Annotated in this window: 46 protein-coding genes and 4 pseudogenes (1 of these 50 only partly in view); 39 read left to right on the forward strand and 11 right to left on the reverse strand. The window is 41.5% G+C overall.

Annotation, left to right across the window (positions count from 1 at the left end):
* Positions 1 to 307: 307 nt before the first annotated feature.
* The 16 genes from glyQ to A0O21_RS01455 all read left to right on the forward strand — a co-directional run bounded on the left by glyQ (position 308) and on the right by A0O21_RS01455 (position 19,484).
* Positions 308 to 1,234 carry a glycine--tRNA ligase subunit alpha gene (glyQ, locus tag A0O21_RS01380; protein ID WP_067060320.1) on the forward strand — a complete coding sequence of 309 codons (927 nt, stop codon included), beginning with the start codon at positions 308 to 310 and terminating at the stop codon, positions 1,232 to 1,234.
* Positions 1,235 to 1,266: 32 nt separating this feature from the next.
* Positions 1,267 to 3,306, forward strand: a complete 2,040-nt coding sequence (gene glyS / locus A0O21_RS01385; protein WP_067060322.1) for a glycine--tRNA ligase subunit beta — start codon at positions 1,267 to 1,269, stop codon at positions 3,304 to 3,306.
* A gap of 494 nt (positions 3,307 to 3,800) precedes the next feature.
* A complete protein-coding gene (locus A0O21_RS01390; RefSeq protein ID WP_067060324.1) occupies positions 3,801 to 4,058 on the forward strand; it encodes a DUF896 family protein in 258 nt (85 codons plus the stop codon).
* A gap of 352 nt (positions 4,059 to 4,410) precedes the next feature.
* Positions 4,411 to 6,333 (forward strand): BglG family transcription antiterminator, encoded by a 1,923-nt coding sequence (locus A0O21_RS01395; protein WP_227806878.1) that lies wholly within the window; start codon positions 4,411 to 4,413, stop codon positions 6,331 to 6,333.
* Positions 6,326 to 6,796 carry a PTS sugar transporter subunit IIA gene (locus tag A0O21_RS01400; RefSeq protein WP_067060326.1) on the forward strand — a complete coding sequence of 157 codons (471 nt, stop codon included), beginning with the start codon at positions 6,326 to 6,328 and terminating at the stop codon, positions 6,794 to 6,796. The genes A0O21_RS01395 and A0O21_RS01400 overlap by 8 nt, the downstream gene beginning before the upstream one ends.
* A 575-nt stretch (positions 6,797 to 7,371) precedes the next feature.
* The gene (locus A0O21_RS01405; RefSeq protein ID WP_067060328.1) at positions 7,372 to 7,698 is read left to right on the forward strand and encodes a PTS fructose transporter subunit IIB; all 327 of its coding nucleotides are present in this window, start codon (positions 7,372 to 7,374) and stop codon (positions 7,696 to 7,698) included.
* Positions 7,698 to 8,756 carry a PTS fructose transporter subunit IIC gene (locus A0O21_RS01410; protein ID WP_067060330.1) on the forward strand — a complete coding sequence of 353 codons (1,059 nt, stop codon included), beginning with the start codon at positions 7,698 to 7,700 and terminating at the stop codon, positions 8,754 to 8,756. Before A0O21_RS01405 ends, A0O21_RS01410 begins: the two co-directional genes overlap by 1 nt.
* Positions 8,757 to 8,782: 26 nt before the next feature.
* The gene (locus A0O21_RS01415; RefSeq protein WP_067060332.1) at positions 8,783 to 10,060 is read left to right on the forward strand and encodes a class II D-tagatose-bisphosphate aldolase non-catalytic subunit; all 1,278 of its coding nucleotides are present in this window, start codon (positions 8,783 to 8,785) and stop codon (positions 10,058 to 10,060) included.
* 70 nt (positions 10,061 to 10,130) lie between these two features.
* A complete protein-coding gene (locus tag A0O21_RS01420) occupies positions 10,131 to 10,844 on the forward strand; it encodes an HAD family hydrolase (protein ID WP_067060334.1) in 714 nt (237 codons plus the stop codon).
* A gap of 624 nt (positions 10,845 to 11,468) precedes the next feature.
* Positions 11,469 to 12,116 (forward strand): fructose-6-phosphate aldolase, encoded by a 648-nt coding sequence (fsa, locus tag A0O21_RS01425; protein ID WP_067060336.1) that lies wholly within the window; start codon positions 11,469 to 11,471, stop codon positions 12,114 to 12,116.
* A 444-nt stretch (positions 12,117 to 12,560) separates the two neighbouring features.
* Positions 12,561 to 14,546: a transketolase gene (gene tkt / locus A0O21_RS01430; RefSeq protein WP_067060338.1), complete on the forward strand. Its 1,986-nt coding sequence runs from the start codon at positions 12,561 to 12,563 to the stop codon at positions 14,544 to 14,546.
* 318 nt (positions 14,547 to 14,864) lie between these two features.
* Positions 14,865 to 16,340, forward strand: coding sequence for a BglG family transcription antiterminator (locus A0O21_RS01435; RefSeq protein WP_067060340.1), 1,476 nt, complete (start codon positions 14,865 to 14,867; stop codon positions 16,338 to 16,340).
* Positions 16,330 to 16,761, forward strand: a complete 432-nt coding sequence (locus A0O21_RS01440) for a PTS sugar transporter subunit IIA (RefSeq protein ID WP_067060342.1) — start codon at positions 16,330 to 16,332, stop codon at positions 16,759 to 16,761. Before A0O21_RS01435 ends, A0O21_RS01440 begins: the two co-directional genes overlap by 11 nt.
* 419 nt (positions 16,762 to 17,180) lie before the next feature.
* On the forward strand, positions 17,181 to 17,624 hold the full coding sequence (locus tag A0O21_RS01445) for a PTS sugar transporter subunit IIA (RefSeq protein WP_067065002.1): 444 nt from the start codon (positions 17,181 to 17,183) through the stop codon (positions 17,622 to 17,624).
* A gap of 179 nt (positions 17,625 to 17,803) precedes the next feature.
* On the forward strand, positions 17,804 to 18,103 hold the full coding sequence (locus A0O21_RS01450; RefSeq protein ID WP_067060344.1) for a PTS sugar transporter subunit IIB: 300 nt from the start codon (positions 17,804 to 17,806) through the stop codon (positions 18,101 to 18,103).
* A 16-nt stretch (positions 18,104 to 18,119) separates the two neighbouring features.
* The gene (locus A0O21_RS01455) at positions 18,120 to 19,484 is read left to right on the forward strand and encodes a PTS ascorbate transporter subunit IIC (RefSeq protein WP_067060346.1); all 1,365 of its coding nucleotides are present in this window, start codon (positions 18,120 to 18,122) and stop codon (positions 19,482 to 19,484) included.
* A gap of 307 nt (positions 19,485 to 19,791) precedes the next feature.
* Here A0O21_RS01455 and A0O21_RS01460 read toward each other — a convergent pair whose 3' ends face one another.
* The 6 genes from A0O21_RS01460 to A0O21_RS01485 form a co-directional block, all read right to left on the reverse strand.
* Positions 19,792 to 20,034, reverse strand: a complete 243-nt coding sequence (locus A0O21_RS01460; protein WP_067060347.1) for a hypothetical protein — start codon at positions 20,032 to 20,034, stop codon at positions 19,792 to 19,794.
* 203 nt (positions 20,035 to 20,237) lie between these two features.
* Positions 20,238 to 20,789, reverse strand: coding sequence for a hypothetical protein (locus A0O21_RS01465; RefSeq protein ID WP_067060349.1), 552 nt, complete (start codon positions 20,787 to 20,789; stop codon positions 20,238 to 20,240).
* Positions 20,779 to 22,353: a DUF3114 domain-containing protein gene (locus A0O21_RS01470; protein WP_067060351.1), complete on the reverse strand. Its 1,575-nt coding sequence runs from the start codon at positions 22,351 to 22,353 to the stop codon at positions 20,779 to 20,781. The genes A0O21_RS01465 and A0O21_RS01470 overlap by 11 nt, the downstream gene beginning before the upstream one ends.
* Positions 22,316 to 22,567 (reverse strand): LXG domain-containing protein, encoded by a 252-nt coding sequence (locus A0O21_RS01475; protein ID WP_067060353.1) that lies wholly within the window; start codon positions 22,565 to 22,567, stop codon positions 22,316 to 22,318. Before A0O21_RS01475 ends, A0O21_RS01470 begins: the two co-directional genes overlap by 38 nt.
* The gene (locus A0O21_RS01480) at positions 22,568 to 23,044 is read right to left on the reverse strand and encodes a hypothetical protein (RefSeq protein ID WP_148660290.1); all 477 of its coding nucleotides are present in this window, start codon (positions 23,042 to 23,044) and stop codon (positions 22,568 to 22,570) included.
* 107 nt (positions 23,045 to 23,151) lie between these two features.
* Entirely contained in the window at positions 23,152 to 23,424 is a 273-nt protein-coding gene (locus A0O21_RS01485) for a TIGR04197 family type VII secretion effector (RefSeq protein WP_067060356.1), read from the reverse strand.
* A gap of 222 nt (positions 23,425 to 23,646) precedes the next feature.
* Here A0O21_RS01485 and A0O21_RS01490 point away from each other — a divergent pair, with 222 nt between their 5' ends.
* The 15 genes and pseudogenes from A0O21_RS01490 to ldcB all read left to right on the forward strand — a co-directional run bounded on the left by A0O21_RS01490 (position 23,647) and on the right by ldcB (position 42,561).
* A complete protein-coding gene (locus tag A0O21_RS01490; RefSeq protein ID WP_067060358.1) occupies positions 23,647 to 23,889 on the forward strand; it encodes a bacteriocin immunity family protein in 243 nt (80 codons plus the stop codon).
* Between the two features lie 19 nt (positions 23,890 to 23,908).
* A pseudogene (locus A0O21_RS01495) lies at positions 23,909 to 24,648 on the forward strand (ABC transporter ATP-binding protein).
* Positions 24,645 to 26,270 carry a hypothetical protein gene (locus tag A0O21_RS01500; RefSeq protein ID WP_067060360.1) on the forward strand — a complete coding sequence of 542 codons (1,626 nt, stop codon included), beginning with the start codon at positions 24,645 to 24,647 and terminating at the stop codon, positions 26,268 to 26,270. Before A0O21_RS01495 ends, A0O21_RS01500 begins: the two are co-directional and overlap by 4 nt.
* 107 nt (positions 26,271 to 26,377) lie before the next feature.
* A complete protein-coding gene (proB, locus tag A0O21_RS01505) occupies positions 26,378 to 27,181 on the forward strand; it encodes a glutamate 5-kinase (RefSeq protein WP_067065005.1) in 804 nt (267 codons plus the stop codon).
* A 68-nt stretch (positions 27,182 to 27,249) separates the two neighbouring features.
* A complete protein-coding gene (locus tag A0O21_RS01510) occupies positions 27,250 to 28,500 on the forward strand; it encodes a glutamate-5-semialdehyde dehydrogenase (RefSeq protein WP_067060362.1) in 1,251 nt (416 codons plus the stop codon).
* Between the two features lie 123 nt (positions 28,501 to 28,623).
* A complete protein-coding gene (gene rsmH, locus A0O21_RS01515) occupies positions 28,624 to 29,586 on the forward strand; it encodes a 16S rRNA (cytosine(1402)-N(4))-methyltransferase RsmH (RefSeq protein ID WP_067060364.1) in 963 nt (320 codons plus the stop codon).
* A complete protein-coding gene (gene ftsL / locus A0O21_RS01520) occupies positions 29,579 to 29,902 on the forward strand; it encodes a cell division protein FtsL (RefSeq protein ID WP_067065007.1) in 324 nt (107 codons plus the stop codon). The genes rsmH and ftsL overlap by 8 nt, the downstream gene beginning before the upstream one ends.
* Positions 29,903 to 29,905: 3 nt before the next feature.
* Complete coding sequence (gene pbp2x, locus A0O21_RS01525) at positions 29,906 to 32,167, forward strand: penicillin-binding protein PBP2X (protein ID WP_067060366.1); 2,262 nt, start codon at positions 29,906 to 29,908, stop codon at positions 32,165 to 32,167.
* A gap of 1 nt (position 32,168) precedes the next feature.
* Positions 32,169 to 33,179 (forward strand): phospho-N-acetylmuramoyl-pentapeptide-transferase, encoded by a 1,011-nt coding sequence (mraY, locus tag A0O21_RS01530; RefSeq protein ID WP_067060368.1) that lies wholly within the window; start codon positions 32,169 to 32,171, stop codon positions 33,177 to 33,179.
* 460 nt (positions 33,180 to 33,639) lie between these two features.
* Positions 33,640 to 34,379: pseudogene (locus A0O21_RS01535) on the forward strand (response regulator transcription factor).
* Positions 34,380 to 34,782: 403 nt separating this feature from the next.
* Entirely contained in the window at positions 34,783 to 35,724 is a 942-nt protein-coding gene (locus A0O21_RS10560) for a sensor histidine kinase (protein ID WP_227806879.1), read from the forward strand.
* A 452-nt stretch (positions 35,725 to 36,176) separates the two neighbouring features.
* Positions 36,177 to 36,293: pseudogene (locus A0O21_RS11190) on the forward strand (YSIRK-type signal peptide-containing protein); the annotation flags it as partial.
* Between the two features lie 96 nt (positions 36,294 to 36,389).
* A pseudogene (locus A0O21_RS10705) lies at positions 36,390 to 38,313 on the forward strand (GBS Bsp-like repeat-containing protein).
* A 200-nt stretch (positions 38,314 to 38,513) separates the two neighbouring features.
* The gene (locus A0O21_RS01555; RefSeq protein WP_067060372.1) at positions 38,514 to 39,158 is read left to right on the forward strand and encodes a DUF6287 domain-containing protein; all 645 of its coding nucleotides are present in this window, start codon (positions 38,514 to 38,516) and stop codon (positions 39,156 to 39,158) included.
* Positions 39,159 to 39,270: 112 nt separating this feature from the next.
* Positions 39,271 to 42,561 carry an LD-carboxypeptidase LdcB/DacB gene (gene ldcB / locus A0O21_RS01560; RefSeq protein ID WP_067060374.1) on the forward strand — a complete coding sequence of 1,097 codons (3,291 nt, stop codon included), beginning with the start codon at positions 39,271 to 39,273 and terminating at the stop codon, positions 42,559 to 42,561.
* A 233-nt stretch (positions 42,562 to 42,794) separates the two neighbouring features.
* On the opposite strand, the gene A0O21_RS01565 is transcribed toward ldcB, so the two are convergent.
* Entirely contained in the window at positions 42,795 to 43,571 is a 777-nt protein-coding gene (locus A0O21_RS01565; protein WP_067060376.1) for a glycyl-radical enzyme activating protein, read from the reverse strand.
* Between the two features lie 124 nt (positions 43,572 to 43,695).
* On the opposite strand from A0O21_RS01565, the gene A0O21_RS01570 reads away from it, so the two are divergent.
* The 8 genes from A0O21_RS01570 (at position 43,696) to A0O21_RS01605 (ending at position 53,548) form a co-directional block, all read left to right on the forward strand.
* Positions 43,696 to 44,439 carry a DeoR/GlpR family DNA-binding transcription regulator gene (locus A0O21_RS01570; RefSeq protein ID WP_067060378.1) on the forward strand — a complete coding sequence of 248 codons (744 nt, stop codon included), beginning with the start codon at positions 43,696 to 43,698 and terminating at the stop codon, positions 44,437 to 44,439.
* A gap of 125 nt (positions 44,440 to 44,564) precedes the next feature.
* The gene (locus tag A0O21_RS01575) at positions 44,565 to 47,021 is read left to right on the forward strand and encodes a glycyl radical protein (protein WP_067060380.1); all 2,457 of its coding nucleotides are present in this window, start codon (positions 44,565 to 44,567) and stop codon (positions 47,019 to 47,021) included.
* A gap of 35 nt (positions 47,022 to 47,056) precedes the next feature.
* Positions 47,057 to 47,725, forward strand: a complete 669-nt coding sequence (locus A0O21_RS01580; protein ID WP_067060382.1) for a fructose-6-phosphate aldolase — start codon at positions 47,057 to 47,059, stop codon at positions 47,723 to 47,725.
* Between the two features lie 73 nt (positions 47,726 to 47,798).
* A complete protein-coding gene (locus tag A0O21_RS01585; protein ID WP_067060384.1) occupies positions 47,799 to 48,890 on the forward strand; it encodes a glycerol dehydrogenase in 1,092 nt (363 codons plus the stop codon).
* 442 nt (positions 48,891 to 49,332) lie between these two features.
* Entirely contained in the window at positions 49,333 to 50,676 is a 1,344-nt protein-coding gene (locus A0O21_RS01590) for a DEAD/DEAH box helicase (RefSeq protein ID WP_067065012.1), read from the forward strand.
* A gap of 204 nt (positions 50,677 to 50,880) precedes the next feature.
* Positions 50,881 to 51,816 (forward strand): manganese-dependent inorganic pyrophosphatase, encoded by a 936-nt coding sequence (locus tag A0O21_RS01595; RefSeq protein WP_067060386.1) that lies wholly within the window; start codon positions 50,881 to 50,883, stop codon positions 51,814 to 51,816.
* Positions 51,817 to 51,918: 102 nt separating this feature from the next.
* Positions 51,919 to 52,587: a DUF1803 domain-containing protein gene (locus A0O21_RS01600; protein WP_067060388.1), complete on the forward strand. Its 669-nt coding sequence runs from the start codon at positions 51,919 to 51,921 to the stop codon at positions 52,585 to 52,587.
* A gap of 445 nt (positions 52,588 to 53,032) precedes the next feature.
* Positions 53,033 to 53,548 carry a YbhB/YbcL family Raf kinase inhibitor-like protein gene (locus A0O21_RS01605; RefSeq protein ID WP_067060390.1) on the forward strand — a complete coding sequence of 172 codons (516 nt, stop codon included), beginning with the start codon at positions 53,033 to 53,035 and terminating at the stop codon, positions 53,546 to 53,548.
* 155 nt (positions 53,549 to 53,703) lie between these two features.
* Here A0O21_RS01605 and A0O21_RS01610 read toward each other — a convergent pair whose 3' ends face one another.
* The 4 genes from A0O21_RS01610 to A0O21_RS01625 form a co-directional block, all read right to left on the reverse strand.
* Positions 53,704 to 54,636 carry a 3-oxoacyl-[acyl-carrier-protein] synthase III C-terminal domain-containing protein gene (locus A0O21_RS01610; protein WP_067060392.1) on the reverse strand — a complete coding sequence of 311 codons (933 nt, stop codon included), beginning with the start codon at positions 54,634 to 54,636 and terminating at the stop codon, positions 53,704 to 53,706.
* Between the two features lie 395 nt (positions 54,637 to 55,031).
* The gene (locus tag A0O21_RS01615; RefSeq protein ID WP_067060394.1) at positions 55,032 to 56,324 is read right to left on the reverse strand and encodes a F390 synthetase-related protein; all 1,293 of its coding nucleotides are present in this window, start codon (positions 56,322 to 56,324) and stop codon (positions 55,032 to 55,034) included.
* Positions 56,321 to 57,121, reverse strand: a complete 801-nt coding sequence (locus A0O21_RS01620) for an MBL fold metallo-hydrolase (RefSeq protein WP_067060396.1) — start codon at positions 57,119 to 57,121, stop codon at positions 56,321 to 56,323. The genes A0O21_RS01615 and A0O21_RS01620 overlap by 4 nt, the downstream gene beginning before the upstream one ends.
* Positions 57,096 to 57,671, reverse strand: partial view of an NAD-dependent epimerase/dehydratase family protein gene (locus A0O21_RS01625; RefSeq protein ID WP_067060398.1) — the 3' portion only. 408 nt of this gene lie beyond the right edge of the window; 576 of the gene's 984 nt are visible here — the last part of the coding sequence; its start codon lies off the right edge, out of view — the gene reads right to left on this strand; its stop codon occupies positions 57,096 to 57,098. The genes A0O21_RS01620 and A0O21_RS01625 overlap by 26 nt, the downstream gene beginning before the upstream one ends.

The raw sequence follows: 57,671 nt of genomic DNA on the forward strand, positions 1-57,671 counted from the left end.
TTCGGAGCTGGACAGCCAGTCGGTATTTTGCTATAATCTTAGCTAAGAAAGAAGCTTCTTATACCGTTCGGCAGCGATTCTGGGTCCGGTGCAAGCCAGAAGATTGGGTATAAGCAGTCGGCGCTTTCGTTTGTTTTTCTTATAGTTAATGAAGTCATAAAATAGGGTGGAACCGCGTCTTGACGCCCCTGTGCAGCAGCATGAGGGCAGGAGGCGGTTTTTTCTATGCTATCCTGCCTGCTTAGCTGCTTCATTTGCCTAAGGGCAAAGCAAGAGGAAGCCTGTCCTGATGAGAAGAGGAGAAAAAATGTCGAAAAAACGAACCTTTCAAGAGATTATTTTGAGCTTGCAGCAGTATTGGAACGATCAGGGCTGTATGCTGATGCAGGCCTATGATACCGAAAAAGGAGCCGGAACGATGAGCCCCTACACTTTCTTGCGTGCCATCGGACCTGAACCTTGGAATGCGGCCTATGTTGAGCCCAGCCGCCGTCCGGCTGACGGCCGCTATGGTGAAAATCCCAACCGGCTCTATCAGCATCACCAGTTTCAGGTTGTAATGAAGCCAAGTCCCGATAATATTCAGGAACTTTATCTGGATTCTTTGGAGGCGCTCGGTCTTAATTCTCTCGAGCATGATATTCGTTTTGTTGAAGATAATTGGGAAAATCCATCTACCGGCTCAGCCGGTCTGGGCTGGGAGGTCTGGCTTGATGGGATGGAAATCACCCAGTTCACTTATTTTCAGCAGGTCGGCGGTTTAACTACCGGTCCTGTAACAGCTGAAATCACTTATGGTTTGGAACGTCTGGCCTCTTATATCCAAGAAGTCGACTCGGTTTATGAGATTGAGTGGGCACCGGGGGTTAAGTACGGCGAAATCTTCCGCCAGCCGGAGTATGAGCACTCGAAATACAGCTTTGAGCTCAGCAATCAGGACATGCTGCTGGAGAATTTTCAGCAGTTTGAAAAAGAAGCAGAGGCCTGCTTAGAAGCAGGCCTGGTGCACCCAGCCTACGATTATGTGCTTAAGTGCTCTCATATTTTTAACTTGCTCGATGCCAGAGGAGCAGTGTCGGTGACAGAGCGTGCCGGCTATATTGCCCGTATTCGGACGCTGGCCCGTCTTGCTGCTAAAACTTTTGTTGCTGAGCGCAAAGCACTGGGCTATCCTCTGCTGGACGAAGCAGCTAAGACGCAGCTGCTGGCTGAAGAAAGCGAAACGACTGACTAACAGGAAATCTGTATGTGAATTTGGAGGAAAGAATGGCTAAACATTTACTGATTGAACTTGGGCTTGAAGAAATGCCTGCCTATGTTGTCACGCCGGCAATGGAGGAACTGGGAGCAAAGCTAAAAGCTTTTTTAGAGGAAAACCGTTTGACTTTCACTAGCATAGAGACCTTTTCTACACCGCGCCGGCTGGCGGTCCGTGTTCGGGATTTGGCAGACATGCAGACGGAGCTGATCGAAGAGTTCAGGGGGCCTGCTAAACGGATTGCTCTGGATGATAAGGGACAGTTTACAAAAGCGGCTCAAGGCTTTGTCCGTGGGAAAGGCCTGACAACAGATGCGATTGAATTCCGGCCGGTGAAAGGCGAAGAATACGCTTATGTGACGAAACATGAAGCGGGTCAGCCAGCTGCAGAAGTGCTTCAGGGAGTAACTGCGGTGCTCAAAAATCTGAGTTTTCCGGTCAGTATGCACTGGGGAAGCCACACCTTTGAGTATATTCGTCCGGTACATACCTTGACGGTCCTTTTGGGAGATGAGGCTCTCGATTTGGATTTTTTGGATATTCATTCCGGCCGTGTCAGCCGCGGGCATCGCTTCTTGGGGACCCAGACAGAAATTGAAAGTCCAGACACATATGAGGATAATCTGCGTGACCAGTTTGTTATTGCTGATGCGGCTGAACGCCAGCAAAGAATTGTTGATCAAATCAGAGCACTTGAAAAAGAACATGATATTCAAGTTGAAATCGATCCGGACTTGCTCAATGAAGTGCTCAATTTGGTAGAATATCCTACTGCCTTTATGGGAAGTTTTGCGCCCAAGTACTTGGACATTCCGGAAGAAGTACTGGTTACCTCAATGAAAAACCATCAGCGCTATTTTGTAGTTCGCGATTCCCAAGGCCGTCTTCTGCCTAATTTCATTTCGGTTCGCAACGGTGACAGCCAGTCTATCGAAAATGTTATCAAGGGTAATGAAAAAGTTTTAGTCGCCCGCTTAGAAGATGGTGAATTTTTCTGGCGTGAAGACCAAAAGCTTAAGATTTCAGATTTAGTGGCTAAATTAAAGCATGTGACTTTCCACGAAAAAATTGGTTCGCTTGCAGAACATATGGAGCGTACCAAGCAGATTGCGGCTTACCTTGCTGATAAAATCGGACTGACTGCCCAAGAAACCCAGCAGCTTGAGCGTGCGGCTTCTATATATAAGTTTGATTTACTGACCGGAATGGTAGGGGAATTTGACGAACTGCAGGGAATCATGGGTGAAAAATACGCTCTTTTAGCCGGAGAAGATCAGGCAGTCGCCCAAGCTATCCGCGAGCACTATCTGCCGCTGGGGGCAGATGGAGAACTGCCGGCTTCTAAACTCGGCGCTGCCTTAGCTCTTGCCGATAAGCTGGATACCCTATGCAGTTTCTTCTCAGTTGATTTAATTCCAAGCGGTTCAAATGACCCTTACGCTTTGAGGAGGGCAGCTCAGGGGATTGTCCGCATCCTTGCAGATTTTGGCTGGAATCTGCCCCTTGATAGGTTGATTGCTGATCTCTATCAATTTAACTTTGCCAGTCTGACCTACCACAAGGAAGCAGAGGTTCTAAACTTTCTGCTTGCCCGGGTTGAAAAAATATTGGCTCCGGCCGTTCCAAAGGATATCAGAGCTGCTGTTCTCTCTGGGACAAGGCTCCTGGTTCCGCAAATGCTTGCTACTGCAGCGGCTCTAGTTCAGGCTGCGCAGACGAAAGCTTATAAATCAGCTGTTGAAAGTCTGGCTCGAGTTTTTAATCTGGCTCAAAAGGCCCATTCTTTGTCTCAAGTTGACCCGTCGTTTTTTGAAAATCAAGAAGAAGCACAGTTGTTTACTGCTGTGGTAGAGCTGCAGCTGGGAGCGGATGCAGCGGAAAATCTGGCAGAGCTCTTTGCCTTAAGTCCGCTGATTGATGCCTTTTTTGACCAGACAATGGTCATGGTCGATGACCAAGCTGTCAAAAACAATCGTCTGGCTTTGCTTACGGCTCTGACAGATAAGGCAAAGCAAGTCGCTGATTTCAGCCGGTTACTGACAAAATAAATCATTTAACCGGCTGCTGACTAAAAAACCGAAAGAAGCTGTCTCGCCCTATGTTTGCAGCATATTGGCAGCTCACTGTTTTCACCTGATTTTGTATCTTGTTGTAATTGAACACGGGCTAAGCTCTTTGCAAAAAAGACAGCCCTCCCTTGAGTCTTTAGTGACTCGGCGGTCAGGCTCCTATTTTTGCTGTGAGCTTGAACGCCCTTTGTATCTTGTGAATTGAACACGGCCTAAGAGCTGTGCAGTGAAATCATCCAGTGGATGATTTCAGCCCGAACCTAGAAAAGGGAGAGTGAGGGGGAGGGGACAGGAAATCTGTATCGTTACCTAGTTACCGCTAGCCGTAAACGACTGAAAGCTTTGTCGCCTTAACAGTCGACCGCACCTTTCTAGTCGTTCTGGCAGGGGTGCGTCTGCGAAATCAGAGATTTCGGACTTACCGCCATTTTTGCTTTGCTCTTTTAACGGCCTTTGTATCTTGTGGAGGGGTTATGGATCCTAAGAAAATTGAACGTATTAATGAATTAGCACGAAAAAAGAAGAGAGAGGGGCTGAGCGGTGCTGAAAAGGTGGAGCAGGCCCAGCTCCGTAAGGAATACATTGAAGGCTACCGCCGTTCTGTCCGCCACCATATTGAGGGGATTAAAGTTGTTGATGAGGCAGGCAATGATGTAACGCCTGAAAAACTTAAACAAATTCAGCGGGAAAAAGGTCTGCACGGTCGGAGTTTAGAGGATCCTGAGTCCTAAGAACAGTTATTGTACATTCTGAAAACTAGGAAAAAGCGGCGCATACTAGGAAGCATAAGCCAGTTTTGAGTGTAGTTGTCCTCCTTAGATATAAAATTTCTGGGAACTGGTTTTTTTCGTCACTTTTCCGTTTTTCCCCTTGCGTTTTATGTCCTAAATATCTCGATAAAGATTTGGTGTATTTCTGCTCAGACACACCAAGTCTTTTTTGTTTTCATCAGCCGTTTCTGTCGCTGTCTGAAACAAAAGATGCAGAAAACTTGTTGAAGGAAGTTGTTATATCCAAAAAATGAAAAGTATATTATAATGAAAGCGTATTCGGATACAAGTCAAAGGGAAAGGGGGAAGCTGTATGTTGTTAACGCAAAGACAAAAACAAGTTCTTGATATTTTGGAAAGTCAGAATGACTTTACCACTGCTGCTCAGCTGGCCAAAATATGCGGTGTCTCTCAGCGGACAGTTTTTTCAGATTTAGAGAAAATTGAAAAGTATATTCAGCAATCCGGGCAGTACTTTGAGAGGCGTCGGGGTGTGGGTATTGCTGTCCGCAATTTAAAAGAGCCGCTGTCTGTTAAAGAGGATGCGGTAGAGTGGGATGTTTACGATATCGTGACAAGGCGAATAGAAATTATGCGCATGCTCTTGTTTGATGAAAAAAAAGTCAGCTTTAATTCATTATCTGACCAATTTTTAGTCAGTAAGACATCAATTACGCGCGATTTTGATGTCATCATGAAGATTTTGAGCGTCAGTTCTGATATCAAACTGCAAAAAGGCAGTCACGGGACTCAGCTTGTTGGCAGCGAAAATGACATACAAAAAGCGTATCTGCAGTTTAATCGCTACATTATCAGCAATTCAGATCTTTATTTAAATGATTCTGTGCAGCAAAAAGTGTCCTGCCTGGAAAAGTACTACGGTGAAAAGGTTGTAAAGGTTGCAACCAGCATTCTTTACTCCTATGTTCGGGAAAATATTAATGCCATTTCAGATTATTATGTGCAAAATGTTTTGAGCATTTTTATCATCTTGCTTTATCGGCTCTTAAACGGCCATCACCTGCAAACAGAAGAGGAATATATTTCAGACCATCAAACATCATTTTATAGGGAAAGTGCCGTTAAACTTCTTCACAAAGCCTCTCTGCGTCTGAAATTTTCCTACAGCAATGCAGACGTCAGCTACTTATCCAACCAACTGATCTCCAATCGCTTTGAGGAAATAAATACCGATGTTGTTAATAATGACTTGGTCTCAGATATTATCGAACAAATCTCTCATGCTTTAAATGTAAATTTTGAGCAGGATCGGCAGTTGGTAAAACAGTTAGGACAGCATATTTCCGCGATGATTTACCGTCTGAAAACAAAAAATACCATTGAGAATCCCTTTACCGATCAGGTAAAAGTTGAGTTTTCAATGACTTTTAATACGATATGGCTGGTTCTCAGCAGGTACGAGGAGCAGCTTGAGATTGCTTTTAACGAAGATGAGATTGCCTTTTTAACCATTTATTTTCAAGCAGCCTTTGAGCGCATTAAGATGAATAAAAAAATCTTAATTGTTTGTGAGATGGGGATAGCTACCTCAGAATTGCTGCTCAATAGAATTAAAAATAATATCCCATCCTTTGATGCGATTGAAATTTCTTCGGTAGAAGAATTAGCGCATCTCGATTTATCTGATTTTGATTTGATTATTTCAACCGTTGATGTTGATATCGCTGCTGCAAATGTTGTCCAAGTGTCGCCTTTTTTAACAAAGAAAGACATTGAAGCTATTAAGGAGGCAGGCTATATTCCCAGCAGCACTGCTCAGGCTGCAGAAAAACCCGCCCTGACTTCTCTGAAAAAAAGACTGTCTGACCGTCTGATCTTTGTTGACACACCTTTTTCGACAAAGAAAGATGTTCTGGATAAGATTGGCCAGTATATGCTTAAGGCTGATATTGTGACGGAACCTTTTATTGAAAATCTGCATCAAAGGGAGAAAATCGGCGGTACCGATTTGCCGCAAGGAGTCGCAGTGCCCCACGGCTATCCCAAAAATGTTAATGAAACTTATGTTGTCATTGTTAAAAATCAGAAGAAGATAAAGTGGAAACGCTATTATGTTGATTTAATTTTTATTGTCTGTATTGCTGCAAAAGATACTGGAGAAGCAAGAGGTCTGCTGGCTGATATTTATCATTTAATTGATGAGCCGGAGTGTTTAAAAAAACTAAGGCTGTCTAAAACGGCTAAAGAACTATACCAAGCAGTAGGAGGTGAATAGATTGACAGAAAAACAAGATGTGATATCCAAGGATTTAATTTTTTTAGACAGTACACTGAGCGATCAAGATGCTATTATCCATTACCTTGTGGATAAAGCACAGGCTGCAAACTATATCAAGGATGCAGATGACTTCTTTATTACAGTAAAGGAGCGGGAAAAAGAAGTGCCTACTGCTATTGGCTACAGTGTTGCTATCCCCCACGGGAAGTCGGATACGGTGCTCTCGCCCTTTATTGCTTTTTTACGGCTGAAAGATGATGTCAAATGGAGCGGTCAAAATGAGGATAGCGTCCGTTTGGTCTTTTTAATCGGTGTACCGGAAAAAAGTGAAGGAAAACTGCATTTGAAATTTATCTCGGAATTGAGTAAAAAATTACTTGATGAGGCTTTCCGTCAAAAGCTGCTGAAGCAAACAACTGCAGACGCTGCCTTTGCCCAACTCAGTGCAGTCGATTTATAAATAGCCGGGCTGTCCTGAAAGCGCAAAAAACGTACGGAGCACTGATCAATGATGAGTGTAGCTGCTTCTGTGAGTCTGTTTTGCCCGCTTTCTTAACGGCCTTTGTATCTTAATGGAACTGAACACGGCCTAAACGCTGCGTAAAAAAGATAAAATTTCTAGAGTCTTAGCGACTCTTCGTCAATTTTCCTATTTTTACTTTGCGTTCTTAACGGCCTTTGTATCTTAATGGAACTGAACACGGCCTAAAATCCTAGTGAAAAAGAGACACGCCATTAGGTGCTGACTTCTCGTTTAGCTAGCCGTAGCCGTCTGAAGGCTTTGTCGTCTTAAGAGCCGACCGCACCCTTCTAGTCGTCTTGGCAGAGGTGCGTCTGCGAAATCAAAGATTTCGGACTTACCGTCATTTTCATACGGATTTTTAAACGGCCTTTGTATCTTAATGGAACTGAACACGGCCTAAACGCTGCGTAAAAAAGATAAAATTTCCTAGAGTCTTAGCGACTCTTCGTCAATTTTCCTATTTTTACTTTGCGTTCTTAACGGCCTTTGTATCTTATTTTGAGGAGGAAGAGATGAAAATTGTTGCTGTTACAGCTTGTCCGACAGGGATTGCCCATACTTATATGGCGCAGGAAGCTATTGAAAAAGAATGTCAAAAACGCGGTTATGACTATCAGGTCGAAACTCAAGGCGGTATGGGCATTGAAAATGAATTAGAGCAAGAAGTTATTGATGCAGCGGATGCTGTTATTTTGGCTATCGCGGTTGAAATTGAGGGTGAAGACCGCTTTGATGAGAAGAGAGAAGCCCAGCAGGTCTTAACTGCTGATCCAAGCGAAGTGATTAAAGATCCGGCTAGGTTTATTGATGAGGCAGAAAAGATTGTAGGTAATGCATAATGAAAAAAGAAAATAAGATTTGGAAAGACTTGCAGAAAGCCTTTAATACAGGGGTTTCTTACATGCTGCCAACTGTGGTTGTCGGCGGTATCTTTTTGGCTATTGCCTTAGGGACTGGGAATGCTGGTGATTCCGGTATGGAAATTTCCAGCCAATTTATGAAAAACCTTAATGACTTGGGAAGTGCCGGCTTTGCCATGATGATTCCGATCTTGTCCGGTTACATTGCTTATTCAATTGCCGGAAAGCCAGGTTTGGCTCCTGCAATGATTCTAGGCTATGTGGCAAACAATCCCATCGGTTCAGGACAGGTACAGACAGGCTTTTTAGGTGCAATGCTGATGGGGGTTGCCTGCGGTTATTTTGTTAAATGGTGTAAAACCTGGAAAGTGCCGCCAACCATCAGAACCATTATGCCGATTTTGATTGTTCCGGTCATTACCACTTTTATTATCGGTATGATTTACATCTATGTGATTTCAGTTCCAATTGGTCTTGCCATGGACTGGCTAGTGGATACCTTAAGCAGCATGCAGGGCGGCAGTGCGATTATTCTCGGCTTGATTATCGGAGCAATGACTGCGGTTGATATGGGCGGCCCTATCAATAAGACGGCTACAGCCTTTACTCTGGCTTTAATGGCAGAAGGGGTCTATTCCCCTAACGGTGCTCACCGTATCGCGGTTGCTATTCCGCCTTTGGCTATGGCTATATCTACTCTGATCGACCGCAAAAAATATACGGCCGAAGACCGTGATTTGGGAATTTCAGCTCTGTTTATGGGACTGATCGGAATCACTGAAGGCGCGATTCCATTTGCTATTAAGGATATCAAACGTGTTTTACCGGCTATTATTATAGGGAGTGCTGTCGGCGGTGCTTTAGGCATGGCAAATGGTGTTGAAGCGCTGGTACCGCACGGAGGTCTCATTATTCTGCCGGTCGTTAATGGTAAACTCTGGTATGTTATCGCGATGCTGATTGGGACATTAGTTTCGGTAGCTATTCTTCATTTTACTAAGCCAAATTTAGAAGAAGCAGCAAATCAAAAAGATTAAGTGATTGAGCGAAAAAGGAGGAGAGGATGACGAAGTTATCAATTAAACAAACCGTAGAAGGGTTGTTGAAATTACAGGAAACCGGAGAGAGCGCTACTATTTTGGGAATTGGCCCAATGTCAAAAAATTGCGTTCAAGCTACTCTAGAGCTATCTCAGGAAGACGATTATCCGGTTATGTTTATTGCCAGCCGCAATCAGGTTGATGCTGATGAATTGGGAGGCGGCTATGTCAATGGCTGGAACCAGTTTACCTTTGCTGCTGCAGTTGAAGAAGTGGCAAAAAGTATCAATTATGACAATTTATATTATTTATGCCGGGATCATGGCGGTCCTTGGCAGCGTGATAAGGAACGCAATGACCACCTGCCTACAGAGGAAGCTATGGAGCTTGGGAAAAAATCCTATTTGGCTGATATAGAAGCGGGCTTTGATCTGCTGATGATTGACCCGACCAAAGATCCTTTTGAGGTCGGAAAGGTTATTCCTTTGGACACGGTCTTGGAGCGGACAGTTGATTTGATCGACTTTTGTGAAAAGGAGCGCAAAAGCCGCCAGCTGCCGGAAATCGGCTACGAAGTGGGAACTGAAGAAACCAATGGAGGCCTGACGTCAACTGAAACCTATGAAACCTTCATTTTGCGCCTGCAAGAAGAATTAGGCAAACGGAATTTGCCGATGCCGACCTTTATTGTCGGGCAGACAGGAACCCTGACACGTAAAACAGAACAGGTTGGGCATTTCAATTTCAAGAATGCAGTTGATTTAGCGCAGATGGCTAAAAAGTACGGGGTCGGTCTGAAAGAGCACAATGGTGACTATCTTGATGATGTCACGCTTTTAGAACATATTCCGGCACATGTCACGGCGACTAATGTAGCTCCTCAGTACGGAACAGAAGAAACCCGAGCTTATCTGAATTTAGCAGCAGTTGAAGGCAAACTTCAGGAATATGGGCTGATTGCTGAACGCTCCAATACGCGTGAAGTGCTGCTTCTGCATGCCATAAAGAGTGAGCGCTGGAGGAAATGGATGGTGGGTGACCAAAAGGATTTGACGGTCGCACAGATTCTTGAAGCCGGCAATGAAGAACTTCAGGCTGAAATCCTTGATATCGCTGGTCACTATACCTTTAACGATGAAGCCGTTAAGGCTGAAATTGAAAAAATGTATGCTAATCTCTCTGCCCATGATATTGACGGACACCGCTATGTTATTGACCATATCAAACGTCCGATTCGTGACTACGCTGAATGCTATAACTTAAAAGGTGTTACCAGCCGGATTAAAAATTTTTTTAAATAAAAAAGAGACAGCTAATTTAAGCACCGTCAAATGCAGGGTAAGGGGTGTGATATCATAGGAGGTTATCAAGATGGCAGCACTTTTCTTTGATGTTGATGATACATTATACGACCAGCTGCAGCCTTTTCAGCAAGCTTATAATGATCACTTTACTGATCAAGAGCTGGATATTGAAAAACTGTTTATGTACAGCCGCATGTTTAGCGATCAAGTTTTCAGCTTATCAGAAAGCGGTGCCATGTCGTCAGATGATATGAAAATTTACCGGATACAAAAGGCTTTGCAGGCGTTCGGGAAAGAAATCAGCCCTAGTCAGGCTTTGGCTTTTCAAGCCAGCTATGAAAACTATCAGCAAACAATTGAACTGTCTGAGCAAATGACTGCTGTCCTTGATTTGTGCTGGGACAGGCACCATGAGTTAGGTATAATTACCAACGGCCCCTTAAAGCATCAGCAGGCTAAAATTAAACAGCTGAGACTGAGCAGGTGGATAGCTGAAAGGAACATTTGGATTTCTGCTGCTGTTAAAGCCGCCAAGCCAGAGCGAAAAATTTTTGATTTGGCTAAAAGAAATGTTAGTCAGGCAACAAATGATTATTACTATATTGGCGATCATTTTACAAATGATGTCATAGGAGCCAGTCAAGCCGGCTGGCAGGCCATCTGGCTGAACAAACGCCATCATACTGCTGAAAATAATGCAGAAAGCAAAGATCATTTTTTTCAAGTAAATAGTGAGGCCCAACTGTATCAGTTACTAAAAGACTTGCTGCCTACTCGCTAATATGAAAATAAGAACTCCCAGCTGTCTATTCAAAAGACCGCATATAAAACTGTCCCTTACAAAGGACAGTTTTATATGCGGCATTCTTGGCATTTCAGCTTATAATAAAAAGACAGCAATAAGACAGAACCTAAACACAGGGCAGATCGGCAAAGATTAATCAAATTAAATTTAGTGCTTATCCCAGTTGGCGACCTTAACCGTTATAGCAGAGGTACGTCTGTCAACTCAGAGATTTCGGACTTACCGTCAGCCGTAGCCGTCTGAAAGCTTTGTCGTCCTAGCGGCCGACCGCACCCTTCTAGCCGTCCTGGCAGTGGTGCGCAGACGAAATCACAGATTTCTGGCTTACCGTCATTTTCCTTTTGCGTTTTTCACGGTCTTTGTATCTTATTGGAACTGAACACGGCCTAAAATCCTAGTGAAAAAGAGACGCGCCATTAGGTGCTGACTTCTCGTTTAGCTAGCCGTAGCCGTCTGAAGGCTTTGTCGTCTTAAGAGCCGACCGCACCCTTCTAGTCGTCTTGGCAGAGGTGCGTCTGCGAAATCACAGATTTCGGACTTACCGTCATTTTCATACGGATTTTTAAACGGCCTTGGTATCTTATGTGAGGAGGAGAACTAATGAAATTTTTTTTGGATACAGCAAATGTAGAAGCGATTAAACAAATTAAAGCGTTAGGTGTAGCAGATGGTGTTACGACTAACCCGACAATCATTTCGCGTGAGGGACGGGATTTTGAAACAGTTATCAAAGAAATCTGTTCCATTATATCCGGTCCAGTCAGTGCTGAGGTTACCGCTTTGACTGCACCTGACATGGTATCGGAAGCCCGGGATATAGCCAAGTGGGCTGAAAATATTGTCATCAAAATTCCAATGACTGAAGAAGGTTTAAAGGCAGTCAATATTCTTTCAAAAGAGGGTATTAAAACCAATGTTACTTTGATTTTTACGGTTTCACAAGGCTTGATGGCTATGAAAGCCGGAGCTACTTTTATCAGTCCTTTTATTGGTCGGCTTGAAGATATTGGAACAGATGCTTATCAGTTGATTGCAGATCTCAGACAGATTATCGACTTTTACGGCTTTTCAACAGAGATTATTGCTGCCAGCATCAGAAACAGCACTCATGTTGAAAGAGTAGCTAAACTAGGTGCTCATATTGCTACAATACCAGATGGGCTCTTTGCAAAATTAGCCCAGCATCCTTTAACAGCAGCAGGGATTGAGACATTCCTTAAAGATTGGGAGACCTTCAAAAATAATTAACAGACAGTTTAAAGCGATAGGGTATAATATAAACTATACTTTTGGAGCTATCGTATAGTAGTGCTTTTATGCTATAATAAAGGAAATGGCATAATATGAACTGAACACGGCCTAAGCTCTTTGCAAAAAAGATAGCCTTTCCTCGCGTCTTTAATGACTCATCGGTCAGTCTCCTATTTTTGCTGTGAGCTTTTAACGGCCTTTGTATCTTAATGGAACTGAACACGGCCTAAAATCCTAGTGAAAAAGAGACGCGCCATTAGGTGCTGACTTCTCGTTTAGCTAGCCGTAGCCGTCTGAAGGCTTTGCAGTCTTTACAGCCTGCCGCACCCTTCTAGTCGTCTTGGCAGAGGTGTGTCTGCGAAATCAAAGATTTCGGACTTACCGTCATTTTCATACGGATTTTTAAACGGCCTTTGTATCTTATTTTTGAGGAGGGTTTGGATGACTTTTGATTCTATTGATAATTTAGCGGTTAATACTATTCGTACGCTCGCTATTGATGCTATTCAAGCTGCCAATTCCGGACATCCGGGGCTGCCTATGGGAGCGGCTCCGATGGCCTATGTACTATGGAATAAATTTTTACAAGTCAATCCCAAGACAGGACGCTCATGGTCTAACCGCGACCGTTTTGTTCTGTCAGCTGGCCACGGGTCTGCTTTATTGTACAGCCTGCTTCATTTAGCCGGCTATGATTTGAGCGTGGATGATTTGAAGGCTTTTCGGCAGTGGGGCTCTAAAACACCCGGGCATCCGGAAGTAACTCACACCGATGGTGTGGAAGCGACGACTGGTCCTTTAGGTCAGGGGATTGCCAATGCTGTTGGTATGGCAATGGCTGAAGCCCACTTGGCAGCTAAATTCAATAAACCGGGTTTTGCTATTGTTGACCACTATACTTATGCTCTCAGCGGTGATGGCTGTCTGATGGAAGGGGTCAGTCAGGAAGCAGCCAGTTTAGCCGGCCATCTGAAGCTTGGGAAACTCATTCTTCTGTATGATTCAAATGATATCTCACTGGATGGTCCGACTTCGAAGGCCTTTACCGAAGATGTTAAAGGCAGATTTGAGGCTTATGGCTGGCAGCATCTTCTTGTTGAAGACGGCAATGACCTAGAAGCCATTGCAGAAGCAATTGAGGCCGCGAAAGCTGAGACAGATAAACCTTCCATCATAGAAGTTAAGACGATTATCGGTTTTGGTGCCGAAAAACAAGGAACTTCGGCCGTTCATGGAGCGCCTCTCGGTTCAGAGGGTGTTGCTTATGCCAAGAAAGCTTATGGCTGGGATTATCCGGCATTTACTGTACCGCAGGAAGTGGCCAAACGTTTTGAGGCTGGTATTAAATTCCGCGGACAGGCGGCTGAAAATGCTTGGAATACGCTGTTCCATGAATATCAAAATCAGTATCCGGATTTAGCTGATCAGTATCAAGCTTCCTTCGCTAAAACGCCTCAGACTGTTGAACTTCAGGCGCATGAATTGGGCAGCAGCCTTGCCAGCCGGGTATCCAGCCAGCAGGCTATTCAGCAGATTTCAGAGCAGATTCCGGCATTTTGGGGCGGGTCCGCTGATCTTTCAGCTTCGAACAATACTATGGTTAAAGCAGAGTCTGATTTTCAGGCTGATAATTATGCCGGTCGCAATATTTGGTTTGGAGTCCGCGAATTCGCTATGGGAGCAGCAATGAACGGTATTGCTCTGCACGGCGGTAGCCGTATTTACGGCGGTACATTCTTTGTCTTCTCTAACTACCTGCTTCCGGCTGTCCGAATGGCTGCTCTGCAGCAGCTGCCAACCGTTTATGTGATGACACACGATTCGATTGCTGTGGGCGAAGATGGTCCTACCCATGAGCCTGTTGAACAGCTGGCCAGCGTTCGGTCGATGCCTAACTTAAATGTTATCCGTCCTGCTGACGGCAATGAGACCAATGCTGCTTGGCAGCAGGCACTTGCTGAAACAGATCGTCCGACCATGCTGGTTTTGACCCGTCAAAATCTTCCTGTCCTAAAAGGCACAAAAGAGCTGGCTAAAGAGGGGGTCAGCAAAGGTGCCTACATTCTTTCGGAAGCTAAGGGGGACCTTGATGGCATCATTATTGCAACAGGATCTGAGGTCAAGCTCGCATTGGATACACAGGACGTTCTGGCAGATAAAGGGATTTATGTCCGTGTTGTGTCCATGCCGGCACAAAATATCTTTGACGAACAGTCTGAAGCCTATCAAGAAGCTGTTCTGCCTAAGGCTGTTACCAAGCGTTTAGCTATTGAAGCTGGGTCAAGCTTTGGTTGGGGCAAATATGTCGGTCTCCAAGGCAAAACTTTGACAATTGACACCTGGGGGGCCTCAGCACCAGGCGGCCGTATCTTTGAAGAATACGGTTTCACAGCAGATAATGCTGCTCAACTCTATCAATCGCTCTGATTTTCACTCTTTACCAAACTTTCAACAACGTTTTCAGCAATTTTTGCTGTATGCTTTGTTGAAAGTTTTTTTGTTATGACTTCCAGCCAGTTTTTTTCGTAGAGATAAATGAAAAAAAACACCAGCTATGCTGGTGGCTAACAAGGCTTCTAGCTTCCATTTATTTTTCCATGTATAATCTAATTGTTCAGGTTAGAAAAAGGAGGAAAAATAAATGACTTATAATAAGTCAGATAAAACTGTCTGTTTCAGTGGTCAAGCCTTTATAAAACTAACAGAGAGAAAAGGCTTACAATAAAAATATGGACGGAAATCAAAATGATAAAAGAAAAAAATATTGAAAGAATAATTAGTTATTTAGCTAATAAAAATGGCTTTGTGACTGCAAAGAAACTCTCTGATAAACTGAGGCTTTCTCAAAAGACGGTCTATCGTTTAATTAAGGAAATTAATCAGAATTATAGAGAAGAGAGCCTGATTTTGTCAGAAAAAGGGAAAGGTTTCAAGTTAAATGGTGATGTCTATTTAAAGTCTCAGCACCGCAGACACTTGCTTGATGAGGAATTGCCTCCTAAAGAGCGGCAAAAACAGATTTTAGAACGCTTGTTGCTAAGTTCTCCTCAATCTCAGCTGATTTACGATTTATGCCGGGATTATTTTGTTAGTGAATATGTCATCCAAAAAGATAAAACTGAAATTCAAAAAATGCTTAAGGATTACCACTTAAGTATTATCAGCAAGAATCGGGCTCTTTATATAGACGGAGAAGAAGCTCATTTACGAAGAGCTATTGCAGATTTAGTGACAACTTTTAAAACAATTGATATTGATCATCTCAGCTATCTGAAAGATGACTATGCTATCAATTATCAGGTGGCGCTTTTTGTTTCAAAACAGTTAAAAACCATTGAAAACAATTTAGACGTTACTATTCCATACCCTTATAATGTCAATGTTTTTTCACATTTGTATATTTTGCTTGACCGTATCCAAAAAGCTGAACCTGAATCGTATTCTGAAAAAGAGCTGTTTGCACATTGTTCCAACCAAGCAGTATTAGCAGAGAGCAGGCGGGTGATTGCAGATATTGAAACATATAGCAACAGAAAGATTAGTCGAAAAGAGATTCTTTATCTTTACCAATACTTAATTTCCTCCCGTTTTCAAACACAGAGTGACAGCAAACCTGCCTTTTCCAAACGAGTGATTGAAGTGACTCACTATTATTTTAAACTTATGGGAATGACAGAGCAGGAAGAAATAAAAGAAGATTCGCTTTTATTTATTGATTTGGCCAATCACATTGCTCCTATGCTGAGAAGGCTGGACAATAAAATCCGAATCAAAAATAAAATGCTGGGACAGATTCAAACCAGCTACGCAGCGGTTTTTAATCAGCTTGTCAAAGTTTCTGATAAGGTTAGCCAAAAATATGGTTTTCCCAAGATTAATCCAGATGAGGTGGGTTTTATGACGCTTTATTTTGTCAGATTTAAGGAAATTCAGTATAAGCCTATTCCTACTTTAATCGTCTGTACCTCAGGCATTGGGACTTCAGAATTATTACGGTCAAAGATTGAACGCACTTTTTCGGATTTAAAGGTTGAAGATGTTATTTCATATGATGACCTCTACCAACTTAAAGAGAGCTATCCAGAAGCTGAACTGTTGATAACAAGCATAGCAATAGAAGAAGATTTTGGAATTGATAGTGTTTTAGTCAGTGCTATTATGACCGAAGATGATAAGCGCCGTATTAATCAGCAGATTGAAAGGATGAAATATGGGAGATAAGTTCTATGAGATTTATCTTAATCAGAATCTGCTTTCCAGAGATGATGTTTACCAATTTTTAGCTGAAAAGATTAATAAAAGAACAGGTCTGACTAAAGTAAATATTCTATCTAAGTTCCGCTTAAGGGAAAGCAAAGGAAATATCCAAATTGCAGAAAAAGTTGTTTTTCCTCATTTTATTGCTGACAAAGCTGACAATAGTTTTATGATTTTAAGGTTACAAAAGCCGATTGAAGAATGGTCTGAAACGATTTCAGATATCTCATTAATTGTTGCGATGACAGCAAAAGGCGATTTAACTTTAGCAGAAAAACAAACTTTTGCCCATTTTATTCGTCGTTTGGCATCGAAAGATTTTTTAGAAGATTTATTGACATTAAACGAAAGTAACTTAAGGACAATTCTAAATGAAGAAGAGTAAATTAAATCAAACAGCGGACTATAATGACAGTAGCTGATACAACAAGCAGGAAGCCAATAAATTAATGAAAGTGGCCTGAAAGCTTGGAAAAACAGACGTAAACTAGGAAACAGCAACGGCTTACAAGTTGCGAGTGTGGCTGCTCTGTGAGTATAGCCTGTCCTAGAGCCTAGCGGCTCTTCGTTTCAGTCTCCTATTTTTGCTGTGAGCTTTAAACGGCCTTTGTATCTTTAGTAATTGAACACGGCCTAAGCTCTTTGCAAAAAAGAGACGCAGTCGTAGGAAGCATAAGCTGACGTATGAATGTGACTGCTCTTGTGAGTATAAAACTTCCTAGAAACCGGAGTTTCTTCGTCAGTTTTCCTATTTTTGCTATGAGCTTTAAACGGCCTTTGTATCGTGTTAAAGGGAGTGATGGGATGTTATCAGAATTATTGACCCAAGATGATATACAAATCAGTCGGGAAAAACTGACATGGGAGGAGGCGATTCGTTTATCAGCTCAGCCGTTGCTGACAAAAGGAAAAATTACCGATTCTTACATTGAAGCGATGATAAATAAAGTTAAGGAATTTGGTCCATTTATCCATATAGGTGATGAAATCGCTTTGCCTCATGCTAGACCAGAAGAGGGGGTGAGAGAATTAGGTTTAGCCTTACTTTTATTGAAAAGGCCGGTGTATTTACTTGATGATCCCAGTAGGGAAATCCGTTTATTTATCTGTTTAGCAGCAAATGATAACACAGCGCATCTGCAAGCTTTATCAAACCTAACAAAAATTCTGTCTGATAAGAAAAAACTGGCAACTATTATGACGGCTGATACTGCTAAAGATATTGAAAATATAGTAAGGGAAAATTGATAATAGGCTGAAGATTTGAGGAAGGTAAGTTATATACGTCTGTACTCTAACAGCAGGACTGATGGTGCTTTAGTCGTTCTGACAGAGCTACGCTGACGGAAGATAATCAAAAATGTTTGCTTACCATCATTTTTATACGAATGATCAGCTTTACATTTTATTTTATGAGGAGGAATATTATGAAATTGGTTGCAGTGTGCCAAAGCGGTTTAGGGACCAGCTTTATGGTTGAGATGAATATTCAAAATGCACTTGAGGAACTTGGAGTTGATTTATCAGACTTTTCTGTGGATCATACAGATTCTGGCTCAGTCAGTGATGGAATGGCAGACTACTTTTTCGCAGAAAAAACACTGGTTCCTGCTTTAATGGGACTGTCAGAAGGTAAGCTTATTCCCTTAGATTCTATTATTGATGCTGATGAAATCAAAAGAAAAGTGACTGAAATACTAGATAAAAACAGAATTTCTCACAATTAGAAGTAAGAGGTAAACTATGGTAGAAAGTATTTTAAATTTATTTGTTTCTGTGGTTAGCCAGCCAGCAATACTAGTTTCTTTAATTGCACTAATCGGTTTAATTTCACAAAAAAAGACAATCTCAGAAATTATAGCAGGAACTATTAAAACTTTAGTGGGATTTCTGGTTTTAACAGGAGGGGCAGGAATTATCAGCAATTCTTTAGCTCCTTTTGCTGAAATGTTTCAAACTGCTTTAGGGACACAAGGAGTTGTCCCTAGCAATGAAGCAGTTGTCGCACTTGCTTTAGAAGAATACGGGACCTTGACCGCTTTGATTATGCTGGTTGGCATGCTTGTCAATATCCTTTTAGCACGTTTCACCCGTTTTAAGTATATCTTTTTAACTGGGCAGGCTATGCTTTACATATCTTGCATTACAGCTGTTGTTTTGCTTAGTTCTGGCTTTAAAATGAACCTGGTAACAGTTCTTCTAGGAGGCTTGTTTGAAGGAACGCTTCTGACTGTAACACCCGCTTTATGCCAGCCGTTTATGAGGGAAATTACTGGCAATGATAAAGTTGCTATGGGGCATACAGGAAATATTGGTTACGCTTTTTCGGGCTGGATTGGAAAAACATTTGGGGATAAATCAAAATCAACAGAGGATGTGGCAATCCCCAAAACTTTCGGTTTTTTACGTGATTCAACAATTTCAATCATGCTGCTAATGAGTGTTGTTTATGTCGTTCTGGCTCTGGCTTGCGGTCCTGCTTATATCGAAAATCAGCTCAGTGACGGAACAAATGCGGTTGTATTTGCTCTGATTCAAGCTGGGACATTCACTGCCGGTTTTGTGGTTGTCTTACAAGGTGTACGAATGGTGTTAGCTGAAATTGTCCCTGCTTTTCAGGGGATTGCACAAAAATGGGTTCCAAATTCTAAACCAGCACTTGATGTTCCTATTATTTTTTCATATGCCCCTAATGCTGTCTTGATTGGTTTCTTTGTTAGTTTTTTTGTAGGAACTTTGTCCATGTTTGTCATGATTGCTCTTGGTACAACGGTTATTATTCCAGGAGTTGTCGGCCATTTCTTTTGCGGTGCAGCAGCAGGGATTTACGGAAATGCCTCAGGAGGCCGCAGAGGAGCTGTTTTAGGTTCAGCATTTAATGGTTTATTGCTGAGCTGGCTTCCTTTGGCAGTCCTCCCGCTGTTAGGCAATCTGCAGATGGCCGCATCAACTTTTGCAGATACTGACTACTTGATTCCGGGCTGGTTCTTAGGACAATTAGGAAATGCAGGAGCACTAGCTCTTATTCTGGGTATTTTAGCCTTTGTTCTGCTAGTGATTATTGCCAGCTGGGTAATAACAAAAGCGAATCAAAAGAAGTTAGATTAGCAACTTACTTTTTAACAAATTGGCTATAGGCTTATTGCTTCAATGGTAGCAAAAAGAAGAATTTCAATACTGAAACTGTTTAAAATACCTCAATCAAGGGATTAGTCATTATTACCAAACTTTCAATAAACTTTTGCTGTTTATTGAAAGTTTTTGCTGTCTTCTAAGTTGCTGTTTATACTAATAGTTCCGATTAAAAAAACCATTTGGGTTTTCTCCAAACTTTTTCAATTTCAAGAGAGAGCCCCCCTTAGCAGCTTACTAAGGCAGCCTCTTTTAGGGTTCTCACAACTCATTTTTTACTTTTTTAATTTAAATAGAGTTTGTCTATAATCTGAAACCAGCAGTGCAGCTGGCCCTGGCCGTTTGAAATGGGGTCGGAATAGACAGTACCGCTCCCTGAACTGACATACTTGGAATTCTCGCCGTACTCCTCAATATGCTGGGAATAATCCTCTGGACTGCCTTGGTATTTATTATGGTAGCGGGCCTTCTCTCCCACAAAGCTGCTATAGGGGTGCTCAGCATTGAAACGCTTGATGCGCTCCAAGTCGTTGGCCTCATCGGGATAAGTGGCCCGCAGAGCATCGTTGTTTTTCTTATCCAGATAGTAGCGGAACTGGTGGGTCTGCTGCGCTCGGACATAGTCAGCACTCCCTGCCTTGGCCTTGCTGGGCAGCCCTTTGGGGTAAGCCCCTCACTATAGGTACCGTTACTATTCCAACCATTACTATTCCGGAATTTATCGTCTTTTTAATTGTAGTTATATTGAGATAAAAACTCATCTTCAGAATGAGGGAGCTTCTTATTAGATTTTATTACTTTTAATTTTCTTGAAGAAACCGTTACTGTATCTTCCAAATTTAAAATTCTATAATTGTTATTAATGTTATAGTTATCTTTTTTTTGCACCTCCGATACTATTTTTTTAGAGACATCAGCAACATTGTTAAATTGAACATAGGTCAGTGCCTTAGGGGTCATATAGATATAGTTGCTATCTTTTGTATAAGTACCTGTCACGTAATCAATTTGTGGGACAATACTAGTGTCTTCATTATCATATCGCTTTTCATCTAATTCTTCTTGTGTTTTATATTGAGCGTTGTTTCTCATTTCAACATAAGAGTTATCGTCCCTTAATTCAAAATAAACAGTGGTATTATCTGATGGGTCAAACTGATAAACTTCTCCCACTTTAATAGTATTAACTGATGTGCTATTCTTATTGGAACAAGCTGAAATTAAAAAGACACAAACTCCTATAAAACATATTAAATATAATTTTGTCTTTTTAGTCGCCATATTCTCTTATTAACTCCTTAAAATTTTCAATTTCTTTTTGAACGTTATCAAAAGAAGAGATATTGCCATAAGAAAACTGTCCTGAAGTATTATCACGATATTGTGGTCTCGTAGGTGATTCATATTGATAAGATTCATTATCTTCTCCTATATGAATAGTATTAACTCTATATTCAGGATCCCATAAACTAACAGTCTTCACATCAAGTTGATTATGAAGTTCGTCATTGCTATCAGCATAATTAAAACTAGCGCCATTAACAACGCCTCTTTCATTAAATTGATAATCTTTTTCAGGATCAATCTCATTTAAAAACTGGCCATCACTTCCTATGATAAATTCTGTATGAAACTTCATAACGAGCTTAAAGTTACTACTGTAAATTCCTCCTGGATACTCTACCTCATCTGTATCAGGATTAACGGCAGTTTTATTATGTAGCCGTGAGGATTCTGTTAAGTCATAATCAAAGTCATTGAGACCTAATTTCTCAAAAATATTATTCTTAGCATCCTTATCTGCTAAATAGGCAGCTAAAGCTTCTTCATCTGTCATTTCTCCTTTTCTATAGTTATCCCTCACCCATTGAGCTTGCTGGGCAGAAATCACATAGCGAAATTGATGAACTTGCCGTTTAAGGGTCTCATTACCACCAGCACTAGATAGGGCATCCCCAGGATAGGCGACCTGTACAGCCTTGGAAAAACTGTCCCAGAATCTGGCGTCTGGGGCTAAGTCTTTAGACAAATGAGCTAGAATCCCCTGAGTCTGTTCTGCTGAACCATCCAAATCACCTTCCGGCATACCGCTGTAACTCATAGCAATCTGCAGGAGGGCCTGTGCCCTATCAGACTTTTCTCCAGCCTTCTTGAGGTCAATTCCCCACATCTTTTGAAAAATCCCACTCCCAAAAGTTCTAGCCTCTTCATAAAAAGCGGCCAGCTGTTGGAGCAGCGGAATGTCCTGCCTGCTGTCATAGCCCACTGCTACAGCAGACAGATAGCCTTCCCGTATGGCCTTTTTCGTCCAGCCGTCTGCCTCAAAACCCTTTACCTGATCATGCAGAGTGCTCAGGTAAACCTGATAGTCCTGCTCGGACATCCCGTCCGGACGGCTCACCTGATAAACTTTGGCAAACTGAAGGTCATCTATAGTTCTGGCCCAGCTGAGGTCGCTGGGAATCACAAAGGTCTGACTGTCTGCCTGCCAAGCCCCCTTTGCCTGTGAGCGCCCTGTTTCTAAGGCCTTCTCCAGCGCTGACAACCCCTCAAAAATCTGCGGCGACCGCGCATTAAAAGCCAACAGCTTATCCAGCTTGTCCTGCAGCTCCTGTCTGGCGCCTTGAACAAGGGACAGACTGTCTTTCATAGCAGAAATCCGCTCCTGACTCCTCTGCCCCACAGGATGAGCCTGCATATCGGCCAGCAGCTCCTGACCTGTTTTTATGACGGCATCACACTGGGCTATCTGGGCTTCCAGTTCTGACTGCCTCAAATCTTCTGACCCCACCTCTTCCTGATAGGCTTCAGGCAGCCGCTGAACACTCTCTCTGACCGCCTCCAAGTAAAGGCGGGTCCCCCTCCTTTAAGGGCTGGATAACCGCTTGGACGTAGGCGCGGGCGGAATCATAGGTCCGGCCTTTCAGGTCAGAACCGCTCTCCAAAAACCCGCTGATGGCACTGTCCAGCTGATCCAGACCAGCCATAGCCTGGTCAACTGTGGCACTGGTGCTTGCGGCCTGCATCTGTGAAGCCCCTAAATACATGTCAATACTCATTTAAACCTCCCCGGTCCTGAAAATATGGCGGCGTTCTTTCTTAACAGCCTCCAGGGCCTCCTCTGTTTGGGTCCTCTCTTTCAGCACACGCTCCCTGTCCTCTTCAAAGGCCTCTCTTAAGCGCCTTTTCTGACTGCTCCAGTCCTCTGTCAGGCCATAAGAAAAGACCGCATAGACCCCTTCCAGCTCTGCAGTCAGGAGAGTCAGCTGTCTGCTGTAAACCTCAAACCACTCATCCTGACTTTCCAGCGCTGTCTTCTGGCGCTGAACAGCCATTTCCTGACGCTCAAGTGTGTTCTCTTCTTTTTTTAGCTCAGCCAGGCGCTCCTGACAGGCCAGCTGCTTTTGCGCTGGGGTCAGCGGGACCTGCTCCTTGTCTGCATCGGAAGAAAGCTTGGTTTTCTCTTTTTGGGACGGTTTAGTATAATGGCGCTCCCGTATCCGTTTATCCAGAGCGGCCAGCTCTCTGTCCATCATCTCATTCCAGCGCTTAAGTTCGGCAGCGCTGGGGCGTTTGGTGGTGGCTTATTTAGGCGTAACGTAGGGGCTTTGATTGTAAAGGGGAAACATGGGTTTATCCTTTCTTAGCTGATTATCTGGGCGGCTGCCTGATCGGCTGCTTCAAATTCTGCGGCGGCGCTGTTGATATTGGCTGAGAGATCTGACAGAACCGTGCTGAGATCGCCTGTTGCCATCAGGATTTGATCAATAGCCTGATGGGCGAGGCTGTTGCCTGCGACAGTGGATTGACCGTCCTTATCGGAGGCTCCGGTGTCTGCCAGAGCACTGGTGGCTGTTTGAAAAGCGCTGGCATGCGCTTGGGCGCTGGCGGAACTGCTTTGAATGGCTGTACTCATGTGCACCTCATTTCAGTAAAATTTAAGCTTAGTCTAGCATAGATTTGTTTTAAAATCAAGTAGGAGAAGACAGACTGGAGTACAGAAAGTTAAAAAAGCCTCTGTATTTAAAAAATTGATACAAAAGAAAAAGAACTGTATTGCAATTGTAACTAAAAAACTGTACTATGATAATAATACAAAAGTTAAATGGGTTGTTTTTGTGATAAAGAGGGAGAGGTTATGGATAAGGAATGTCTCAAATTGTATCATGCCATTGAGCTGGCATATGCCAAAGAAGAGGTTCGTTCGGATCCGGTTTTGGCGAAGGCTTTGCTGTCTGCTTCAAATGAACTGATTAAATTTCAAAATGTTTTTTCATCAGCTTACCATTTGAAAAAAGAATTGCTCCACTATACGGTGGATAAACAGGTTGCATTGCCTAGGCCTATTATTAATCTTCAGCAGATTTTGGAGACAATATAACTGGTGTAAGAAGACAAAAATGATAGAGTTTAAACAGGTTTCTAAATTGTACGGAGAAAAAGAGGCGCTCTGCAGCCTTAATTTACAGATAAGAGACGGTGAGATTTTCGGACTTATCGGTCATAAGGGTGCTGGTAAGACGACTGCTATCAGGATTTTAACTTCTATTGTTGAAGCGACCTCGGGTGAACTTTATGTCGATGACCTCTTGCTTAGCAGCAATCGTGATAATATCAAAAAAAAATCGGCTACGTTCCTGATTCGCCGGATGTTTTTCTTAATCTGACAGCTAACGAGTACTGGCATTTTTTAGCCCAGCTCTATGAAGTGCCTAAACATAATTTAGAAGCACGGATTGAAAAACTCAGCCAGCTGTTTGATTTAAGTGAGCAAAAAAATGAAACGCTTGATAGTTTTTCACATGGGATGCGGCAGAAAGCCATTATTATCGGTGCTCTTATTTCTGATCCGGATATCTGGGTTTTAGATGAACCTCTGACCGGTCTCGATCGTCAGGCCTCTTTTGATTTAAAGGAAATGATGCGGGAACATGCTAAAAATGGCAAAACGGTACTTTTTTCAGCCCCTGCTCTGTCGGTTGCTGAACAGCTCTGCCATCGTATCGGTATTTTAAGAAAAGGGGAGCTGGTTTTTGTCGGCAGTCTGGAGGAATTGAAGCAGCAGTATCCCGGTCAGGAACTGGAGGCTATTTATCTTAAACTAGCCGGACATCAAGCAGAAATAGAGGTGAGCAGATGAGGCGGTCAACTGTATGGGAACTGTTTAAGGTCAATCTTCTTTATTCTGATCCTCAAAGTGTTATCAGGTTAAGAAATAAACAAAAGCAAAAACCTAAGGAATCTTTTTCAATCTACAAGGGGCTCCTCTGGCAGCAGGGCTTATTGACTGTTTTTTTTACGTTTTTTAACTTTATCTATATTACTAGACTGGACTTTATCGGCCTGCCCAGTCTTTTCTCCTTTTATTTAGCTATATACGGTTTACTGGCCCTTGCATTTTCCTTTTCAACTATGTATGCTGTCTTTTATCAAAGCAATGATGTCAAGCTCTATGCCCATCTGCCCGTAAAAGCCGGTGAGCTCTATCTGGCAAAAATTCTGGCTTCAATGGGTCTCAGTTTAATGCCTTTGATGACCATCTTGCTGATACTTGTGCTGGCTTACTGGCAGCTTCTGGACCCGCCTTTTGCACTTTTAGTTGCTGCTGTCAATTTCGCAGTGATTTTTATAAGCTGCATGGTCTTATCGCTTGTTATTAACAGTTTTGTCGGTCGGAGAATTGCCAGAAGCCGGCTGAAAAAATTAAATTTCACTATTTTGATGTCTCTGACAGCATTTGTTTCTTTAGGACTTGTGTTTTATCTTTTTATTGTCAACCAGCAGCCTCTGGTTGACAGCAGCGGAAATTTGACTAGGGTTTCTGACCCTTATTTTATTTATCCTTATTTCAGAGGATTTTATGATGTTGTGCAGGATCCTTTTAGTTCAGCCAGTTTGCTTCATTACTGGCTGCCTTTGCTTGCAGTGTTCTTTCTGCTTATCTATTTGGTAGGGAAACTCATTCCCCGCTATTTTGAGGACAGCCTTTACCAAAATCAAGAACAAATCTCTAAAAAGAATAAACCTTTCAAGGATTTGTCCAGCCGGCAGCTTTTAATCCGGCACCATCTGATGACCATAATACAAAATGCCGCCTTACTGATTAATTCCTTTCTGCTGCCGCTGACCTTTTTTGCCATTTTTTCAATCCCTTATCTCCTAGGCAGAATCGTTTCCGCAGATTTCCTGACAGCTGATTATAGCGGGCTTGCTATACTGGCCGGAGTAGTGGCCGGAATCAGCTGTGTTATGCCGACCTCGCTTTTAGCTGTCGGAATGTCTTTGGAGAAGGAAAATTTTACCCTTTTTAAAGCTTTGCCGCTGAAATTTAAGGACTTTATTTGGCAGAAATTTTTGGTACTGTGGGCAGTTCAGGTTAGCGTGCCGCTTCTCTTTTTCTTGCTGTTTTTGCTCTTTTTACCGAAAATCAGTTTTTTCATCGCTTTCTTTTTTGTGCTAGGTTTTCTCTTAGCAACCTTTATTCAGGGGCAGTTCATGTACCGGCGAGACTATAACAATCTCCTTTTAAATTGGCAGGATATCAGTCAGCTTTTTCAGAGAAGCCGCAGTCGGTTTTTGGTAGTTGTCCTGACTTTGCTTGACTTCTTTCTAGGGCTTATAACCATTGCTATAGCTCTTGTTCTAAGCTTAGCGTTTAATTCCTCAGCTGTCAGCCTGTTTATTATCATTTTGATTTTGCTGCTGGCCGGTCTCCTGCAGTATCATCTTGTTCGAACATTTTGGCGGAAGCTTTCAAATTAGACCCTCAAAAAACAATCCGGCTTATGATGAGAAAGGCGGATTGTTTTTTCTTGTCAGGATATCAAGAAGGGCGGGCAGAACTGAAAAAATATGCTATAATTTTTATTATGAAAAGAAATTTTGGTCATGTAAAGCGTCTTGTTATCAAAATCGGAACTAGCTCGCTGGTGCTCCCGACCGGGAAAATTAATCTTGAAAAAATTGATCAGCTGGCTTTTGTGATAGCCAGTCTGGCCAATAAAGGCATGGAAGTGATTCTGGTTTCCTCAGGGGCGATGGGCTTTGGGCTGAATGTTCTTGACCTTCCTAAACGCCCTGCAAATCTTGCTAAACAGCAGGCGGTCTCCAGTGTCGGTCAGGTCGCAATGATGAGTTTGTATTCTCAAATATTTTCTCATTACCAGACAGCTGTTTCTCAAATTCTATTAACACGGGATGTCATAGAGTTTCCAGAAAGTCTGGGCAATGTAACAAATGCCTTTGAGAGTCTGATTGCCATGGGGATTGTTCCTATCGTCAACGAGAATGATGCCATCAGCGTGGATGAGATGGATCATGCCACCAAGTTTGGGGACAATGATCGTTTGTCAGCCATTGTTGCAGGTATCACTAAGGCTGACCTGCTTATCATGCTGTCAGACATTGACGGACTTTTTGATAAGAACCCGACGATTTATGAGGATGCAGCTCTTCGGTCGCATGTCACTGCCATTACAGAGGAGATTATCAAATCAGCCGGCGGTGTTGGCAGCCGATTTGGGACAGGCGGTATGATTAGTAAAATCCAAAGTGCCCAGATTGTTTTTGAAAATCACAGTCAGATGGTTTTGATGAATGGCAAAAATCCTCGGGATATCTTGCGTGTTTTGGACGGAGTAGAGTTGGGCACCTGGTTTGCCCAGACCAGATAAGAAAGCGCTGATGCATGTACGATTTGCTGTAAAGCTATGCTTATTTTAATAGTTGAAGGAGTGGTATTATGACTTATATTGAGCAACTAGGCAGAGGGGCCAGACAGGCCGGTCATAGTCTTATGCAGTTGGGAACGGCGCAGAAAAATGCTGTTCTAAGGGATGTTGCACAGGCTTTGTTAGATCAAGCTGCTTATATTTTAGCTGAAAACAAACGTGATCTAGCTAAGGCTAAGGAGAATGGCATTTCAGATATTATGATCGATCGGCTTCGTTTAGACGATGAACGTATTGCAGATATAGCCCAAGGCGTCCGTCAGGTAGCTGATTTAGCGGATCCTATAGGGCAGGTTGTTAGGGGCTATACCAATTTGGATGGTTTGAAGATTGTTCAGAAGCGTGTTCCGCTGGGTGTCATTGCCATGATTTTTGAAAGCCGGCCCAATGTTTCTGTTGATGCTTTCAGCTTGGCTTTTAAGACTAGCAATGCCATTATTTTGCGGGGAGGACGGGATGCTATATGCTCAAATACCGCTTTGGTTCAGGTCATCCGTCAGACCCTGTCGCAGTCAGGAATCGATGAGAATGCGGTCCAGCTGGTTGAAGACACCAGCCATGCGGTAGCTGAGGAGTTAATGGAGGCCGTCGATTATATTGATGTTCTGATTCCCAGAGGCAGTGCCAGACTGATTCAGACTGTAAAAAGCAAGGCAAAGGTGCCTTTTATTGAAACCGGCGTCGGGAATGTCCATATCTTTGTCGATGAATTTGCGGATTTAGATACGGCCGTGAATATTGTAATCAATGCCAAAACTCAGCGTCCCAGTGTCTGCAATGCGGCTGAAAGTTTAGTTGTGCACAGTTCTGTCGCTGAAAGCTTTTTACCTAAACTGGCAGCTGCCATGGATGCAGTTCAGCCGGTTGAATGGCGGGCTGATGCGCGTGCGCAGGCCTATTTGCCGCAATCGGTTCCTGCAAGTGAGGACGATTACGCGACAGAATTCTTGGACTATATCATGTCTGTTAAGACGGTTGACAGTCTCCAGGAAGCAGTCGACTGGATTAATACCTACAGTTCCCACCATTCTGAGGCGATTATTACCAAAGATCTGGCTCATGCTGAACATTTCCAAGATCAGGTAGATTCAGCTGCCGTCTATGTCAATGCTTCAACGCGTTTTACTGACGGTTTTGTTTTTGGTCTGGGAGCCGAAATCGGTATCTCAACACAAAAGATACATGCCAGAGGACCGATGGGTCTGGAAGCTCTGACCAGCACTAAATTTTATATCAAGGGAGAAGGACAGGTCCGTCAGTAATCTTTTAGACGGCTCTCCTCGCCGGCAATTCAAAAAAACGGCCTTCATACGGAAAGGAAGGGCCGTTTTTATCTTCCTGATTTTCATTTTCTAAACCATATAAAGTATGCTATAATAAAAGTTATGACAAATGATTTTTATCATAAGACTGTGTTTCTGCATGAGGCTGTCGACATGCTTGCAGTTAAGCCTGATGGAGTCTATGTTGATGCGACTTTAGGAGGTTCCGGACACAGCAGTTATTTACTGTCGCGGCTCAGCAGTCAAGGGCGGCTCTATGCCTTCGATCAGGATCAGAAAGCAATAAATCAGGCAAAAGTTCGCCTGCATCCTTATATTGAAACAGGACAGGTCCGCCTGATTAAGGATAATTTTAAAAACCTTAGCTTTCGCCTCAGTCAGTACGGTCAAACAGCTGTTGATGGGGTTCTCTATGACTTAGGAGTATCCAGTCCGCAGCTGGACGAAAGCAAGAGGGGTTTTTCCTACAAGCAGGATGCTCCCCTTGATATGCGGATGAATCAAGAGCAGGAGCTGTCTGCCTATGACGTTGTCAACCATTATGCCTATAACAATTTAGTCCGCCTCTTCTTTCGCTATGGTGAAGATAAGTTTGCCAAACAAGTGGCCCGAAAGATTGAGTCGGCCCGGCAAATAAAGCCTATTGCGACAACCGGTGAGCTGGCTGAACTGATTAAAGCCGCCAAGCCTGCCAAGGCGCTCAAGAAAAAAGGCCATCCGGCCAAGCAAATTTTTCAGGCCATCCGTATAGAAGTAAATGATGAGCTTAGGGCTGCAGAAACTTCTCTGAAACAGGCGCTGGATTTACTGAAGCCAGATGGCCGGATCGCTGTGATAACCTTCCACTCTTTAGAGGATCGTATCGTCAAACAGCTATTTAGAGAGGCAGCTGCTGTCAATGTCCCTAAAGGACTGCCTGTTATTCCTGAAAGTCTGCAGCCTAAATTTGAATTGGTTAACCGCAAACCGGTATTACCCAGCGAGCAGGAACTTGAAATGAATCACCGAGCCCATTCGGCTAAGCTCCGAGTTATCAGAAAAATAAGTGAAAAAAATTATGACTAATGAAAAACGAACTGAGGCAGTGACAAAAGTCCTGCAGAAACGTATTCGCACTTTTTCAAGAATTGAAAAAGCTTTTTATGGTGCCATTATTCTGACGGCTATTATCATGGCTGTCAGTATCGTTTACCTGCAGAGCCGCAATCTTCAGGTTCAGCAGGAAATCACTCAATTAAACAGTCAGATTAATGATAAGGAAACAGAATTAAACAACGCTAAGCAGGAAGTTGCCGAGCTGAGCGGCCGCGACCGCATTGTCCAAATTGCGACAGAATCAGGCTTAAATTCTGAAAATGCTAACATTTCTGAGGTAAAGTAATCAATGCGAAAATTTTTTAAGAAGTGGCAGAATCGCTTTTTAGGTTACGTTATCAGTGACCGCAAAAGGCCGCGGCAGAACCGTGAACGGGTAGGGCAAAACCTGATGATTCTGGCGATTTTCATTTTTTTTGTTTTTATTATTAATTTTGTCATTATAATCGGAACAGACAAAAAATTTGGAGAGAATCTCTCTGAAAAAGCAAGGGACGTTTATCAGACGACTGTTACCGTTCAGGCTAAACGCGGAACGATTTATGATCGCAACGGCAATCCCATTGCCGAAGATTCAACCACCTACAGCGTTTATGCCATCATAGATAAGTCCTACATTTCCTCTACCGGAGAAAAACTGTATGTACAGTCTTCACAATACGACCAAGTTGCTGAGATTTTTAATCAGCAGCTGGGTATGGATAAAGAAGAGGTACTAAGTCAGCTGCGGCAGAAAAAAGTCTTTCAGGTCAGCTTCGGAACCAAAGGTTCAGGGATTTCTTACAGTACAATGTCGGCTATTACAGCTGCTATGCAGGAAGCTGGTATAGAAGGTATTGCTTTTACAACAAGCCCCGGACGGATGTATAAAAACGGGATTTTTGCTTCTCAGTTTATCGGAGTCGCTCAGCTCCATGAAAACAAGGACGGGACCAAAAGCCTTATCGGGACATCCGGTCTTGAAGCCAGTTTGAATGATATTTTATCCGGAGAAGACGGGACTGTAACCTACGAAAAAGATAAAAACGGCAATACACTGCTTGGAACCGGAACGACTGTCAAAGAGGCAGTTAACGGAAAAGATGTTTACACAACACTATCTGAACCGATTCAGACTTATCTTGAGACTCAGATGGATGTTTTTCAGGCGGAAGCTAAGGGTGTTTATGCCAGTGCAACTCTCATTAATGCTAAGACAGGAGAAATTCTGGCAACTTCACAAAGGCCGACTTACAATCCCAGCACACTGGAAGGTTATGATGAGGGGAACCTTAAAACCTGGAATACTTTGCTATATCAAAGCAACTATGAGCCCGGTTCGACCATGAAGGTGATGACTTTGGCTTCTGCTATTGATTCAGGCGTTTTCAATCCTTCTGAAAGTTACAGCAACAGTGAAGGTCTGACTATTGCAGATGCAACCATTCAGGACTGGGCCATTAATGAAGGATCTTCTACCGGACAGTACATGACTATGGCTCAGGGCTTTGCTTACTCCAGTAATGTCGGCATGACCATGCTGGAGCAGAAGATGGGCAATGATAAATGGCTCAACTACCTTTCTAAATTCCGTTTTGGCTATCCGACCCGTTTTGGCATGGGGAATGAAGCAACGGGACTTTTGCCATCGGATAATATTGTGACGATTGCCATGAGTGCTTTCGGCCAAGGGATAGCAACAACCCAAACCCAAATGCTGCGGGCTTTTACCTCTGTCTCCAACGATGGTGTCATGGTTGAACCGCAGTTTATCAGTAAGCTTTACGATCCCAATACTGATACCAGCCGCAGTGCCTCAGCTGAGGTGGTCGGCAATCCAGTTTCTGCTGAAGCAGCCAGACAAACCAGAGATTATATGGTAACTGTTGGCACCGATCCTTACTACGGAACTCTGTATTCAGACGGTCCGATTATCCAAGTAGGCAATGAATCAGTTGCTGTGAAATCAGGGACAGCCCAAATTGCGGCAGAGGACGGGAGCGGCTATATGACAGGATCTAATGATTACATTTATTCTGTCGTAGCCATGCTGCCTTCAGAAGATCCGGAGTTTGTCATGTATGTGACCTTGCAGCAGCCGGAAGAGCGTTTTTCAGCTCTGTATTGGCAAGACGTTGTCAATCCTGTCTTGGAAGAAGCTGTTTTAATGCGGGATACCTTGCTGGCACCGGCAGCCAATGAGACTGCTCAGCAAACAGAGTACCATCTGGATGATGTTATAGGTAAGAACCCAGGAGAAACAGCAGAAGAGCTGAGACGAAATTTGGTCCATCCTGTTGTCTTGGGAACCGGCAGCAAAATCAGCAAAGTATCCAAAAAAACCGGCTCTAATTTAGCAGAAAATGAACAAATTCTGCTTTTGACAAATAATCTTGAGAAAGTACCGGATATGTACGGCTGGACTAAGGCCAATGTAGAGACTTTTGCTAAGTGGACCGGTATAAAGATCAAATACAGAGGATCCGACTCGGGGACCGTCATCAAACAAAATGTTGATATTGATGCCAATATTGATGATATTAAAAAAATCACCATCACTTTAGGAGAATAATATGTTTTTAAGTATAGTGGCAGGTGCAGCAGCATTTATACTGACAGTGCTTATTATGCCTTATTTTATCCGTTTTTATCAGCTCAAAAAAATTAATGGCCAGCAGATGCATGAGGATGTTAAGCAGCACCTTGAAAAAGCGGGAACTCCGACTATGGGAGGAACGGTATTCCTGCTGGTTGCTGTCTGTGTCAGTTTAATAGCCAGCTTCTTTCTGGTTGCTAAAAACGGCGGCGGCATGGGAGCGACTTTTGGTATTTTATCTGTCGTCTTTATCTATGGCTTAATCGGTTTTTTAGATGACTTTTTAAAAATCTTCAAGCAGATTAATGAGGGGCTGACGCCTTGGCAAAAAATGCTTCTGCAAATTATCGGCGGCTTAATCTTTTATTTTCTCCATGTGCGTCCCAGCGGAACGGATGCGCTCAATGTTTTTGGATTTAACCTGCATTTAGGTCTTCTTTATGTATTTTTTGTTCTATTTTGGGTTGTCGGCTTTTCCAATGCGGTCAATCTGACAGATGGGATTGACGGATTGGCCTCCATCTCGGTTGTCATCAGTCTGGCGACCTATGCTGTTATTGCTCATGTGCAAAGACAGGCTGATGTTCTTTTGATTATTCTGGTGATGATTGGTGCCCTTCTTGGATTTTTCGTCTTCAACCATAAGCCGGCCAAAGTGTTTATGGGTGATGTCGGCAGCTTAGCTTTAGGAGCTATGCTGGCCACTATTTCAATTGCTCTGCGTCAGGAATGGACCCTGCTTATCATCGGCATTGTCTATGTCATTGAAACCAGCTCTGTTATCCTGCAAGTTTCCTACTTCAAATACACCAAAAAGAAATTTGGCGAAGGCAGACGCATTTTTCTTATGACCCCCTTTCACCATCACTTGGAATTAGGCGGTCTGACCGGCAAAGCGTCAAAATGGAGCGAATGGCAGGTTGATGCCTTTTTGTGGGGCCTAGGTGCTGCAGCCAGCCTCCTGACTTTAGCTATTTTATATCTGTAGAAATAAGAAACTATCCCTGACTGTATCCTATCCAGTCAGGGATTTTTTTATAGTGTCAGCAGAGAAAGAAAGGACACAATGTTACAAAAAAATATCGAATGTTACAAAAAACATTGACTTTGTAATAAATAAGTTTTACAATAGAACTGAAAAATAACAAGAAAGGGGCAGGGATTTCTTACAGTAATTTGGCTTCCGCTAGCTTATTTTTTCTTATCATCAGTTGTGGTTATTGATGAATAAAGTGAAAAAGAGATTTAAAGTGCTTATGGACAAAAAAATTTCACTAACAAAAATCTGAATATTTGAAAAATTTTTATTTTTTTTGGTGGAATGATTAAAAAGAAAATTTTAAAGTGTTTTAAATTTATTTTTATTTAACTTGAAATAGTATTTTTAACAAAGCAATTAGTAATTGAGATAGTTATGCCTTATTAAACATATGTGGGAAGAGGGACTGATGCTGACAATTTTTGTATTGGAAGATGATTTATTCCAGCAATTTAGAATAGAAACAGCGATAAAAACGATTTAAAAAAAAAATGGATGGAGATGCCGTCCGCTTAATATTTTTGGAAAACCTAGGCAATTGATAGATACAATTGCTGAACATGGTTCGCATCAACTTTTTTCTTAGACATTCACATAAATAATGAGTTAAAGAAGGGGTTTGATATTGCACAAGAAATTCGCACAATGGATCCATATGCAACGATTGTTTTTACAACATCGCATTCTGAATTTTTACCAGTGACTTTTCAGTATAAAGTTGCAGCCCTTGATTTTATTGATAAGTCTTTGGATGAAGAGGAATATTTAAATCGTATTGAATCTGCTATTGCAGTAACAATGACGAATATGGGGAAAAGTGTCATGGAAGACTCTTTTGTTTTTGAAACTTCTTTGGCAGCTATTCAGGTACCGTTTCACAATATCTTATATTTTGAAACTTCACCAACAATACATAAAGTAATATTGCATACAAAAGATGAGCGAATAGAATTTTATGCTAGGTTATCACAGATTGAGAGATTAGATAAAAGACTTTTTAAATGTCACAAATCATTTGTTGTTAATCCTGAAAATATTACTAGAATTAATAAAGAAACTGGGGAGGTTTTTTTTGAAAATAATGATAGTTGTTATGTATCAAAAATAAAGCAAAAAAAATTGATTGAAAAAATTAAACAAAATTCTTAGTAAAGAGAAATGGGAGATTTATGGATTTTGAAATAATTTGCAGTGAACTGCATTTTTGGGTTCAGGTTGATTTATTGTTATTACTTTATCAGCAAGTCACTGGTGTGAAATTTAAAAAAAGATGTTTTATAATAACTCCCTTGTTTTTTAGATTACTTTTTTTTATATTACCAACAGTAGCTTACTTTTCTACTTTGCTATTTTTAGTAGTAATTTCAGTTTATCGAAATCATTATCAGAATAGATTACTAGATGTGTTTTACGGTCTATATCCGGTAATCATTGAGAGCCTCTTTGGTCGAGTGCTATTATTTTTCCTTTTTTTGGTATTTATATAACTCAAGTTAACGATTTTTTAAATTTGCTAAAAGAGCTTCTAATTTTTCCTATCCATTATGCACTGATGAAATCACTTAAAGTTGATTTTAAAATTTTGCAAGTTGGATTTGGACGTAGATTTTTAACTCCCTTTTTGCTATGGGTTGATTTAACAATGACCGTTTATTTTTTTCTTTTGCAACTTCTTTTAATTTTTGAGGATAGTATACCAGATGCTTCCTATTATAGGCGGTATTTAATAGGTATTTATACCGTTCTCTTTTTAATTATGCTTGTTTATGTGAATGGGACATTTAAAGAAAAGCGTGAGGAAGAAATAATCAGATATAAAGAACGACAGATTGTATATTTATCTAATTATAGCAAACAGATAGAAAGTTTATACAATGAAATTCGAGATTTCAGACATGATTATATTAACATACTAACAAGTTTAAAAGTAGCAATTGATCAAAAAAATCTAACAGCGATTGAAGGGATTTATTATAATGTTTTATCACAATCAGGAAGAAAATTACAAGGAAAACAATATAACATTGCTAATCTAATCCATGTTGAAAATGAGGCAGTTAAAAGTCTCTTATCAACAAAAGTCTTTGAAGCTCAAAATAAGGGTATTGATATAGCTGTTGAAGTTGAAAAACCATTTAGAAATCCCCAAATTGACTCATTGGATTTTGTAACTATTTTGTCTATTTTACTTGATAACGCTATTGAAGGCGCTGAGTCAGCGTCTAAGCGGAAAATTACAGTAGCTTTAATAGCTGAAGAGAAGGTTGATACGTTAATTGTACAAAATAGCATTGAAATTGAAAAAGTTAACATTGCTGACATATTTTCATATAGATACTCTACTAAAGGAGGAAACAGGGGAATTGGACTTTATAACATTTCTAATATTTTACGAAACTATCCTCACGTCTCTCTACAAACACAAAGCAAAAATTATAATTTCAGACAAACACTAGTGATAAAGCACATACATATAAAAGAGATTGGAGACTAATTGCTTTCCCAATCTCTTTTATTTTTTGTAATTTCAATAATGAAAAGTGTTATTAAAACTTGGTTTTGATAAATGCTTAATGAATTGGATATGCCTTAAAAGCACTCCATTGAGTTCATAACATCTCGAATGAGCACCTATTTTAGAAACTTTCCTAACAGCTATATCAACCGTTTCCTTTAATTAGTCTCCACCAATCAATGTAAACCATTTATATCACCACCTCTTTTATTGATATAAAAATTATAACCTGAAAATAATGAATGAATTCTATGTTGTCAAAAAAAGCATTTATTCAATCATTTTTAGATTATAAATTCAACCTATTATTAAAAATGACTAAATAGCATGTTTTTATGACAAAAAGAATAAAAATAGCAATATTAGTATTATGATAGAACTAGGAACTCTGCTAGCTAGTTGAAATCTTTAATAACTCAAGGAGAATTATTATGAAAAAGCAATTTTTAAATTCTTGTCTCCAGCGCTTCTCAATACGCAAATGTTCATTCGGTGTAGCTTCAATTCTTTTGGGAAGTTTTTTATTACTTAGTACAAAAACTGTTAATGCAGATGAACAATGTGACTTGGACAACTTATCGCCAAATATCATTACATTTATTGAAGATATAACAGAAAATACCTCTGATTCTAAAGATTCGATAATGGATTCAGGTACTCAAGAATCAACTATGGTGGTTGAAGAAGTCTTGCCTGCTGTTGAATTGGCTGGTAATCAAGAAGAAGACAAAGCGCTGAACTCATCGGAAACACAGCTAACAGAAAGCACTTTGGAGCAGGAACGGTATTATATTATAGAAGATGCAGATGTTACTGGTGATAGATTTACTGAACAAAAAAATAATGAGATAGTTACTATTCCGACTAGCGATAATAAGGAAGTTGTTTCTTATCCTGAGCAGGGGATTAATGACTATAAAAATGAGGAGCAGTTAATCATTTTGAACAAAGAGCAAACTAATTATGATAGTACTTTTTTTAATAACACCAAAGAGTCAGTTATTGATTTTGAGAAAGAAATAATTTCGGGTGTTAAGGCAGATTTTTTAGAAAAAATACTATCTACTTCATTAGTGACAAATGGTTCAGTTGCTAGAGGTGATGACTACCCCGCCTATCTGAAAAATGCTGCCCCAGATACTATTATTGATCCTTGGCGACTCTATAACAGAGAATGTACTTCTTTCACAGCATATAGGCTTAGTTCAGTAAATAAGTTCGAATTGCCTGGTGCATATGGTAATGGGGGTCAGTGGGGGAGTCGAGCAAAGCAAGAAGGCTATAGAGTGGATATGAACCCAGCTAAAGGTTCTGTTGCGTGGTTAGATGACGGTGGATATGGGCATGTCGCTTGGGTCTCGAATGTTATCGGGAATAATGTTGAGATTGAAGAATATAATTATAATTGGAATTACAGTTATAATCGACGCACAGTAGCAAAAACAGTTTTTACTGGCTATATTCATTTTAAAGATTTATCCGGCGGTACAAATTCAACTGGGGGGGAGTGCTTCCCTCCCTGCTTCTGGCACCTATTATTTTACTAGTCGAATGGGAATTAAGGCTGAACCAAAAATTTCAAGTGCTGATTTAGCATATTACGATAATGGTGATAGCGTACATTATGATAAAACACTGGAAGCCGATAATTATCAATGGATTTCTTATATTGCAACATCAGGCAACAGACGCTACATTGCTATTAATAAATTAGCATCTTCTGTTACTCCAGTGGTTAAAGGAACAATAAATATTCAAAATAAAAATGACCAAGCTGGTACTTTTGATGTTATTATTACAGATGTATCAAGCAATAGTGGATTAAAAGAAGTACTGATTCCGATTTGGTCCACACAAAATGGGCAAGATGATCTTGTTTGGTATAAAGCTACAAAGCAAAGTAATAATTACAAGGTGTCGGTAAATATCAGCAGTCATAAAAATAATCGTGGTGAGTACAATATCCATTTGTATTATATCATTGATAATGGGGCACAAGTTGGTGTTGGAGGTACAAAAATCACAATTTCTGAGATTCAAACACCAGTTACAAAGCTTACAGGGGACATCTCTATAAAAAATAAAAATCTTCAGACTGGTGATTTTGATATTGTCATTTCCAATGTGTCAAGTTCAAATGGTATCAAAGAAGTTAAAGTCCCTGTTTGGGCTACAAAAAATGGTCAGGACGATATTATTTGGTACTTGGCATCTAAACAAAATGATGGAACCTATAAGGTTACTGTTAAAATCAATGAACATAAGAATTATCAAGGAGAATATAATATCCATCTTTATTATGTCCAAAATAATGGAGCAATAGTTGGAGTTGCTGCTACTAAAACGAATATCCAAATTATCGCACGTCCATCTATTCCAGATAATGGAACCTATACTTTTACTGGCCATGCTAGCATTAAAGCAGAACCTAAGATGTCTTCCCCGGAACTAGCATATTACGATGCTGGGGACAGCGTTTTTTATGATAAAGTACTTTTTTCGGATGGGCACTACTGGATTAGCTATGTTGGGTATTCAGGCAATCGAAGATATATTAGCATTACCTAGGATCCGTTAAGGGCTAAGAAAAGGATGGTTGAACAAATTAGTTAGTAAATGCCGAGGATTTGTTATTTTTCTAAACTATTAAAGTTATATTATCTTTTGGAAAATTAATTAAATCGCCGAGGTCAAAATCTTCTGTTTGGCTATCTAAATTTAGTTTATGATTGAACAATCTTTAATCTCTTATACAAAGGAAACTTAATATGAAAAAAAGGAATAACTTAGTCATTATAATCGCATTTATTCTAATTGCAATATTTGCAGTGTTTTTATTCTTTCATCTAAGCAGCAGAAAAGAATCAAAAAACAGCGATACCTACAGTAATTCAAAAACGGTTCAAACTTCGTCTGGTTTTACAAATAAGAAAAAGTCTTCAGAAGAATCCGAATTATCTGCCGACAATTCTTTAAATAATGTAACTCAAGACTCTGAGAAAAACAGTGGTGCCTCTATTACAGAGAAAGTAACAGAAGCAGAAGAAAACAATGCCGGAGTACCTGAAGCAGATCAATCAGCAGCGGATACCTCCAATATCGACATCAATACGATTGCAAATGGTGACTTTGCGACATTGTCCGGGACATGGCAAAATGCTAACGGAGATAGCTTAACATTTGATAATTATGGTTTAGTTTCAGAAAGTCAGTATATTCAGTTTCAAAGTCTACATGATGGAAAAGCTTCTTTCACTATCGGAACAGTTAATGCAGCAACCGGAAGTGCTGCCCTATGGGTGATACCAGCAGGCACCACATCTGTTGCGGGCAATACCTTTGACCAAGATGTGCTGACTGTAGGACAGGGGGCTTATGCAGATTCCACACCTTACTATAAAATTTCAGAATAGAAGCCTAGCAAAAAATAATATTACATTTAGATTACAAATGTTACATTTTTTGCTTGACATTGTAACAAAATAAGCTTACAATAAAAGTGAAAAAGAAGAAGGGAGGAGGAGGATGAAAGGAAATTTTTTAATCCGTGAAAGACAACGTTTTTCTATTCGGAAGTATACATTTGGTGCAGTCTCTGTTTTACTCGGCTGTGTACTATTTTTTGGAGGACAGAGAGTTTTAGCAGAAGAGCAGAATTCTGTTTGTCCTCAAGAAACTGTCGCTGAAGAAGTGAAAGAGTCGGCAGAAGGAGCAATTGCTGATGTTTATTTAGGAACAGCTGAAGATAATCAGCTTCAGACCGTAGAAATTGGGTCTTCTGAGGTTAGTATCTCTGAACAGCAACAGACTTACGATACAGATACAGGACAGTCAGTTGGTGATGGTACAACAGCTGATGTAGTTCTGTCAGAAATGCTGATACAGACAGAAACTGCTGTAACGGATTCTTTTGAGCTGAGTGCAGAGTCCGAAAAACCTGAGACTGCAGATAATTCGTTGCAGCTTGTTTCCTCATTGGAAGAGACTGTTGATCCTGTTCAAACAAGGACAGTATTTAATGTCAATGATTTTTTGGCTGAAAGTAATTTTATATCACCAGTTAGTCTGTCTGAAAGCAAAATGGTTGCTAGTGGCTCACTGCCTAATCAAGGGAATTATGTTTATACAAAACGTACAGAGGTCAAAAATGAACCAAAATTGTCTGCCAGAACAGAATTTTATGTTAATGCAGGTGATAAGGTCTTTTATGATCAGCTTATAACAGCAGACGGCTATCAATGGATCAGTTATCTATCGTATAGTGGAGTCCGTCGTTATGCAGCTATCTCCGAACAAACCTCTGTGCAGGTGCCAAAAATACAAAGTTTAGCATCTCAAGGGTTATATACCTTTACCAAAGAGGTAACTGTTAAAAGCGAGCCAAAGCAATCGGCGCCTGTGCAGTTTGTGTTTAACAAAGGGGAAACCATCAATTACGATAGTGTTTTGGACTCAGATGGGCACCAGTGGCTATCTTATATCAGCTACAGTGGAATTCGCCGATATGTTGACATTGGCCAATCTATTAAGTCTGCTATCAAACCTCAAATAACTGAAAACAAAGTCACTGGTCAGCTGATTATCCAGAATAAAACCTCTGAAGGTTTTGAGGTTTTGGTTACAAATGTCTCTGACAACAACGGTATTGTTAGCGTTAAAGTTCCAGTCTGGACAGTCAACGCGGGTCAAGATGATATTATCTGGTATAATGCTAGTAAACAAAATAATGGTGACTATAGGGTTGCTGTCAAAATCAGCAATCATAAAAATGAACATGGGACTTACAATGTTCACCTCTATTATGTAGAAAATAACGGTAAAACGGTAGGTGTGGCATCAACGCATACAAATGTTGCAGCAGTCAGTACAGTTGCTAGTGCTATTCCCAGCCGAGGTAGCTATAGGTTTACTAAAAACGTTGATGTTAAAAATCAACCAAGATTGTCGGCTAAGACTGAATTTACTTTTACAAAAGGTGAAGCTATTAATTACGATCGAGTACTCACTGAAGACAACTATCAGTGGCTATCTTATGTTAGTTACAGTGGTATTCGTCGATATATTCCAATAATAGAAAACACAACTGATGATAAAAAAATCATCAACTCTCAAACTCAAGTAACCCGTACTGGCAATATTGCTATTCATAATCAAACATCTGATGGATTTGACGTTATCATCGACAATATTTTTGATAGCAAAGGAATTCAAAGCGTAAAAGTTCCGGTTTGGAGTGTCAGAAACGGTCAAGACGATCTTATCTGGTATGATGCTGTTCGACACAACAACAACTATAAGGTTACTGTTAAACGTAGCAATCACAAAAATGATTATGGTGATTATTATATTAATCTCTACTATGTAGAAAATGATAACCAACTAGCGGGTATTGTTTCAGCTAAAACTACTCTGTCCGAACCTCAAGTGGTTCGAACTGGTAATCTTTCTATTCAGAACCAAAGTAGTGATCGTTTTGATGTTATTGTCAGCAACGTTTCTGATAGCAGAGGTATCAGGGAAGTTAAAATTCCAGTCTGGACAGATAAAAATGGTCAGGATGATCTTATTTGGTATAATGGTCATCGGCAAAATGATGGCAACTATAAAATTACAGTTAATCGTAGCAGTCATAAAAATGAGTATGGCGATTATCATGTTCATTTGTATTACATAGAAAATGACGGTCAGACTGTAGGTATCACTTCGACTGAGGTTACTTTATCCGAACCAAAAACATCAGGTACCATTGCAATTGAGGATAAAAGTAGTCAGGGATTTACGGTTGTGATTCAAAATGTCTCTTCTCCTGTCGGGATTCAGGCTGTAAAAGTCCCTGTTTGGTCTACTCAAGGGGGCCAGGATGATCTTATCTGGTATGATGCAGTTAATCAAGGCGGAGGAACTTATAAGGCTATTGTTAGAACAAGTGCCCATCAGAATAGTTACGGTGAATATAATATTCACCTCTATTACGTCCAAAGAGATGGTACAATGATGGGCATTGTAGCAACAAAAACTATTGTAGAAGCACCTAAAACAAATGAAAAGAGGGAAGTTACTTACAATGGTTCTTACTACAGTATTCAGGGAAAGTATGACCAAATCTTAGTGGTTAATAAGAATTATCCGCTATCACCAACTTACAATCCAGGTGAAAATGGAACAGCTAAAGCGGCTTTCGTTCGCATGCGTGATGATATGATTAAACAAGGTTATAATGTTGGCTATGGCTATAGTGGCTTTAGAAGTTACAGTACTCAAGCAGAACTTTATCAGTCCTATGTCAACCGCGACGGTCAGACAGCAGCAGATCGCTATTCAGCAAGACCAGGATACAGCGAACATCAGACAGGCTTAGCATATGATCTAACAGATAAGAGTGGTGCTCTTCTGGAAGACAAAGCTGCCAGTGACTGGCTAAGAAAGAACGCACATAAGTATGGGTTTGTTGTGCGTTACCAGTCTGGAAAAGAGGCAATCACAGGTTTTATGGAAGAGCCTTGGCATGTTCGCTATATCGGCAAAGAAGCTCAAGAAATTTATGAGTCTGGACTAAGTTTGGAAGAATATTACGGTTTTAAAGGCGGTAATTATTCTTATGCTCAAACTTTGAATAATAATTCTCTCCCTAGTCAAGGTAGCTACACCTTTACAAAACGTTCTTCTGTTAAAGCAGAGGCTAAAGTCTCTAGTCCAGAGTTGGCTTACTATGACAAAGGGAATACAGTAAACTATGACAAAGTGCTATTTTCAGACGGTTGTCAATGGATTTCTTATATTGCTTTTAGTGGTGTCAGGCGCTATATTGCCATATGAATCCTACATCGGTATTTAAACAGGTAAAAGACTTCCACAAAAAAAATAGGAGTTCATGAAAATGAACTTCTATTTTTTTGTTTTCTATCGTTTCCGCTAGCCTTTGGCGGGTTAGCAGCGCTAAAAACTATTTTCAGATTAAACTTGGTTTTCTTCTGTTTACTGTTTAAACTGCGGCTCTGTAAACCAGCATCAGCTTGACATTGCAGGAAAGTCTGAGGTTTTCTCTTATTTTAAAAGAAACAGTGAATATTGTGTTCAAGAAAGACATTTTGGTAATCAATCAAGTCTTCTGGGTGAAGGGCTGGGACTCCTGCCATATCATAAGAGCGTTTGAGCAAAGCGTATTTGTTTTCGCCGAATTGATGGAAAGGAAGAAGCTGTACCTCTCTAATATCCAAAGTATTAAAGAGCTGGGCAAAAGCTTTGGCATCTTCGAGTGAGTCATTGAAATGGGGGATAACCGGTATTCTTAAAACAATCGTTTTTCCTTGCTCAAAGGCATAGTGGATATTTTTAATAATGAGTTCATTCCGAACACCGGTGACTTTAGTGTGCCTTATGGTGTTATAATGCTTAAGATCGGTATAGATAAAATCAACATATGAAATAAGATCCACAAACTGTTCATGTTTGGCGAAGGCTGTTGTCTCAATAGCAGTATGTATACCTAATGCTTTAGCCCGTTTTAAAATGGCTCTGGCAAATTCATATTGCGCAAAAATTTCACCGCCGGATAAGGTTAAACCGCCGCCTGATTCTTCGTAAAAATCCTGATCCTTTAAAACCTCTTCTATAATCTCATCAACGGTGCGTTCCTCACCAATTGTGGTTGGCAGCTTGGTTTCTGCATCTAATATTGGTTCAGGCTGATGTTTTTGAGATTCTGGATTTGAACACCAAGGGCAGCGCAAGGGGCAGCCCTTTAAGAAAACAGTTGTCCGGATGCCTGGCCCATCGTGAATACTGAAATGCTGGATGTTGAAAACAATGCCTTTGTCCGCGGTCATAAGACTTTCCTCCTTCTAATACTAGTTTAAACTAAAAACGAAACAATATCAATTACGAACGAAAGAAAAAAGTGCTGTTTTTCCAAAGAAAAATTTGTTAAAATAAAGTGGTGAGGTGAAAAAAATGAACCGTTTAGATAAGATTATCAGCTTGGTTTCCCAAGAAAAAAAAATAGATGTCAATACCCTCTCTGAAAAGATGGGGGTTTCCAAAGTAACCATTCGCAAAGATTTAGATAAATTGGAGAGGAGAGGACTGCTTCACAGAGAACATGGCTATGCAGTTCTGAACAGCGGCGATGATTTAAACGTCCGGCTCTCTTACAATTACGCGGTCAAAAAACGTATTGCCGAAAGAGCAGCTGAACTGATAAGAGATAATGATACCATTATGATTGAGTCCGGTTCCACCTGTGCCTTGCTGGCAGAGGCGGTCTGCCAGACACGGCGGAATGTCAAAATGATTACGAATTCCTGTTTTATTGCCAATTACATTCGAAACTATGATTCCTGTCAGGTGATTTTACTTGGAGGCAATTACCAGCCGGTTTCTGAAGTAACAGTAGGCCCTCTTGTTAAAGAAATGATTAGTTTTTTCCATGTGGACAAGCTGTTTGTCGGAACAGACGGCTTTGATCCTTCTGTAGGTTTTATGGGTAAAGACATGATGCGCTGTGAAGCAGTAAGCTGCATGGCTGACAGAGCAGATGAATTAGTGATATTGACAGACTCCAGTAAGTTCACTAAACGCAGTCTGGTCCATCAGTTTTCATTAGAGCAGGTTAAGCAAGTCATAACCGACAGCTCACTGGCTGATGAACAGCACCGTCTGCTGACGGCGCAAGACATCCGAGTTACAGTAGTTTAATCATCGCTTGCACTTTCCGCTTGGAAGGTGTTTTTTTCTTGCAAAAAAGTCTTGCATTTTGCTTTTTAAGGGTTATAATGATTACGAAAGAAAAAAAATATATTACGAAAGAAAAGGAGAAAATGATGGCTGTCCAATTATTAACCCAAAACTACACAAACGCTACTCAGAAAAATTCGCAGCAGCATTTCGGCTATTTGACCGAGCGTATGTATGCTTATCGTGATAAGGTGCTTGATAAAAAGCCTTATATTGATGCAGAACGGGCGATTTTAGCAACCGAAAGCTATCGTAAGCATCAAAACCAGCCGGTTGTGATGAAACGTGCCTTAATGCTGAAAAATATTTTGGAAAAAATGTCAATCTATATTGATGATGAAACCCTGATTGTCGGCAATCAAGCTTCCGGTGATAAGGATGCACCGATTTTTCCTGAGTATACTCTTGAATTTGTTATGAATGAGCTTGATCTTTTTGAAAAGCGTGATGGCGATGTCTTCTACATTACAGAAGAAACAAAAGATGAGCTGCGCAAACTGGCGCCTTTTTGGGAGAACAACAATCTCCGTGCTAAAGCAGGAGCCGTTCTTCCTGAAGAAGTGGAAGTCTATATGGAAACCGAATTCTTCGGTATGGAAGGTAAAATGAATTCTGGTGATGCTCATTTGGCTGTTAATTATCAAAAGCTTTTACAAGAAGGGCTCATCGGATTTGAGAAAAAAACGCGTCAGGCTAAGGCTGATCTTGATCTGACAGTCCCTGAAAGCATTGATAAGTACCATTTTTATGATGCGATTTTGATTGTGATTGAGGCTGTCAAAACTTATGCCAACCGTTTTGCTAAACTGGCAAGCGAAATGGCAGAAACTGCCTCTCCCAAGCGACGTAAAGAGTTATTGGAAATCGCCGATATCTGTCAGCATGTGCCCTACCGTCCGGCGCGCAGCTTTGCAGAGGCAGTCCAATCGGTCTGGTTTATTCAATGTATCCTGCAAATCGAATCCAATGGGCATTCCCTCTCCTACGGGCGTTTTGATCAGTATATGTATCCCTATGCTAAGGCTGATTTAGAGGCCGGTCGCGAGACAGAGGACTCTATTATTGAACGCCTGACTAATCTTTGGATTAAAACCTTAACAATCAACAAGGTTCGCAGTCAGGCCCATACTTTCTCATCTGCCGGCAGTCCGCTCTATCAAAATGTTACTATCGGCGGACAAACGCGTGATAAAAAAGATGCTGTTAATCCCCTGTCATTCTTGGTACTCAAATCAGTAGCACAGACTCATTTGCCGCAGCCTAATCTGACTGTTCGCTATCATGCGGGACTTCATAAGGCCTTTATGAACGAAGCTATTGAAGTAATGAAGCTTGGATTTGGAATGCCGGCTTTCAATAATGATGAAGTCATTATCCCTTCCTTTATTGCTAAAGGTGTAGCAGAAGAAGATGCCTATGATTATTCAGCTATCGGCTGTGTTGAAACGGCTGTTCCCGGTAAATGGGGCTATCGCTGTACAGGTATGAGTTATATGAATTTTCCTAAAGTGTTGCTCATCACGATGAACGGCGGTATAGATCCGGCTTCAGGCAAGCGGTTTGCACCAGATTACGGGCGCTTTACTCAAATGACTTCTTATGCTGAACTCAAAACGGCTTGGGATAAAACGCTGCGTTATTTGACTCGTATGAGTGTTATTGTAGAAAATGCCATTGATCTCAGTCTTGAACGTGAAGTACCAGATATTCTTTGTTCGGCCTTAACAGATGACTGTATTGGCCGAGGGAAACATCTGAAGGAAGGCGGAGCTGTCTATGACTTTATTTCTGGTCTGCAAGTCGGTATCGCCAATCTGGCAGATTCTCTGGCAGCCATTAAGAAATTGGTTTTTGAAGAAAAGCGGCTGACGACTGGTGAACTCTGGGATGCACTGCAGTCAGATTATGCCGGTGAGCGCGGTGAGGCAATCCGTCAGATGCTGATCAATGACGCACCAAAATACGGCAATGATGACGACTATGCTGATAGTTTGGTACGTGACTGCTATGATGTGTACGTAGATGAAATAGCAAAATATCCCAACACGCGCTATGGCCGCGGGCCAATCGGCGGTATCCGCTATTCAGGTACTTCCTCCATTTCAGCTAATGTCGGTCAGGGGCGCGGTACCTTAGCAACACCTGACGGCCGCCATGCAGGAACACCGCTGGCAGAGGGCTGTTCACCATCACATAATATGGATAAAAAGGGACCTACTTCAGTTTTAAAATCTGTTTCAAAATTACCAACTGAGGAAATTGTTGGCGGTGTTTTGCTCAATCAAAAAGTTAATCCCCAAACGCTTGCTAAAGAAGAAGACAAGGCAAAACTTATTGCTCTTCTGCGTGCTTTCTTTAACCGCCTGCACGGCTACCATATCCAATACAATGTTGTCTCGCGCGAAACCTTGATTGATGCTCAAAAGCATCCGGAAAAACACCGTGACTTGATTGTGCGTGTAGCAGGTTATTCGGCCTTCTTCAATGTGCTCTCAAAAGCGACACAGGATGATATTATTGCTCGGACAGAACATGTGATTTAATCATTAGAGTAAGCGAGACAGAAAGGATAGGACTTATGGAATTCTTATTGGATACATTGAACTTAGAAGCTATCAGAAGATGGTCAGAGATTTTGCCTTTGGCCGGAGTGACCTCCAACCCAACTATTATCAAAAAAGAAGGCAAGATCGATGTCTTTAAGCGTATTAAAGAAGTGCGTGATATTATCGGCAAGGACAGCAGTTTACATGTACAGGTTGTAGCCCAGGATTATGAAGGGATCCTTAAAGATGCTGCCGAGATTCGCAAACAAGCCGGCGATACTATTTTTATTAAAGTTCCCGTGACTACGGCAGGATTAAGAGCGATTAAGACCTTAAAAAAAGAAGGTTCTAAGGTTACTGCCACAGCTATTTACACTGTATTTCAAGGGCTTTTAGCTATTGAAGCCGGTGCAGATTACTTAGCGCCTTACTATAACCGTATGGAAAATCTGAATATTGACTCAGCAGCAGTTATTAGACAGCTATCGCAGGCTATTGAACAACAGAGAGCAGCATCTAAGATTTTAGCCGCCAGTTTTAAAAATGTCGGCCAAATCAATCAAGCATTCAGCTCCGGTGCTCACGCTGTAACTGCAGGACCTGATATCTTTGAAGCTGGTTTTGCTATGCCTTCTATCCAAAAAGCAGTTGATGACTTTACGGCTGATTGGCAGGCTGTCTACGGCAAGAACCATCTTTAGTCAGGCAAAACTTAAAGAGCCTTTAAAAAACGCTGTCCAACCCCCTTTATTGTGTGAAGGAAAGGAATTCAACATGAAAGTATTTACCAGTCCATCTCGCTACATTCAAGGTAAAAACGCCCTGTTTCATAACATTAAATCAATTCTTAATCTGGGCTCTCATCCGCTTTTGCTGGCTGATGATGTGGTTTATGACATTATTGGCAGCCGGTTTGAAAAGCACTTAGCTCAAGAGGGTTTGATTGTAACCCGCTTATCCTTTAACGGTGAAGCTTCAGAGAATGAAATTAACCGTGTAACGACTGTTGCTAAAGAAAAAAAGAATGATTTAATTATTGGTCTTGGCGGAGGAAAAACAATTGACAGTGCTAAGGCAGTTGCTGATTTGCTGGGAGTTCCGGTCGTGATTGCCCCAACTGTTGCCTCGACAGATGCGCCAACTTCAGCTTTATCGGTTATTTATTCAGATGAAGGAACTTTTGAAAAGTACATGTTCTATTCAAAAAATCCAGATTTGGTTTTAGTTGATACGACCGTCATCAGTAAAGCCCCTAAACGTCTTTTGGCTTCCGGAATGGCTGATGCTTTGGCGACATGGGTGGAGGCAAGAGCTGTCCAACAAAGAAATGGGGAAACCATGGTTGGGTCCTCCCAGACCTTGGCAGGTCTAGCAATTGCTCAGGTCTGTGAAAAGACCTTATTCGCCGATGGAATTCAGGCTTTAGCAGCTTGTGAAGCTCAAGCTGTGACCAAGGCTTTAGACAATGTCATTGAAGCCAATACCTTGCTTAGCGGTATTGGATTTGAAAGCGGTGGTTTAGCAGCTGCTCACGCTATTCATAATGGTTTTACAGCCTTAACCGGTGACATTCACCACCTAACACATGGTGAAAAAGTAGCTTATGGGACGCTGACTCAGCTTTTCCTTGAAAATCGTTCAAAGGAAGAGATTGATAAATATATTCGTTTTTACCGTCAAATTGGCATGCCGACGACCTTGGCAGAAATGCACCTTGCCCAAGCCTCTTATGAAGATTTACTCAAAGTCGGCCGGCAGGCAACTGTTAAAGGAGAGACGATACACCAGATGCCGTTTAAGGTCACACCTGAAGCTGTCGCAGACGCTCTTATTACAGTTGATCAATATGTCAGAGAGCTCTATTAAAAACTGCTATTCATTTTGGTGAGCTGCTGTATTTTCAGGTAAAAAGGAAGCTGAGACAAAAAATATCTCAGCTTCTTTTGTTTTATAGCAGTACAGTCATTTTTGGGACCGTTTCGGTCAGTGTCAGAAGAAAACTGTTTTTCTTTTTCTGTTTAATTAAGTAAGGAAATTTAGAGCCAGCACCGTGTTTGCCGACTGTAGTCACGGTAAAGCTGGCCGAATTTTTTATATAAAATGCGCACCCCTGCCAAGACGACTAGAAGGGTGCGGCTCAAATCGATTCTGCTTTCTTTAATAAGACACAGGCTTTCCCAAACGGTCCTCGCTGGTCTTTTTTGTTATTATATCAAAAAAGGTGAGCTTTTCCATTTTCGGCTTTTTAGGTTTTGCTCAAAGCCAATGTTTAATGCTATAATAAAAAGTGAAGAAATTGAGGTAAATGATGTTATTTAAGGAATTTAATTTCAGCGCTTTTATTCAGGAAGCCTTAGATGAACTGGGTTTTCAGGAGCCGACAGCTGTTCAGGAAAAACTGATACCTGTCATTCGCTCCGGAGTCGATCTGGTTGGAGAGTCTCAGACGGGGTCGGGTAAGACACATACCTTTCTCTTACCGATTTTTGAAAAACTAAACCCTGACATTTCAGCTGTTCAGGCTGTTATCACGGTGCCCAGCCGAGAATTAGCCTATCAAATTTTGCAGGCAGCAAAGCAGATTGCCGTTCATTCACAGTCTGACATTCGCATCGCTCATTATGTTGGCGGAACTGATAAGCTCCGGCAGCTTGAAAAGCTTAAATCAAGCCAGCCTCATATCGTGATTGGAACACCGGGGCGTATCTATGATCTCCTGCAGTCAGGATCCCTAGTGATTCACAAGACCCAGACCTTTGTTGTAGACGAAGCTGATATGACCTTGGATATGGGCTTTTTGGATACAGTTGATAAAATTGCTGCTGCATTGCCTAAAGAGGTGCAGATTCTTGTGTTTTCGGCAACTATTCCGCAAAAGCTTCAGCCTTTTTTAAAAAAATACTTGGCTAATCCGGTTATAGAAAAGATTGCCTCTGAATCGGTCATTGCAGATAGTATCGACAATTGGCTGCTGTCAACTAAGGGGCGGGAAAAAAACACTCAGATCTTAGAAATGACAAAAGCTCTTTCCCCCTATCTGGCTATTATCTTTGTCAATACTAAAGAACGTGCAGAAGACCTGCACGCTTATCTGACAAGTAATGGCGTAAAGGCTGCTAAACTCCACGGCGGTGTTGTACCCCGCGAACGTAGGCGGATTATGAATCAGGTTAAAAAACTTGATTTTGATTATATCGTTGCAACAGACCTTGCGGCCCGCGGAATTGATATTGAAGGTGTCAGTCATGTGATTAATGACGCGATTCCTCAAGACCTGTCCTTTTTTATACACCGTGTCGGCCGTACCGGGCGCAACGGTTTGCCGGGAATCGCCATTACATTGTATCAGCCGGATGATGACTCTGATATCAGGGAGTTAGAAAAAATGGGTATCCGCTTTGTGCCTAAGATTTTAAAAGACGGACATTTCCAAAATACCTATGACCGAGACCGGCGTTTGCACCGCAAACCGGCTTACCAGCCTTTGGATACTGAAATGATCGGTCTGATTAAAAAGAAAAAGAAGAAAATCAAACCTGGTTATAAAAAGAAAATTCAGTGGCAGGCCAATGAAAAACGGCGCAAAGAGCGCCGGGCTGCAGCCCGTTCTCAAGAACGTTCCAAGCGAAAAGCTAAGAGACAGAGTTTTTAATTCATAATAAAAAGCCATAGGCAGCGCTATTGTCAACAGCTGCCTTTTTGTTTTAAATTTTTCATTCTTAACTGTTTTTTAATGTAGTAAAAAGATAAGAGAGAATTTAATGAGTGGAAACTCTTTGCTTTTTTTAGAATGACATTGCGATAAGGCTTAAATTTTGCTAAAATTGAGAATAAATAATAGTTAAGAGGTACAGACATGTCAAAAATTCTCGTTTTCGGCCACCAGAATCCGGATTCTGATGCTATCGGCTCAGCTGTAGCCTTTGCCTATTTGGCTAAAGAAGCTTACGGTTTAGAAACAGAAGCGGCGGCTTTAGGCGCTCCTAATGAGGAAACCGCTTTTGTTTTGGATTATTTCGGTGTTCCGGCGCCGCAGGTGATTGCTTCTGCCAAAGCAGCAGGTGCCCAGCAGGTTATTTTAACAGATCATAATGAATTCCAGCAATCGGTTGCGGATATTAAAGATGTTGATGTTATCGGAGTAGTGGATCATCACCGTGTTGCTAATTTTGAAACAGCCAATCCTCTGTTTATGCGGCTTGAGCCGGTTGGTTCAGCCTCTTCAATTGTCTATCGGATGTTTAAGGAAAATCAAGTAGCTGTTCCTAAAGCTATAGCCGGTCTGCTGCTGTCCGGCCTGATTTCTGATACCTTGCTGCTAAAATCACCGACAACACATACAAGTGATAAGGCAGTAGCAGAGGAGCTGGCTGAACTGGCCGGAGTGGATTTGGAAGAATACGGTCTGGCAATGCTGAAAGCGGGGACTGATCTTTCCAGTAAATCTGCTGCAGAATTGATTGCAATTGATGCCAAAAGCTTTACACTGAACGGCAATCAAGTCAGAGTTGCTCAAGTCAATACGGTGGATATTGCTGAAGTGCTTGATCGGCAGAAAGAGATTGAACAGGCTATCCAAGAGACTAATGCAGCCAACGGCTATTCGGACTTTGTTTTGATGATTACCGATATCATCAATTCCAATTCAGAAATTTTAGCGCTCGGCTCACATATGGATAAGGTAGAAGCTGCTTTTAATTTTAAGCTGGAAAATCATCATGCCTTTTTGGCAGGAGCAGTGTCCCGTAAGAAACAGGTGATTCCGCAGCTGACCGCAAGCTTTGGCGGCTAAAAGTTAAAATTGACAGTCTGAGGCAGTATGATGCTGGCAGTGAAAACTGATTTATCATACCGCAGCAGAAACTGTCTTTTTTGCTGGAACTAGAATACGATTATGATTAAAATTGTTAACCCTGATAAACTAACCCGTCAGCCTTTTTTTCAGGATTTGATTAACTGGCTCTATCCCAATAAAACGGTCACACTGCGGCAGATTAAACAGACTTTTCCGACCATTAGGTCCGTTGATCGCTTTATTGAAGATTACGTGCAGGCCGGTTATCTGCTTCGCAAAGACCGGTGTTACAGCTTAACGCTCCCTTTAGCGACAGACAGTCAGGCTGTTGATTTAGACAAAATGCTCTTTCTTGATACGGAAAGTCCGCTTTACCAGGAATTACTGACAAAGACTTTTACAACCGCTTTAACCAATCAGACAAATCAGACTATTCTGCTGGAAGAGACGGATCTTTTTCGCACTGAAGCAACACTGGCTAATTATTTTTATGCCTTGCGCCGTTCCCTGCCTTTGCCCGATAGTTTACAGCCTCTTTATGCCGTGCTTGGAGATGTGAATCAGGAGTATGCACTGAAATATATAACAGCTTTTCTCTTAAAATTCAACCAGCGGTCAGCCGTTCCCCAGAAAAGGCCGGACATTTTTGTGCAGGCCTTGGAGGAGCTGGGCTATATTGCTAAAAATACAGATGGTAAGTATGAATTGCGGCTGAATTTTGCTAAAGACAGCTTAACATTCAGAACCAAAGCAATATCAAAAGACTGACAGTACTAATCTGCTCTGAAAGTCAAGCAATGTTTTATAGATGAATGATAGCAAAATACAGGCTTTCTTACAGGCCTGTTTTTGAAATGAAAAAATAAAATTTCTTCAACAGTTATTCTCTGCCAGTCTGTTGAAAATATGGTAAACTCATAGGAAAGGATATAAATAAACAAAATAAGTCTGAAAATCCGGCAGCCTCTTCCTTTTCTTTGATGGCTTCCTGATAGCTGCCGTCTGCGGGCTTTGTATCTTGTTGGAATTGAACACGCCCTAAGCTCTTTGCAAAAAAGAGACGCAGTCGTAGGAAGGAAGCATAAGCTGACGTACGAATGTGGCTGCTCTAGTAAGTATAAAACTTCCTAGAAACCGGAGTTTCTTCGTCAGTTTTCCTATTTTTGCTGTGAGCTTTAAACGGGCTTTGTATCTTGTTATAAGGAGTTGCGGGATGGCAGTCGAACGTTTATTATTTTCTTGTGCCGGTATCAAAGAGGGTGGGGAATTTCCAATTATCTATACCGGCAGAGGAGAGAATAGATCACCAGAATTTCATCTAAAAAATTTAGATCCGCAGGCTGAGACACTTGCCTTAACGTTAGAAGATTTGGATCATCCGCTCAAAAAAGAGTTTACACATTGGCTGATTTGGAACATTCCGGCGAGAGCATTTATCCCTTCAGGAATTCCTAAGGGAAAAACAGTAGCAGAACTAGGTCATGCTAAACAAGGGCTGGCCTATGGCTGGCATTGTTATGCCGGCCCTAAACCGCCCTTTGGGCAGACACATCGCTACCGTTTTACGCTTTACAGCCTAAACAGAAGTCTGGATCTGTCTCCTTACACCAGAAAATCTGTTTTTTTAAAGGCAGCTGCTCCCTATATCCTGCAAAAAGGAGAGTTGACTGCTAGCTTTGGCAGCAAAAGGGAATCAGAAAAACAATGGGTTCCCAGTTTTTCCGGCTGAATACAGATAAGCAGAGAATAAGTGCAGCTATCTGCGGCCAAAATGCATGGCTATATAAAATATATGACAGTAAAAAACAGGTCTTCTTACCTATTTGGTAAAGAGGAGCCTGTTTTTTTACTGTGAGAGATAGTGATAAAAGCCTCGATAAATATTTACAGCTGCAGCAAAAGCATGTTTGTTGTTAAGCCGGCAGCTGTCCCCATTAACAGTACCTTATCACCTTTTTGGATGCGTTTCTTTCTTAAGGCTTGGCAAAAGGCAAAAGGAACGGAAGCAGAAACCATATTGCCGTATTCGGAGATTAAATCGATAAACTGCTGGGGTTTAATTCCTAATTTTTCCATAACCAAAGGCATGGCCCTGCTGGCCTGATGGGGAATAACAAAGTCTAAGTCTGCAGCTGTCATACCGTTTTTAGTTAGAAAATGGTGAAACAGCTGAGGAAGTTTTTTGACACTGAGGCTTAAGATCTGTTTTCCTTTCATATCAAACATAAACTCTTCTTTAGTGACTTCGGAATATGTTTTAGGATGAACAGCAGACAGTCCTGCGCGAATTTCCGTGGCATGGGCTCCCTCTGACCATGTCTTTTGTATGCTGTCAATAATACCGCTTTGGCTGTCCTGTCTTTGACCGAAAATCATTGCTGCTGCTCCGTCGCTGAAGAGTTCAAAACTTTCTTTTTGCTTCGGATTTAGGGCAAGAGAACCGACTTCACTGGAGACAATCAGTATATTATGATAACGCCCTGCTACAAGCGGGTAAGATATGAGATCCAAAGCTGTAATAAAACTGGTGCAGGTCGTATTGATGTCAAGTGCCGGTATATCTGTCCCCTTGGCAAGCTGCTCGTGAATTAAGGCAGCCGTACAAGGGATCGGCTGAATGCCAACTGCACTGGCGGACACAATACAGTCAATATCTTCAACTGTCATTTTGGCATTAGTTAGGGCGTTTCTGGCTGCCTGAACCGCAAGGTCCAATTGGTTTTCGTCTGGACTGATTCGATACCGGGTCTGCTTGCCAAAATGAACAGTCTGCTTTGGCAAAGCCGTCCCATATCCTTGCAAAAATACTTTTCTCATAAAATCTCCTTATAATAAACAAGATACAAAGCCCGTAAAAAACGCAAAAGGAAAATGACGGTAAGTCCGAAATCTCTGATTTCGCAGACGCACCCCTGCCAGAACGGCTAGAAGGGTGCGGCAGGCTGTAAAGACTGCAAAGCCTTCAGACGTTTACGGCTGCCTAACGGTGAAATCAGTTCTATATTTGACCATGCTTTTCCTCGCAGCGTTTAGAGCGTGTTCAATTCACAAGATACAAAGCCCGTTAAAAGAGCAAAGCCCATTAAAAGAGCAAAGCAAAAATAGGAGCCTGGCCGCTGCCATCAGATTCTGCGGTCAGGTCATACTCATAGAAACAAGCATAGTCGTCATTCACTTATGTTTTCTATGATGGTTTTTTTCTGCCTTTCAGGTCAATCTGAAATGAGTGTAAGAGGTTTAGAAATCAGACAGCATACCCGTCTTAATTTCTGCTCCTTAGGAGGCTCATAAGCAATGAAGCGCAGCTGAACGTCATGGATATCTGCACTGGCAAACAGGCAGCTGAACTCTTTCTGGAGTTCTTGCTTAATGGCTGGCGTTAAATTTTTAACGGCGACAGCGATTTCCTGCTCAGAAAGCTGAAAGACCTGGTATTCTCTGATGTAATCTGTAAAGAGAAAGCAGCGCCTGATAAAGTCCGGATAGATGATAACTTCTTTTCCTTTACTGTTTTTAAAGTAAAAAATATCATCAGACCGACCTTCAATTTTTTCGATAACCTGTAAAAGGGAGCCGCAGGGACAGCTTTCACTGCTATCGACTAAAATATCATTCAAATGATAGGCGATAAAGGGCTGTGACTGCCGCTTGAAATCAGTAATGATAGGATAAAAACGCTTATCATCAATATAATGCTTTTCAAACTTAATACCATCTTCGTTGAGATGCAGGCGGCCGCAGTCACAACTGTATCCCAAAAAACCTTCTGTTGCCTGATAAATTTGATGGATGAACGGTTTGCTAAAAGCAGCTGCTATATAATCATGATCCTGTTTTTCCAAAATTTCAGCTACAGAGATAACTTTCTCTGGCTTAATATTTAAGCTTCCCTCTATCTGAAAAGCAGCCAGCCGGCTTAAAATCGACGGCGGGGCGATTAAAATAGTCGGCTGAAGATGGTTCAGCTCCTTAAGCTGATTATCAAGAGAAAGGGTCATATCAAAGTAATGCAGCTTGATAAAGGGAGAACGTACAGTCTCATACAGATTATTGTTTGCCCTTAAGAAGAAGGCTGCTCTATGTCCCAGAAGGTGCCCTTTAGGCAGAAGTTTAGCCAGAATCGTTCCGGCCCAGACCGCCTGTTCCTTAGGACTGGTTAAAAAAATTCCGCGGTGTCCGGAGGTTCCGGAGGAAAGTCCGACTGAAATACCCTCATAGTCTGGCGAAAAATCTCTCAAACGCTCGCTTTGAATCGCTATTTTAAAAGCATCATCTTTTTTAATCCCGACCGTATTCAGCTCATCAAAGTGCGCCATCATAAACTCCTTGTCCATGTGAAAATCAGTTAAATCAGGATGCTTTTGAAAATAAGGTGACTTAGACCGGAAATAAGCAATTTGTTTGTTCACGGCCTTTTTCTGATAGGTCTCCAGAGCACTGCGGGAAGGCCAGTTCTGCAGCCAGCGTGTGCTGATAAAGCTTTGAAGAAAGTAGTACAGTTTCATCTCAGCAGACTCCTTATACGTTTCTCTTGATCATGGCTGACCGCAACCTTGATTCCGGCTGCCATTATTTCTTCCAGCAATACAGCATTTTTTTGGTAACTGCCAAAGTCATTTTGAATAAGCCGAGGAAGCAGACGCATCTGCTTGGTTAAGGGCAGTAAGGGAATCCCCCAAGTGACATCTGCTGCGATAAAAAACTCTTTCTCTGGCAGGAAAAGACAGCACTGACCGTCGGCATGCCCCGATAAGGCAGTCAAAAGCAGGCTGCTGTCACCGAATAGATCGTAGACCGGCAGAAAGGGAAAATCAGGGGTTGATAGATGGGGCTGAATCACCAGCAGACGCTTTGTGAAATCATCGGGCAAAAATTCCCGGAAAATTAAAGAACGCATCCGTCCGTGCTGGTACTCTGCGAAACAGTCTTGTGTGATAATGAATTGTGCTTGTGGGAACTTGCGGACATCGCCAATATGATCGGGGTGCAAATGAGAAAGAATGATATAGCTGATTGCTTCCGGGGCAATGCCTTTATCTGCTAATTGTCTGGAGATAGTCTGTTCAGGTTTTAAAACAATCGGGTTTGGAGCCCGGTAGAGCATATACTTAAGCTTATTGGACATAATCGGATATCCGTAGCCGGTATCGTATAAAATGTAACCTTTTATGCGGTGTTTTATCAGAAAAACTCCGGCAGGGAAAATAAATTTTTTCTTAGGAACAGCTTTAAATAAGAGCTGTGCCAGATTGCTGCAGGAGCCGCAGGCAAAATAGTCAAGAGATTGGATGGTGTCTGACATAATTTTGAACTCCTTCAAGCAGACTTAATTTGGGCCGGTATCCGAGTTCGCGCTCAATCTTATCAATAGACAAGGTCTGACTGTAGGCCAGTAAATAATAAGTATAGCGGGTAAGAGGCGGTTCTTTGGGACTGCGGCAGAAACGGTAGCTAAATTCCAGAAGCCTAACCAAAACACCTAAGAATTTAGCATTGAAAGGGCGAAACTGTACTGTTTTTCCAGCTTCCCTAAAAAAGAGCTCAAGTAAACTTTTAAAGGGGAGAGGCTCACCGTTAGTCACATTGTAAATTTGCCCCAGAGCCGCCTTTTTTTCGAGACAGAGTCTGACAGCATAGGCAGCATTTTCAACACAAGTCATATCAACCAGCTGCTTTCCTTGGTGTAAAAGAGGGATGCCTAAACTGTCGTTAATGCGTAAGAGCCGCGGAATAATACTGCTGTCTCCAACACCAAACAGTCCTCTGGGACGTAAAATAACGCTTGGGACATCTTTTGCTTTTAAGACCAGATGTTCAGCCAAAAGTTTGCTCTTTATGTAATGATTTAGGTT

This window comes from Streptococcus pantholopis (assembly GCF_001642085.1).
Lineage (GTDB): Bacteria > Bacillota > Bacilli > Lactobacillales > Streptococcaceae > Streptococcus > Streptococcus pantholopis.

What these genes read in the sequence shown, in the direction of transcription:
- glyQ (WP_067060320.1), top strand. Translation starts at nt 308, where the DNA reads ATGTCGAAAAAACGAACCTTTCAAGAGATTATTTTGAGCTTGCAGCAG.
- glyS (WP_067060322.1), top strand. Translation starts at nt 1,267, where the DNA reads ATGGCTAAACATTTACTGATTGAACTTGGGCTTGAAGAAATGCCTGCC.
- A0O21_RS01390 (WP_067060324.1), top strand. Translation starts at nt 3,801, where the DNA reads ATGGATCCTAAGAAAATTGAACGTATTAATGAATTAGCACGAAAAAAG.
- A0O21_RS01395 (WP_227806878.1), top strand. Translation starts at nt 4,411, where the DNA reads ATGTTGTTAACGCAAAGACAAAAACAAGTTCTTGATATTTTGGAAAGT.
- A0O21_RS01405 (WP_067060328.1), top strand. Translation starts at nt 7,372, where the DNA reads ATGAAAATTGTTGCTGTTACAGCTTGTCCGACAGGGATTGCCCATACT.
- A0O21_RS01410 (WP_067060330.1), top strand. Translation starts at nt 7,698, where the DNA reads ATGAAAAAAGAAAATAAGATTTGGAAAGACTTGCAGAAAGCCTTTAAT.
- A0O21_RS01415 (WP_067060332.1), top strand. Translation starts at nt 8,783, where the DNA reads ATGACGAAGTTATCAATTAAACAAACCGTAGAAGGGTTGTTGAAATTA.
- A0O21_RS01420 (WP_067060334.1), top strand. Translation starts at nt 10,131, where the DNA reads ATGGCAGCACTTTTCTTTGATGTTGATGATACATTATACGACCAGCTG.
- fsa (WP_067060336.1), top strand. Translation starts at nt 11,469, where the DNA reads ATGAAATTTTTTTTGGATACAGCAAATGTAGAAGCGATTAAACAAATT.
- tkt (WP_067060338.1), top strand. Translation starts at nt 12,561, where the DNA reads ATGACTTTTGATTCTATTGATAATTTAGCGGTTAATACTATTCGTACG.
- A0O21_RS01435 (WP_067060340.1), top strand. Translation starts at nt 14,865, where the DNA reads ATGATAAAAGAAAAAAATATTGAAAGAATAATTAGTTATTTAGCTAAT.
- A0O21_RS01440 (WP_067060342.1), top strand. Translation starts at nt 16,330, where the DNA reads ATGGGAGATAAGTTCTATGAGATTTATCTTAATCAGAATCTGCTTTCC.
- A0O21_RS01445 (WP_067065002.1), top strand. Translation starts at nt 17,181, where the DNA reads ATGTTATCAGAATTATTGACCCAAGATGATATACAAATCAGTCGGGAA.
- A0O21_RS01450 (WP_067060344.1), top strand. Translation starts at nt 17,804, where the DNA reads ATGAAATTGGTTGCAGTGTGCCAAAGCGGTTTAGGGACCAGCTTTATG.
- A0O21_RS01455 (WP_067060346.1), top strand. Translation starts at nt 18,120, where the DNA reads ATGGTAGAAAGTATTTTAAATTTATTTGTTTCTGTGGTTAGCCAGCCA.
- A0O21_RS01465 (WP_067060349.1), bottom strand. Translation starts at nt 20,789, where the DNA reads ATGGCGACTAAAAAGACAAAATTATATTTAATATGTTTTATAGGAGTT.
- A0O21_RS01475 (WP_067060353.1), bottom strand. Translation starts at nt 22,567, where the DNA reads ATGAGTATTGACATGTATTTAGGGGCTTCACAGATGCAGGCCGCAAGC.
- A0O21_RS01480 (WP_148660290.1), bottom strand. Translation starts at nt 23,044, where the DNA reads ATGATGGACAGAGAGCTGGCCGCTCTGGATAAACGGATACGGGAGCGC.
- A0O21_RS01485 (WP_067060356.1), bottom strand. Translation starts at nt 23,424, where the DNA reads ATGAGTACAGCCATTCAAAGCAGTTCCGCCAGCGCCCAAGCGCATGCC.
- A0O21_RS01490 (WP_067060358.1), top strand. Translation starts at nt 23,647, where the DNA reads ATGGATAAGGAATGTCTCAAATTGTATCATGCCATTGAGCTGGCATAT.
- A0O21_RS01500 (WP_067060360.1), top strand. Translation starts at nt 24,645, where the DNA reads ATGAGGCGGTCAACTGTATGGGAACTGTTTAAGGTCAATCTTCTTTAT.
- proB (WP_067065005.1), top strand. Translation starts at nt 26,378, where the DNA reads ATGAAAAGAAATTTTGGTCATGTAAAGCGTCTTGTTATCAAAATCGGA.
- A0O21_RS01510 (WP_067060362.1), top strand. Translation starts at nt 27,250, where the DNA reads ATGACTTATATTGAGCAACTAGGCAGAGGGGCCAGACAGGCCGGTCAT.
- rsmH (WP_067060364.1), top strand. Translation starts at nt 28,624, where the DNA reads ATGACAAATGATTTTTATCATAAGACTGTGTTTCTGCATGAGGCTGTC.
- ftsL (WP_067065007.1), top strand. Translation starts at nt 29,579, where the DNA reads ATGACTAATGAAAAACGAACTGAGGCAGTGACAAAAGTCCTGCAGAAA.
- pbp2x (WP_067060366.1), top strand. Translation starts at nt 29,906, where the DNA reads ATGCGAAAATTTTTTAAGAAGTGGCAGAATCGCTTTTTAGGTTACGTT.
- mraY (WP_067060368.1), top strand. Translation starts at nt 32,169, where the DNA reads ATGTTTTTAAGTATAGTGGCAGGTGCAGCAGCATTTATACTGACAGTG.
- A0O21_RS10560 (WP_227806879.1), top strand. Translation starts at nt 34,783, where the DNA reads ATGAAATCACTTAAAGTTGATTTTAAAATTTTGCAAGTTGGATTTGGA.
- A0O21_RS01555 (WP_067060372.1), top strand. Translation starts at nt 38,514, where the DNA reads ATGAAAAAAAGGAATAACTTAGTCATTATAATCGCATTTATTCTAATT.
- ldcB (WP_067060374.1), top strand. Translation starts at nt 39,271, where the DNA reads ATGAAAGGAAATTTTTTAATCCGTGAAAGACAACGTTTTTCTATTCGG.
- A0O21_RS01565 (WP_067060376.1), bottom strand. Translation starts at nt 43,571, where the DNA reads ATGACCGCGGACAAAGGCATTGTTTTCAACATCCAGCATTTCAGTATT.
- A0O21_RS01570 (WP_067060378.1), top strand. Translation starts at nt 43,696, where the DNA reads ATGAACCGTTTAGATAAGATTATCAGCTTGGTTTCCCAAGAAAAAAAA.
- A0O21_RS01575 (WP_067060380.1), top strand. Translation starts at nt 44,565, where the DNA reads ATGGCTGTCCAATTATTAACCCAAAACTACACAAACGCTACTCAGAAA.
- A0O21_RS01580 (WP_067060382.1), top strand. Translation starts at nt 47,057, where the DNA reads ATGGAATTCTTATTGGATACATTGAACTTAGAAGCTATCAGAAGATGG.
- A0O21_RS01585 (WP_067060384.1), top strand. Translation starts at nt 47,799, where the DNA reads ATGAAAGTATTTACCAGTCCATCTCGCTACATTCAAGGTAAAAACGCC.
- A0O21_RS01590 (WP_067065012.1), top strand. Translation starts at nt 49,333, where the DNA reads ATGTTATTTAAGGAATTTAATTTCAGCGCTTTTATTCAGGAAGCCTTA.
- A0O21_RS01595 (WP_067060386.1), top strand. Translation starts at nt 50,881, where the DNA reads ATGTCAAAAATTCTCGTTTTCGGCCACCAGAATCCGGATTCTGATGCT.
- A0O21_RS01600 (WP_067060388.1), top strand. Translation starts at nt 51,919, where the DNA reads ATGATTAAAATTGTTAACCCTGATAAACTAACCCGTCAGCCTTTTTTT.
- A0O21_RS01605 (WP_067060390.1), top strand. Translation starts at nt 53,033, where the DNA reads ATGGCAGTCGAACGTTTATTATTTTCTTGTGCCGGTATCAAAGAGGGT.
- A0O21_RS01610 (WP_067060392.1), bottom strand. Translation starts at nt 54,636, where the DNA reads ATGAGAAAAGTATTTTTGCAAGGATATGGGACGGCTTTGCCAAAGCAG.
- A0O21_RS01615 (WP_067060394.1), bottom strand. Translation starts at nt 56,324, where the DNA reads ATGAAACTGTACTACTTTCTTCAAAGCTTTATCAGCACACGCTGGCTG.
- A0O21_RS01620 (WP_067060396.1), bottom strand. Translation starts at nt 57,121, where the DNA reads ATGTCAGACACCATCCAATCTCTTGACTATTTTGCCTGCGGCTCCTGC.